The organism is Rhizobium sp. CB3060 (assembly GCF_025200735.1).
Taxonomy (GTDB): Bacteria; Pseudomonadota; Alphaproteobacteria; order Rhizobiales; family Rhizobiaceae; genus Rhizobium.
Genome location: NZ_CP104158.1, coordinates 4,018,164 through 4,068,313 on the forward strand (window position 1 = coordinate 4,018,164; position 50,150 = coordinate 4,068,313).

Annotated in this window: 54 protein-coding genes (1 of these 54 only partly in view); 23 read left to right on the forward strand and 31 right to left on the reverse strand. The window is 61.2% G+C overall.

What is annotated here, in order from left to right:
- From pyrF to dnaN, 4 genes are all read right to left on the reverse strand, one after another.
- A protein-coding gene (gene pyrF / locus N2601_RS19340; RefSeq protein WP_104821750.1) for an orotidine-5'-phosphate decarboxylase crosses the window boundary here: on the reverse strand, window positions 1-43 show its start. It extends 650 nt beyond the left edge of the window; 43 of the gene's 693 nt are visible here — the first part of the coding sequence; the start codon lies at window positions 41-43; the stop codon falls past the left edge of the window.
- Window position 44: 1 nt separating this feature from the next.
- Window positions 45-632 (reverse strand): histidine phosphatase family protein, encoded by a 588-nt coding sequence (locus N2601_RS19345; protein ID WP_104821751.1) that lies wholly within the window; start codon window positions 630-632, stop codon window positions 45-47.
- Window positions 633-718: 86 nt separating this feature from the next.
- The gene (gene pmtA, locus N2601_RS19350; RefSeq protein ID WP_104821752.1) at window positions 719-1,312 is read right to left on the reverse strand and encodes a phospholipid N-methyltransferase PmtA; all 594 of its coding nucleotides are present in this window, start codon (window positions 1,310-1,312) and stop codon (window positions 719-721) included.
- A gap of 164 nt (window positions 1,313-1,476) precedes the next feature.
- A complete protein-coding gene (gene dnaN / locus N2601_RS19355) occupies window positions 1,477-2,595 on the reverse strand; it encodes a DNA polymerase III subunit beta (RefSeq protein WP_104821753.1) in 1,119 nt (372 codons plus the stop codon).
- A gap of 246 nt (window positions 2,596-2,841) precedes the next feature.
- Here dnaN and rsmI point away from each other — a divergent pair, with 246 nt between their 5' ends.
- The 5 genes from rsmI to gshB all read left to right on the forward strand — a co-directional run bounded on the left by rsmI (window position 2,842) and on the right by gshB (window position 6,867).
- Complete coding sequence (rsmI, locus tag N2601_RS19360) at window positions 2,842-3,750, forward strand: 16S rRNA (cytidine(1402)-2'-O)-methyltransferase (RefSeq protein WP_104821754.1); 909 nt, start codon at window positions 2,842-2,844, stop codon at window positions 3,748-3,750.
- Complete coding sequence (locus N2601_RS19365) at window positions 3,743-4,111, forward strand: YraN family protein (protein WP_104821755.1); 369 nt, start codon at window positions 3,743-3,745, stop codon at window positions 4,109-4,111. Before rsmI ends, N2601_RS19365 begins: the two co-directional genes overlap by 8 nt.
- Window positions 4,112-4,214: 103 nt before the next feature.
- Complete coding sequence (locus tag N2601_RS19370) at window positions 4,215-5,210, forward strand: endonuclease/exonuclease/phosphatase family protein (protein ID WP_104824961.1); 996 nt, start codon at window positions 4,215-4,217, stop codon at window positions 5,208-5,210.
- Between the two features lie 96 nt (window positions 5,211-5,306).
- A complete protein-coding gene (locus N2601_RS19375; protein ID WP_199773512.1) occupies window positions 5,307-5,810 on the forward strand; it encodes a cupin domain-containing protein in 504 nt (167 codons plus the stop codon).
- A 109-nt stretch (window positions 5,811-5,919) separates the two neighbouring features.
- On the forward strand, window positions 5,920-6,867 hold the full coding sequence (gshB, locus tag N2601_RS19380; protein WP_104821756.1) for a glutathione synthase: 948 nt from the start codon (window positions 5,920-5,922) through the stop codon (window positions 6,865-6,867).
- Between the two features lie 56 nt (window positions 6,868-6,923).
- Here gshB and N2601_RS19385 read toward each other — a convergent pair whose 3' ends face one another.
- Complete coding sequence (locus N2601_RS19385; protein WP_104821757.1) at window positions 6,924-7,325, reverse strand: hypothetical protein; 402 nt, start codon at window positions 7,323-7,325, stop codon at window positions 6,924-6,926.
- A gap of 133 nt (window positions 7,326-7,458) precedes the next feature.
- On the opposite strand from N2601_RS19385, the gene N2601_RS19390 reads away from it, so the two are divergent.
- Window positions 7,459-8,991, forward strand: coding sequence for a YifB family Mg chelatase-like AAA ATPase (locus tag N2601_RS19390; RefSeq protein ID WP_260303304.1), 1,533 nt, complete (start codon window positions 7,459-7,461; stop codon window positions 8,989-8,991).
- Window positions 8,992-9,061: 70 nt separating this feature from the next.
- Here the strand turns inward: N2601_RS19390 and cysK are convergent, their stop codons facing one another.
- Both cysK and N2601_RS19400 read right to left on the reverse strand, forming a co-directional pair.
- Entirely contained in the window at window positions 9,062-10,030 is a 969-nt protein-coding gene (gene cysK / locus N2601_RS19395; RefSeq protein ID WP_104821759.1) for a cysteine synthase A, read from the reverse strand.
- Window positions 10,031-10,165: 135 nt separating this feature from the next.
- Window positions 10,166-10,783 carry a LysE family translocator gene (locus N2601_RS19400; RefSeq protein ID WP_104824963.1) on the reverse strand — a complete coding sequence of 206 codons (618 nt, stop codon included), beginning with the start codon at window positions 10,781-10,783 and terminating at the stop codon, window positions 10,166-10,168.
- 128 nt (window positions 10,784-10,911) lie between these two features.
- On the opposite strand from N2601_RS19400, the gene N2601_RS19405 reads away from it, so the two are divergent.
- Window positions 10,912-11,469, forward strand: a complete 558-nt coding sequence (locus N2601_RS19405) for a cysteine hydrolase family protein (RefSeq protein WP_104821760.1) — start codon at window positions 10,912-10,914, stop codon at window positions 11,467-11,469.
- 20 nt (window positions 11,470-11,489) lie between these two features.
- Window positions 11,490-12,122, forward strand: a complete 633-nt coding sequence (locus N2601_RS19410) for a LysE family translocator (RefSeq protein ID WP_104821761.1) — start codon at window positions 11,490-11,492, stop codon at window positions 12,120-12,122.
- Here the strand turns inward: N2601_RS19410 and N2601_RS19415 are convergent, their stop codons facing one another.
- Together N2601_RS19415 and N2601_RS19420 are read right to left on the reverse strand one after the other, a co-directional pair.
- Window positions 12,123-12,425, reverse strand: coding sequence for an NIPSNAP family protein (locus tag N2601_RS19415; RefSeq protein WP_104821762.1), 303 nt, complete (start codon window positions 12,423-12,425; stop codon window positions 12,123-12,125). It lies immediately after the preceding gene.
- Window positions 12,422-13,336 (reverse strand): DMT family transporter, encoded by a 915-nt coding sequence (locus tag N2601_RS19420; protein WP_104821763.1) that lies wholly within the window; start codon window positions 13,334-13,336, stop codon window positions 12,422-12,424. Before N2601_RS19420 ends, N2601_RS19415 begins: the two co-directional genes overlap by 4 nt.
- A gap of 109 nt (window positions 13,337-13,445) precedes the next feature.
- On the opposite strand from N2601_RS19420, the gene N2601_RS19425 reads away from it, so the two are divergent.
- Complete coding sequence (locus N2601_RS19425; protein ID WP_104821764.1) at window positions 13,446-13,910, forward strand: Lrp/AsnC family transcriptional regulator; 465 nt, start codon at window positions 13,446-13,448, stop codon at window positions 13,908-13,910.
- Window positions 13,911-13,920: 10 nt separating this feature from the next.
- Here the strand turns inward: N2601_RS19425 and dut are convergent, their stop codons facing one another.
- Window positions 13,921-14,391: a dUTP diphosphatase gene (gene dut / locus N2601_RS19430; RefSeq protein ID WP_104821765.1), complete on the reverse strand. Its 471-nt coding sequence runs from the start codon at window positions 14,389-14,391 to the stop codon at window positions 13,921-13,923.
- A gap of 92 nt (window positions 14,392-14,483) precedes the next feature.
- On the opposite strand from dut, the gene N2601_RS19435 reads away from it, so the two are divergent.
- Window positions 14,484-16,067: a peptide chain release factor 3 gene (locus tag N2601_RS19435; protein WP_104821766.1), complete on the forward strand. Its 1,584-nt coding sequence runs from the start codon at window positions 14,484-14,486 to the stop codon at window positions 16,065-16,067.
- A 32-nt stretch (window positions 16,068-16,099) separates the two neighbouring features.
- Here N2601_RS19435 and N2601_RS19440 read toward each other — a convergent pair whose 3' ends face one another.
- Entirely contained in the window at window positions 16,100-18,577 is a 2,478-nt protein-coding gene (locus N2601_RS19440; RefSeq protein ID WP_260303305.1) for a hypothetical protein, read from the reverse strand.
- Between the two features lie 352 nt (window positions 18,578-18,929).
- Between N2601_RS19440 and tsaA the strand changes: the two genes are divergently transcribed.
- Window positions 18,930-19,454, forward strand: a complete 525-nt coding sequence (gene tsaA, locus N2601_RS19445) for a tRNA (N6-threonylcarbamoyladenosine(37)-N6)-methyltransferase TrmO (RefSeq protein WP_104821768.1) — start codon at window positions 18,930-18,932, stop codon at window positions 19,452-19,454.
- A 58-nt stretch (window positions 19,455-19,512) separates the two neighbouring features.
- On the opposite strand, the gene N2601_RS19450 is transcribed toward tsaA, so the two are convergent.
- The 3 genes from N2601_RS19450 to N2601_RS19460 form a co-directional block, all read right to left on the reverse strand.
- Complete coding sequence (locus N2601_RS19450; RefSeq protein ID WP_104821769.1) at window positions 19,513-19,722, reverse strand: TOBE domain-containing protein; 210 nt, start codon at window positions 19,720-19,722, stop codon at window positions 19,513-19,515.
- A 63-nt stretch (window positions 19,723-19,785) separates the two neighbouring features.
- Window positions 19,786-21,300 carry a choline-sulfatase gene (gene betC / locus N2601_RS19455; protein WP_104821770.1) on the reverse strand — a complete coding sequence of 505 codons (1,515 nt, stop codon included), beginning with the start codon at window positions 21,298-21,300 and terminating at the stop codon, window positions 19,786-19,788.
- A 20-nt stretch (window positions 21,301-21,320) separates the two neighbouring features.
- Entirely contained in the window at window positions 21,321-22,268 is a 948-nt protein-coding gene (locus N2601_RS19460) for a choline ABC transporter substrate-binding protein (RefSeq protein WP_445944973.1), read from the reverse strand.
- 97 nt (window positions 22,269-22,365) lie between these two features.
- Here N2601_RS19460 and N2601_RS19465 point away from each other — a divergent pair, with 97 nt between their 5' ends.
- Window positions 22,366-23,268 (forward strand): choline sulfate utilization transcriptional regulator, encoded by a 903-nt coding sequence (locus tag N2601_RS19465; protein WP_104821772.1) that lies wholly within the window; start codon window positions 22,366-22,368, stop codon window positions 23,266-23,268.
- A 10-nt stretch (window positions 23,269-23,278) separates the two neighbouring features.
- On the opposite strand, the gene otsA is transcribed toward N2601_RS19465, so the two are convergent.
- Window positions 23,279-24,655 (reverse strand): alpha,alpha-trehalose-phosphate synthase (UDP-forming), encoded by a 1,377-nt coding sequence (gene otsA, locus N2601_RS19470; protein WP_104821773.1) that lies wholly within the window; start codon window positions 24,653-24,655, stop codon window positions 23,279-23,281.
- A gap of 54 nt (window positions 24,656-24,709) precedes the next feature.
- Complete coding sequence (otsB, locus tag N2601_RS19475) at window positions 24,710-25,504, reverse strand: trehalose-phosphatase (RefSeq protein ID WP_104821774.1); 795 nt, start codon at window positions 25,502-25,504, stop codon at window positions 24,710-24,712.
- Between the two features lie 12 nt (window positions 25,505-25,516).
- Here otsB and N2601_RS19480 point away from each other — a divergent pair, with 12 nt between their 5' ends.
- A complete protein-coding gene (locus tag N2601_RS19480; RefSeq protein WP_158704414.1) occupies window positions 25,517-26,110 on the forward strand; it encodes a hypothetical protein in 594 nt (197 codons plus the stop codon).
- Window positions 26,111-26,412: 302 nt separating this feature from the next.
- Window positions 26,413-27,231, forward strand: coding sequence for a class II glutamine amidotransferase (locus N2601_RS19485; RefSeq protein WP_104821776.1), 819 nt, complete (start codon window positions 26,413-26,415; stop codon window positions 27,229-27,231).
- Here the strand turns inward: N2601_RS19485 and coaBC are convergent.
- The 3 genes from coaBC to N2601_RS19500 form a co-directional block, all read right to left on the reverse strand.
- Window positions 27,218-28,429, reverse strand: a complete 1,212-nt coding sequence (gene coaBC, locus N2601_RS19490) for a bifunctional phosphopantothenoylcysteine decarboxylase/phosphopantothenate--cysteine ligase CoaBC (protein WP_104821777.1) — start codon at window positions 28,427-28,429, stop codon at window positions 27,218-27,220. The two genes, N2601_RS19485 and coaBC, sit on opposite strands and share 14 nt — an antisense overlap.
- 75 nt (window positions 28,430-28,504) lie before the next feature.
- A complete protein-coding gene (locus N2601_RS19495) occupies window positions 28,505-29,401 on the reverse strand; it encodes a LysR family transcriptional regulator (protein WP_104824964.1) in 897 nt (298 codons plus the stop codon).
- 152 nt (window positions 29,402-29,553) lie between these two features.
- Window positions 29,554-30,318, reverse strand: coding sequence for an SDR family oxidoreductase (locus N2601_RS19500; RefSeq protein WP_104821778.1), 765 nt, complete (start codon window positions 30,316-30,318; stop codon window positions 29,554-29,556).
- 119 nt (window positions 30,319-30,437) lie between these two features.
- Between N2601_RS19500 and N2601_RS19505 the strand changes: the two genes are divergently transcribed.
- Entirely contained in the window at window positions 30,438-31,343 is a 906-nt protein-coding gene (locus tag N2601_RS19505; protein WP_104821779.1) for a LysR family transcriptional regulator, read from the forward strand.
- Here N2601_RS19505 and N2601_RS19510 read toward each other — a convergent pair whose 3' ends face one another.
- Window positions 31,344-32,219, reverse strand: a complete 876-nt coding sequence (locus tag N2601_RS19510; RefSeq protein WP_104821780.1) for a LysR family transcriptional regulator — start codon at window positions 32,217-32,219, stop codon at window positions 31,344-31,346. It abuts the gene before it with no gap.
- Between the two features lie 96 nt (window positions 32,220-32,315).
- Here N2601_RS19510 and N2601_RS19515 point away from each other — a divergent pair, with 96 nt between their 5' ends.
- The 5 genes from N2601_RS19515 (at window position 32,316) to N2601_RS19535 (ending at window position 35,344) form a co-directional block, all read left to right on the forward strand.
- On the forward strand, window positions 32,316-33,599 hold the full coding sequence (locus tag N2601_RS19515; protein WP_104821781.1) for an MFS transporter: 1,284 nt from the start codon (window positions 32,316-32,318) through the stop codon (window positions 33,597-33,599).
- Window positions 33,600-33,621: 22 nt separating this feature from the next.
- A complete protein-coding gene (locus N2601_RS19520) occupies window positions 33,622-34,008 on the forward strand; it encodes a VOC family protein (protein ID WP_104821782.1) in 387 nt (128 codons plus the stop codon).
- Between the two features lie 118 nt (window positions 34,009-34,126).
- On the forward strand, window positions 34,127-34,468 hold the full coding sequence (locus N2601_RS19525; RefSeq protein WP_104821783.1) for an ArsR/SmtB family transcription factor: 342 nt from the start codon (window positions 34,127-34,129) through the stop codon (window positions 34,466-34,468).
- Complete coding sequence (locus N2601_RS19530; protein WP_104821784.1) at window positions 34,452-34,934, forward strand: SRPBCC family protein; 483 nt, start codon at window positions 34,452-34,454, stop codon at window positions 34,932-34,934. Before N2601_RS19525 ends, N2601_RS19530 begins: the two co-directional genes overlap by 17 nt.
- 5 nt (window positions 34,935-34,939) lie before the next feature.
- Window positions 34,940-35,344 (forward strand): GFA family protein, encoded by a 405-nt coding sequence (locus N2601_RS19535; protein ID WP_104821785.1) that lies wholly within the window; start codon window positions 34,940-34,942, stop codon window positions 35,342-35,344.
- Here N2601_RS19535 and N2601_RS19540 read toward each other — a convergent pair.
- From N2601_RS19540 to ubiE, 11 genes are all read right to left on the reverse strand, one after another.
- Window positions 35,341-35,745 carry a type II toxin-antitoxin system VapC family toxin gene (locus tag N2601_RS19540; protein WP_104821786.1) on the reverse strand — a complete coding sequence of 135 codons (405 nt, stop codon included), beginning with the start codon at window positions 35,743-35,745 and terminating at the stop codon, window positions 35,341-35,343. The genes N2601_RS19535 and N2601_RS19540 overlap by 4 nt on opposite strands.
- A complete protein-coding gene (locus N2601_RS19545) occupies window positions 35,742-35,984 on the reverse strand; it encodes an antitoxin (protein WP_104821787.1) in 243 nt (80 codons plus the stop codon). The genes N2601_RS19540 and N2601_RS19545 overlap by 4 nt, the downstream gene beginning before the upstream one ends.
- Before the next feature lie 65 nt (window positions 35,985-36,049).
- Entirely contained in the window at window positions 36,050-36,724 is a 675-nt protein-coding gene (locus tag N2601_RS19550) for a spermidine synthase (RefSeq protein WP_104821788.1), read from the reverse strand.
- 125 nt (window positions 36,725-36,849) lie between these two features.
- Window positions 36,850-38,511, reverse strand: a complete 1,662-nt coding sequence (locus tag N2601_RS19555; RefSeq protein WP_104821789.1) for a urocanate hydratase — start codon at window positions 38,509-38,511, stop codon at window positions 36,850-36,852.
- Between the two features lie 42 nt (window positions 38,512-38,553).
- The gene (locus N2601_RS19560) at window positions 38,554-38,883 is read right to left on the reverse strand and encodes a TfoX/Sxy family protein (RefSeq protein ID WP_104821790.1); all 330 of its coding nucleotides are present in this window, start codon (window positions 38,881-38,883) and stop codon (window positions 38,554-38,556) included.
- Between the two features lie 18 nt (window positions 38,884-38,901).
- Window positions 38,902-40,002 carry a DUF917 domain-containing protein gene (locus N2601_RS19565; RefSeq protein ID WP_104821791.1) on the reverse strand — a complete coding sequence of 367 codons (1,101 nt, stop codon included), beginning with the start codon at window positions 40,000-40,002 and terminating at the stop codon, window positions 38,902-38,904.
- Window positions 40,003-40,005: 3 nt separating this feature from the next.
- On the reverse strand, window positions 40,006-41,280 hold the full coding sequence (locus N2601_RS19570; RefSeq protein WP_104821792.1) for a Zn-dependent hydrolase: 1,275 nt from the start codon (window positions 41,278-41,280) through the stop codon (window positions 40,006-40,008).
- Window positions 41,280-42,662, reverse strand: a complete 1,383-nt coding sequence (locus N2601_RS19575) for a dihydroorotase (protein ID WP_104821793.1) — start codon at window positions 42,660-42,662, stop codon at window positions 41,280-41,282. The genes N2601_RS19570 and N2601_RS19575 overlap by 1 nt, the downstream gene beginning before the upstream one ends.
- A 27-nt stretch (window positions 42,663-42,689) precedes the next feature.
- A complete protein-coding gene (locus tag N2601_RS19580) occupies window positions 42,690-44,273 on the reverse strand; it encodes an aromatic amino acid lyase (RefSeq protein WP_104821794.1) in 1,584 nt (527 codons plus the stop codon).
- A 188-nt stretch (window positions 44,274-44,461) separates the two neighbouring features.
- Complete coding sequence (ubiB, locus tag N2601_RS19585) at window positions 44,462-46,036, reverse strand: 2-polyprenylphenol 6-hydroxylase (protein WP_104821795.1); 1,575 nt, start codon at window positions 46,034-46,036, stop codon at window positions 44,462-44,464.
- 62 nt (window positions 46,037-46,098) lie between these two features.
- Window positions 46,099-46,875 (reverse strand): bifunctional demethylmenaquinone methyltransferase/2-methoxy-6-polyprenyl-1,4-benzoquinol methylase UbiE, encoded by a 777-nt coding sequence (ubiE, locus tag N2601_RS19590; RefSeq protein ID WP_104821796.1) that lies wholly within the window; start codon window positions 46,873-46,875, stop codon window positions 46,099-46,101.
- 246 nt (window positions 46,876-47,121) lie between these two features.
- On the opposite strand from ubiE, the gene mutM reads away from it, so the two are divergent.
- From mutM to rpsT, 3 genes are all read left to right on the forward strand, one after another.
- Window positions 47,122-48,012, forward strand: a complete 891-nt coding sequence (mutM, locus tag N2601_RS19595; RefSeq protein ID WP_104821797.1) for a bifunctional DNA-formamidopyrimidine glycosylase/DNA-(apurinic or apyrimidinic site) lyase — start codon at window positions 47,122-47,124, stop codon at window positions 48,010-48,012.
- Between the two features lie 16 nt (window positions 48,013-48,028).
- On the forward strand, window positions 48,029-48,802 hold the full coding sequence (locus N2601_RS19600; protein WP_104821798.1) for an enoyl-CoA hydratase: 774 nt from the start codon (window positions 48,029-48,031) through the stop codon (window positions 48,800-48,802).
- A 192-nt stretch (window positions 48,803-48,994) separates the two neighbouring features.
- The gene (gene rpsT / locus N2601_RS19605; RefSeq protein WP_028750996.1) at window positions 48,995-49,270 is read left to right on the forward strand and encodes a 30S ribosomal protein S20; all 276 of its coding nucleotides are present in this window, start codon (window positions 48,995-48,997) and stop codon (window positions 49,268-49,270) included.
- Window positions 49,271-50,150: the final 880 nt, after the last annotated feature.

Here is a 50,150-nt window from a genome sequence, read left to right on the forward strand (position 1 = left end):
TTGGAACATCCAGTCCAACGATCAAGCGGTCGCGTGCGGTCATCTCAACTCCACCCCTGCCAATCTTCCATAGGCGTCCAGTCGCATGAGACGGCGCGCTTCGCAAGGTCGAAACAGAAAAGATTGCCGCCGCCGGGCGGCTGATCGCCCTGGCGCGCGATAGGCTTGCCCTCGAGATGGCATTTTAGCAGCGTACCGACGCCACCATGGCCGACAAAGGCGATCGGCGTGCGCGGGTCGTGCCGAGAAAGAACGGCCTCCACCTGGGAGACGATCCGCACCTGCGCATCGATCGCGCGTTCCCAGCCTTTGAAGCTTTCATGCGGATGGGCGAAGAACCAGTCGGCCGCCTTCTCGAATTCGGGCGGGGCCAGGAAGCCCGTGGCGCTGCGGTCGTTCTCATGCATGGCTTCGATAATCTCGATCGTCGCGCCGCTGGCCGTCGCCAGGATTTCGGCTGTCTCGATCGCCTTGCGCTCGCCGCTGGAAACGATCAGGCCGAGCTCACGCGCCCATGCGCGGGTGGCCGTCAGTCTGGCGCGTTCCGCGCCGATATCGGAAAGACCCCAGTCCGGAACCGGCACAGAGGGATCGATGCGCACCTGCGGGTGCGTAATATAGAGAGCGAACATCGGAGCAGGATTCCATACTGAAGGGTCTCGGAACAAGAATATGTCCAGCCGAAACGCGGTGGCAAGATGACTCTTCCTGGATAGCCTCAGCCCCGGCTATAAACCCAGAGCTGGGCCGGCGGAATATTGCGGACGATGAAATCATAGTGGCGGATATGATAGCGATCCGGCCGGGCAATGATCGGCGAGACCGGTCCGTAGGAGATCTGCACCACAGGTCTGCCGGGTGGGATGCGGTCCAGCAGGCTTTCGAGCAGAGCGACGCGCGCCTTCGTGGGAAAGTTCAGCAGCGGAATGCCCGAGACGATGGAATCGAAGGTCTGGCCGCGCAACACCCCAAGCGTCTTGTCGAGATCGAAGGCGTCGCCATTGATGAAATGGACGCCGGGATAAAGACGGACGAGATGATTATAGAAGTCGGTGGAATATTCGACGGCGACGAGATTTTCCGGTTCGACGCCGCGCGCCAGGATCGCCTTGGTGATCGCACCCGTGCCGGGGCCGAGCTCTAGCACCGGCAGGCCGGAATGGATATTGACGACGCTCGCCATCTTGCGGGCGGTAATCGAGGAGGTCGGAACGATGGAACCGACCGTTTTCGGACCCTGCATCATGCCTTTGAAGAAACGGATTTCTTCGTCGAACTTCTTGCCCAGCCGTTCCTTGAGACGCAGCGCCATGCTCTCCCCCCACCAGATTTAACAGTTACGGCTTACATATCGTTTATCTCTCATCTTGCAATGCCATGGCGCAATACAAAGAGAAAATGTCGCAAGCTGCACAGGCTCAAAGAAAAGCGCCCCTCTGTCGTTCCGAAGAACGCATGAAGGGCGCTTCGGTTTCGCTAGACGCGCATCGGCATCAGGACATAGAGAGCATCGTCGCCGGCCGTGTCGCGGATCAGCGTCGGCGAGCCAGCATCGGCAAGCAGGAAGATCGCCGCATCGCCGGACAATTGCGCGGTGATGTCGAGCAGATATTTGGCGTTGAAGCCGATTTCCATCGCGTCCATGTCGTAGCCGACGGCGACTTCTTCGGTCGCGCTTCCGGAGTCGGGGTTATTGACCGTCAACAGGAGCTGGCCGTCCGACAGTGCCAGCTTCACGGCGCGGCCGCGCTCCGACGAAATGGTCGAGACGCGGTCGACCGCCTGGGCAAAGCTTTGGCAATCGACCCGCATTTCCTTGTCGTTGCTGGTGGGGATAACGCGCTGATAATCGGGGAAGGTGCCGTCGATCAGCTTCGAGGTCATGACGATCGAGCCGATCGTCAGGCGGATCTTCGCATCGGACACTTCGACGGTGACGACAACATCGGGGCTGTCGACCAGCTTTTGCAATTCGCCGACCGTTTTGCGCGGGATGATGATGCCCGGCATGCCTTCCGAACCCGCAGGGGCGTCGACATCGGCGCGGGCGAGACGGTGACCATCGGTCGCCACCGCTCTCAGCTTCAGGTCGCCCTTGCTTTCGATCGTGTGGAAGAAGATGCCGTTCAGATAATAACGCGTCTCTTCGGTCGAAATCGCAAACTGCGTCCGGTCGATCAGCATCTTCAGGTCCGACGCCTTCAGTTTGAAGGAATGGCTGAAGCTCCCGGCGGTCAGGTCCGGAAAGTCCGATTCCGGCAGGCACTGTAGCGAGAATTTCGAGCGGCCCGAGGCAACCGTCATCGAGCTGCCGTCAGGATTGGTGGCGAGAAGCACTTCCGAACCGTCCGGCAGCTTGCGCACGATGTCGTAGAGCAGATGCGCCGGTACGGTGGTGGCGCCGGCCTTTTCGACATTGGCGGGCGTCGCCTCGGTGATTTCGAGATCGAGGTCGGTCGCCTTCATGTCGAGGCTTGTGCCCTCGGCCTTGAGCAGCACGTTGGACAGGATCGGGATCGTGTTGCGACGCTCGACCACGCGATGCACGTGGTTCAGCGATTTCAGGAGGTTCGACCGCTCAATTGTAATACGCATGATGCTACCGCTTTCGACCGTTACTCCCGGGCAGCCACAGGCGCCCGAAGGATGCTTTTTCGGACAAGGCCCGAGATTGGACGGGCAAAATGACAGAACTCAGCATGCGAATGCAAGAGGCATCCGGGTATGCTGCACCTCATTTCGGTATTTGGCCGACAATGCTCACAGGATTTGCGCCGCTCTTGCCGTCAGGCCATACCTCGCCCATAAAGACGATGAATCCGAGGCGAATTCAGGGTCGGCATGAGCGACGAACACACAAGCGGCGGAGCGCGCAGCTTCCGCCTGCACAATACCACGGTTCCTGCCCGTCCGCTGGAGCCCGCGCTTTATCTTGTCGCCACGCCGATCGGCAATCTCGGCGACATCACGCTGCGGGCGCTGGAAACGCTGGCCGGTGCCGATGTTCTCGCTTGCGAGGATACGCGCGTCACCCGCGTGCTGCTCGACCGTTACGGAATACAGAACCGCCCCTTCGCCTATCATGAGCACAATGCCGACGAGGCAGGACCGCGGCTGCTGCAGGCGCTGGAAGCCGGCCGCTCGGTGGCGCTGGTGTCCGATGCCGGCACGCCCTTGGTCTCCGATCCCGGCTATCGGCTGGCGCTGCAGGCGATCGAGGCGGGCTACCGTGTCGTGCCGATCCCCGGGGCCTCCGCGCCGCTCGCCGCGCTGGTCGGCTCCGGCCTGCCCAACGACGCCTTTTTCTTCGCTGGCTTCCTGCCCGCCAAGGACAAGGGCCGCCGCGACCGGTTGGCCGAACTCGCCGCCGTTCCCGCTACCCTCATCTTCTTTGAATCGCCCCATCGCATCGCCGCGACGCTCGCCGCCGCCGCCGATGTACTTGGCGGCGAGCGCAAGGCGGCCGTCTGCCGCGAACTCACCAAGACCTTCGAGGAATTCCGTCGCGGCACGCTCACCGAGCTTGCCGTGTTCTATGAGGCCGTCGAGCATGTGAAAGGCGAGATAGTCCTGCTCGTCGGCCCGCCGGCGGAAAGTGTTGCGGCGGAGGCGGATGTCGAGGCCATTCTTGGGGATCTCGCCCGCAGCATGCCGACCGCCAAGGCCGCGGCAGAAGCCGCCCGCATCACCGGCCTGCCGCGCAAGGAGCTTTACCAGCGACTGCTCGATATGAAGGAGCGCCATGGCTGAGACCGGCGAGAGGCTGAAGCGGCGGGAGGCGTGGCGGCGCGGCCATGTCTCGGAATATGCCGCAGCACTTTTCCTGTTCTTCAAGGGCTACCGCATCCTCGCCATTCGCCATCGTACCAAGCTCGGCGAAATCGACATCATCGCCCGCAAAGGCGATCTCGCCGTCTTCGTCGAGGTCAAAGCCCGGCGCGGCGAACAAGAGGCGATCGATGCCGTCTCTTTTTCCGCGCAAAGGCGCATCCGTGCTGCGAGCGACCTCTGGCTTGCCCGCCAGCCAGACTATGCGCTGTTGTCGCAGCGCTACGATATCGTTGCCATCCTGCCTGGCCGCTGGCCACGCCATTTTCCGGATGCTTTTTAACGTCTGCCATCATGGCAACGTCACAAAGCGCAACTATTGCCGGGCTATCGCGCTTCAGCCCACTTCCAGGCATCGCGCCTCACCCATTTCGACAGGTCTTATGATGATCCGCAGTACCGTTTCCGCCTTCGCCGTTCCCTCGCAGGAGGAACGCAAGGGCTTCATTTCGTTGGAAAAGACCCCTGACATTCACGCGGCAACATTGGCGTCGCTTGCCTGTATGAACACGGTGCGCGTTGGTGGCGTGACTGGCGAGGATCGGCCGCTTGCTTTCCCCTTCACGGTGGCTGCATGGAATTTGGAGCGCTGCCTTTTCCCCCTCGAATCCGCCGCCAAGCTGAAGGCGACCAAAGCGCCGCTGATCCTGCTCTCCGAGATGGACGAGGGCATGGCGCGCACCGAACAGAATGACCCGACCGCGATCGTCGCCGGCGAACTCGGCATGAATTATGCTTATGGCGTGGAATTCCTGGAACTCAGCCTCGGCTCGGAAATCGAGCGTTCCTTCTGCCGCGACGATTTCAACGAGAAGGGCTTTCACGGCAACGCCCTGATGTCCTCCGTTGCCCTGAAGGATGCTTTCCTCTTCCGCCTGCCGGGCGAGGCCGTCTGGTTCAACGACGGAAATGAGCAGCCGCGCATCGGCGATCGCTGTGCTGTCGGCGCCATCGTCGGGACCGAGGCCGGTCCCCTCGTTGCCGTGTCGGTCCATCTCGAAAGTGTCGCGACCGCTGCCTATCGCGAGCGGCAGATGGCGGCGTTGATCGACGCTGTCGAGGCCTTCGCGCCCGGTCTTCCGATCCTGATCGGCGGCGATCTCAATACCGGCAATCACACCGGCGGTGATTTCTCGACCGATACCCTGTTCGCCACGGCCGAAGGCCGCGGCTTTGAATGCCATGGTGGCCCGCTGGATCAGACGAGCACGCGCCCGAGCCTGATCACGCGTTTTCCCGATCGCACCATGAAGCTCGATTGGTTCATCACCCGCGGTTTGAAGATCGGCGAAAGCCACCTTGTTTCCTCCCTCAATGAGGAGGGCAAGCCGCTATCCGATCATGACATGGTCGTCTGTACAATCGAAGGTTTTTCTGCCTGATCTCTGCAATCATTAAAATGCGCCAGATTTCATGAACCGCGCCGTTACCTCTTCCGTGCAATGGAAACTGAGACGCGCTTGGAATTGGGGGATTGCATGGTTTTGAGATTAATGTTGGCGAGCATGGCGGCCTTTGCCGCGCGTGCGGTCCCGGTTGTTGTTGCCTTGCCGCAGTCGAAGAGCTTCGTGGCTGGCGCCAGCGATGAGATGGAAATGAAGCCCTCGCCGATCGAACCGTCCTGGATCCTGGCCGGCGATCCGGTTGCGCGCATTGCCGAGCATTCGCGTGGGCGGGATGATGCCGCGATGACGGCGCTGTGGGATTGCACGGCAGGCGAGTTTCGCTGGTATTTCGGCTGGGACGAAACGGTGATGATCCTTGAGGGCGAGGTGCATATCACGACGGAAGACGGCGTCGAACGCACGCTCAGCGCGGGCGATGTCGCCTATTTCGCCGGCGGAACCTGGGCCACATGGCGCATTGATCACTATCTGCGCAAGGTCGCCTTCTGCCGCAAGCCATTCCCGAAGCCTTTGACCATGGCTTATCGCCTGCGCAACTTCATCCGGCAGGGCGGCGCACAGGGCCTTGCCGCCTGAGCGCGGCCAGCCCAGACGAAAGACGTCTCTGACGGAAGCCCTTGAATAGCCGTTGCGTTTGGATGCGGGCCGACCTACATCTGTCCGCAAATTCGAGCGAGGGCTGACTATGGCTGGTATCAAGAATGTTGCGGTCCAGATGGACCATGTGAAGAGCATCAACATTGCGGGTGACTCGACCTTCGCCATGAGCCTGGAAGCCCAGACCCGCGGCTACAAGCTCTTCCATTACACGCCCGAGCGCCTCAGCATGCGTGACGGCAATGTCTACGCGACGGTTGAGCCGATGATCCTTCGCGACGTCAAGGGCGATCACTTCGAGCTCGGCGAGCCGGAGCGCGTCGATCTCTCGACCATGGACGTGGTGCTGCTGCGCCAGGACCCGCCCTTCGACATGGCCTATATCACCTCGACGCATCTGCTGGAGCGCATCCACCCCAAGACGCTCGTCGTCAATGATCCGGCCTGGGTGCGCAATTCGCCGGAAAAGATCTTCGTCACCGAATTCGCCGACCTGATGCCGAAGACGCTGATCACGCGCGATCCTGCCGAAATTCGCCGCTTCCGCGAGGAGATGGGCGATATCATCCTGAAGCCGCTTTACGGCAATGGCGGCGCCGGCGTCTTTCATTCGACGCGGGACGACCGCAATCTATCCTCTCTGCTCGAAATGTTCGGCCAGCTCTTCCGTGAGCCCTTCATCGCTCAGCAATATCTGCCCGACGTGCGCAAGGGCGACAAGCGCATCGTCCTCGTCGACGGCGAGGCGGTCGGCGCGATCAACCGTGTGCCGGCCGAGCATGACAGCCGCTCCAACATGCATGTCGGCGGCCGCGCCGAGGCGACCGAACTGACGCCGCGCGAAAAGGAAATCTGCGAGCGCATCGGCCCGGCATTGAGAGCGCGCGGCTTCCTGCTCGTCGGCATCGACGTCATCGGCGACTATATGACCGAGATCAACGTCACCTCGCCGACCGGCCTGCGCGAAGTCAAGCGCTTCGGCGGCGCCGACATCGCCAGCCTGTTGTGGGATGCGATCGAAGCGAAGCGGGCTTGAGGGGCGCCAGCCCTCTAGGAATCGTGACGCCACCCCTCCGCTCGCCGCAAGGCGGGCTATATCGCGATGCCCATCCGGCGGCAGGTTAGGATCACTGCCGACGGTCCGGTGGAGCTATCGTCTGCGATGACCGTCGGCACGAAGCCGAAAAGTGGTTTCACGTCGACCATCATGCCGACGTAAGGCCGCTTGTCCATGACACCGTGCAGGCCGCCAAAGGAGCTGATGGTGCCGCAGACGCTGACGTAGCCCTTGCTATCCTTGGAAGCCGCCATCGGCCCGAAGATCAGCACGCCCTCATAGGGAAGCTGCTCGTGCAAACCCTTTTCCACCGCGGCAATTTCCTTGGCGCTTAATTGATAGGGAGCGCCTTTTTCCAGATTATCCCCGCCATCGATAGATTGGCAGCCGGCCAGAACAGCGCTCAGTAGAAGGGATAGCGATACTACAAGTCTCATATTTGCTCCGATTGTAGAAATCGTCCCTTCGTTCTTTTATTGTTCTTGTTTTATTCCATGTTTTCTGCCACTATGCAACCCATAGTCTGTTATGAAAAATTGATAACGGTAAACGAGTTAAAAGAGGGCGGGGATGGTAGCGCGCGTCAGCACGATTGCGTTTCAAGGCATTGAGGGCGTTCCTGTCGAAGTGCAGGTGATGATTTCCCCGGGCAAGGTGCTGATGCATATCGTCGGTCTGCCGGACAAGGCCGTGGCCGAAAGCCGCGAACGGGTGCAGGCAGCTCTTCATGCCTCTGGCCTGTCGCTGCCGCCGAAGAAGGTCACGGTCAATCTCGCACCCGCGGACCTGCCCAAGGAGGGCAGCCATTTCGATCTTCCGATCGCGCTTGGGCTGATGGCGGCGCTGGGCGCCATCCCGGCGGATGCGCTTGCGGCCTACACCGTCATCGGCGAGCTCAACCTCGATGGCACGATCGCGCCGGTCGCTGGCGCGCTGCCGGCCGCGATCGCCGCCAATGCCATCGGCAAGGGGCTGATATGCCCGTCCGAAAGCGGTCCTGAGGTCGCCTGGGCCGGCGCCGACATCGATATTCTCGCGCCGCGCAGCCTGATCGCGCTCGCCAATCATTTCCGCGGCACCCAGGTTCTGTCACGCCCCGAACCGGCGATCCGCGCCAATGCCGCCAACGTCCCCGATCTCGCCGATATCAAGGGCCAGGAAAGCGCCAAGCGGGCGCTGGAAGTGGCGGCGGCCGGGGGACATAATCTGCTTTTCGTCGGCCCGCCCGGCTCCGGCAAGTCGATGCTGGCCTCGCGCCTGCCATCCATTCTGCCGCCATTGTCGACGGCGGAGCTGCTGGAAGTGTCGATGATCCATTCCGTTGCCGGTCAGCTTTCGGGCGGAAAGCTCTCCGACCGCCGGCCCTATCGCACGCCGCATCACTCCGCCACCATGGCGGCGCTGGTCGGCGGCGGCTTGCGTGCCCGCCCGGGCGAGGTCTCGCTTGCCCATCACGGCGTCCTTTTTCTCGATGAATTGCCCGAGTTTTCGCCGCAGGCGCTGGACGCGCTGCGCCAGCCGCTGGAATCGGGCGAATGCGTCATCGCCAGGGCCAATCATCGCGTTTCCTATCCGGCGAGCATTCAATTGGTTGCAGCGATGAATCCCTGCCGTTGCGGCATGGCCGGCGAGCCGGGTCACACCTGCGCCCGCGGCCCGCGCTGCGTCGCGGATTATCAGGGCCGGATTTCCGGACCGCTGTTGGACCGCATCGATATCCGCCTCGACGTGCCCGCCGTCTCTGCGGCCGATCTCATCCGCCCGACGACGGCCGAAAAGAGCGCCGATGTCGCGCTTCGTGTCGCCCGTGCCCGCGAGCGGCAGCGCGAACGCTTCGAGGCTGCCGGGATGAAGGGAATTTCCACCAATGCCCGCTGCTCGACATCGATGATCGAAACGATCGCCGAGCCGGACGCCGCCGGCCTGCAATTGCTGCGCGACGCGGCCGAGAAGATGAAGTTTTCCGCCCGCGGCTATCATCGCGTACTGAAAGTGGCCCGCACGCTCGCCGATCTCGACGACAAGCAAACCGTCGGGCGCATCCACCTCGCAGAAGCCATTTCCTACCGCATTGCCGGCGAACGGCTGACCGCTGCGGCGTAAGCGCAAACGGCTGAAATGACAAAGGGCACCGCAGCGCCCTTTGAATCCCTGACGATCGAAGCTGACCGTGTCAGCCGCCCAGCCCTTCGAACAGCGCCGTCGAGAGATAGCGCTCGGCGAAGGAGGGGATGATGATGACGATATTCTTGCCTTCGTTTTCGGGACGCTGGCCGATCTTAATTGCAGCCGCCAGGGCCGCACCGGAGGAGATGCCGACTGGCACGCCTTCGAGCTTGGCGATGTGGCGTGCATGCTGGAAAGCTTCGTCATTGGTGACGGTGACGACTTCGTCATAGATATGCGTATCGAGAATCTTCGGGGCGAAGCCGGCGCCGATGCCCTGGATCTTGTGGGGACCCGGATTGCCGCCGGAGAGGATAGGCGAGTCAGCCGGCTCGACGGCGATGACCTTGATATTCGAATTGCGGGCTTTCAACACCTGGCCGACGCCGGTGATCGTGCCACCGGTACCGATGCCGGACACGAGGATATCGACTTGGCCGTCCGTATCGTTCCAGATTTCCTCTGCTGTCGTCTTGCGGTGGATTTCCGGGTTGGCCGGGTTTTCGAACTGCTGCGGGATGATCGCGTCGGGCAGCGTCGATGCCAGTTCCTCGGCCTTGGCGATCGCGCCCTTCATGCCCTTCGGACCCTCGGTCAGCACCAGCTCGGCACCGAGCAGCAGCAGCATCTTGCGGCGCTCGATCGACATCGTCTCCGGCATGGTGAGGATCAGCCGGTAGCCCTTAGCGGCGGCGGCGAAAGCGAGTGCTATGCCTGTATTGCCGGAGGTCGGCTCGATCAGCACGCTTTTGCCGGGGGTGATCTTGCCCTGTGCTTCAAGGCTCTCGATCATGGCAACGCCGATACGGTCCTTGACGGAAGCGATCGGGTTGAAGAACTCGAGCTTCGCCAGCAAATTGGCCTTGACGCCCTTCTCCTTGGCCAGCTTGTCGAGACGCACGATCGGCGTGTCACCGATGGTGTCGGTGATCGAGGCATAGACGCGGCCGCGGCCTGGTTTGCGGGTGTCGGACATGGGTAGCTCTCCCTCCATTGGAATTGTACAGGCACAATAGGATTAAACGTCGGCGGAAACCAGTCTGGGATCACTCTGCCGATCCTCTACCGTGGGAAAAGAATCTCCCGCGTCGTTGTGCCGAGAAAGGTTTTTTCAGGCCGCGCGGGCAGCGATGAAGGCAGCCGTGCCGGCGAGAATGCTGGCGGCGACCCGGTTCAAAATCTGCAGCGCTTTTGGCCTCTTAAGGAAGGTGCGGGCCCGGGAAGCGAGCAGCATATAGGGGATCAGCACCACCAACAGCACGATGAAGGTCGCCGCAAGCAGCGTGGCATATTCGCGAAGCCCGATGCTGCCGATGTCGATCAGGGTTGGCACGAGCGCCACGTAAAATAACATGACCTTCGGGTTGCCAAGGGTCACCAGAAGACCGGAGAGGAAGGACATGCCGGCGCTCATCGATTTTTTCGCTGCGACATCGGTGGAGAGCAGCCCAGCGGTCCAGAGCTTCCAGGCGATATAGCCGAGATAAAGCGCACCGGCAATCTTGATGACGATGAAGATCTCCGTAAAGGTCTGCGCCACGAAGGCTAGGCCGAGAATGACCGCTGTCAGGTAGATCATATCGCCGAGCACGAGCCCGAGACCCATGAAAAAGGTCTCCCGGAAGCCGGAGCCGAGAGCGCGGGCAACAATCGCGGTGATGCCCGGCCCGGGAATCGCGGCGGCGATGAAAAGCGCGCCGCTATAGGCGAGCAGGGCTGCAAGCGTCATGGTGCGATCCTCCAGGAATAGGCAATTGCTGTATCGCAGCACTCTTGCGTTTTCAAGCGATTGCGCAAACGGCGCGAACATACTACCAAGGGTAACGGCCCGTCGAAACCGTGTTGCATAAGGCTCCCATGTCGTCCGCATTGCTCCTGATCGACCTTCAGAATGCCATTTTGAGCGGCCTCGGCTCGCCAGAGCGCCAACCAGCGATCGACGCCGCTCTGGAGGCGGTCGTAGCCAGGCTTGCGGAATTGAAGCGAAAGGCCCGCGCCGCCGGAATTCCTTCCTTCATCGTCCAGCATGATGGCCAGGGAACGCATCGCCTGGCAAAGCGCGGCGAAGGCTGGCAGTTGCGCCGCGAAATCGCACCGGAAGCCGGCGATGTGGTCGTGCATAAAACGAGCTGCGATTCCTTCTTCGAGACCGATCTCGAGGCGCGCTTGCGCGCAAAGAGGATCACCCATCTCGTCATCGGCGGCTGCATGACGCAATTCTGCGTCGACACGACTGCACGACGCGCGGTTTCGCTCGGCTTCGATGTGACGCTGCTCTCGGACGGTCATACCACCGCCGATATGGGCAAGCTGACATTCGAGGCGATCATCGCTCATCATAATATGCTGCTGGACGGCTTCGATGCCGGCCCGCATGAGATCAAGCTTATCCCGACCGCCCAAATCGCCTTCTGAATTCCCCCCCGGAGACCTCCATGCCGCATCTCGCCAGTATCATCACCTTTGCCCTGATCGCTGCCGGAATGGTGCTGACGCCCGGGCCGAACATGATTTATCTGGTGTCGCGATCGATCTCGCAGGGGCCGGGGGCCGGGCTGATCTCGCTCGGCGGTGTGGCGCTCGGTTTCGTCTTCTACATGCTTTCGGCCGCGCTCGGCATCACGGCCTTCTTGTTCGCCGTGCCCTTTGCCTATGACGCGCTGCGTCTTGCCGGTGCCGCCTATCTCGCTTGGCTTGCTTGGAATGCGCTGAGGCCGGGCGGCCGTTCGGCCTTCCAGGTCCGCGATCTCCCGAAGGATGGACCGCGCAAACTCTTCGGCATGGGCCTGGTGACCAGCCTGCTGAACCCGAAGGTCGCGGTCCTTTATCTCTCGCTGTTGCCGCAGTTTATCGATCCCACGATCGGCAGCGTCTTCAACCAATCCGTCATTTTCGGCTTTACCCACATTGCCGTCAGCGTGACGCTCAACTCCATCATCGCGCTGACGGCCGGCTCCGTCGCGCTGTTCTTCTCAAGCCGTCCGTCCTTCATGCTGGTGCAGCGCTGGCTGATGGGCACGGTCTTGGCCGGGCTCGCCATGCGCATGGCCTTCGAGGCGCAGCGCTGATCAGAACACGGGCCGCATGAAGCTGCGTTCATAGCTGACAATGCAACGCGTCTCCTCCGCATAGGCAAAGGCGGCGCGGCATTCGGCATCCTCGGCCATCGCCTGCCGGTAGCCCTCGTAGGCAGCAAGGCTCGGGAAGCTGAAGAGCGCCAGTGCGATATTGTTGGCGCCCTCGTGCGGCAGGAAATAGCCGTGATGCGTGCCACCGAGCCGGTTGACCAGCGGGATCCAGAGTTTCGCGTAATGTTCGAATTCCGCAAGCTTGTAAGGATCGATCGTATAGCGAAGATAGCAGGTGATCATTCGGCGGCTTCCTTTGAAAGATCATCGCTTTTAGGACGCGGCAAGGTAATCGTCCAGCCGAGGTTCATGCCGGCCGCCGCGGCCAAAATGATCACAGCGCCGATGATCTGCGCCATGCCGAGCACATGCCCGAAGGCGAAGCGATCGACCACGATGGCGGCGATCGGATAAATGAAGGACAGCGCGCCGGTCAGATGCGTCGGCAGCTTCTGGATCGCGCCGTAGAGCAGCACATACATCAAGCCGGTGTGGACGATGCCCATCGTCATCAGAATGGACCATCCGCCTGCGTCCCGCGGCAGAGCCGAGAAATCGGCGAAGGGCGCAAGCATCAGAATGCCGGTCGAAACCTGGATCAGGGCGATCAAATGCGGCGGCGTGCCCTTCAGCCATTTGGCGGCCAGAGCGGCCAACGCATAGAAGAAAGCGGCGCCGAGCGAAAGCAGGATGCCGATGGCATAGCTGCCGATGCCCGCCGTCTCCGCGGGTTTGCCTTCGACGATGACAGCCATGCCGGCAAAGGCGAGACCCAGCCAGAAAAGCTTGGTGAGCGTGATCTTTTCGCCGAGAAACAGCGCGCCGAGGCCGAGCAGCATGAATGGTTGCGTATTGTAGACCGTTGTCGCGATCGAGATGGAGGCATGCGAATAGGCAGCGAAAAGCAGCAGCCAATTGAGGACGATAGCGATACCGCCGGCAACGGCGATCGCAAAGGTCCTGAGGCTGAGAATGCCGGGGCGCAACAGACCCATGGCTCCGCAGACAACAAGAAGCGTGAGTGCACCAAACAGGCAGCGCCAGAAGACGACGCCAGTAACAGGCTGCCCCGACATCAGCACGAACCAGCCGATCGTCCCTGAAATCAGCATTGCTGCTGTCATTTCCGCTGTTCCGCGTCTTATCTCGTTCATTGTCGGGCTTCCCGTTTTCCGGAGCCTGATAATATTGCGGGAAGGAAGCGGATGATATAATCTGAATAAACAGTAGTGGATAGAGCGCCTAATTATATGAGGTGGAAATATGGGTGCGCCTAATGCTGCCATAGAGCTCGACGCGATCGACCAGCGTATGCTGGAGGCCCTGGCCCGCAATGCCCGGATTTCGTTGAAGGAGCTGGCTGAAGTCGCTGGATTATCCTCGCCAAGCGCTGCCGAGCGGCTGCGCCGGCTGGAGGAGCGCGGTGTCATCGCGGCCTTCACCGTGGATATCGCGCCGGAGGTGATCGGCTATCCCCTGCAGGCGATCGTGCGCATCCGGCCGCTGCCCGGTCAATTGCATGTGGTCGAGCGTATCATCCAGGAGACACCGGAATTCATCGAATGCGACAAGGTCACCGGCGACGACTGCTTCATCGGCCGCCTTGTGGTGCGCTCGATGGGCGAACTGGACGGCATCCTGGACAAGATCGCCGAGCGCGCCGAGACGAACACGTCGATGATCAAGGCGACCCCGGTCAAACGGCGCCTGCCGCCGCTCTCCCGCTAAAATTCCGCCGTCACACGCCGGTAGAGCCGAAGCCGCCGGCGCCGCGCGTCGTTTCGCTGACGTGGGCGATTTCCGCGACACGCGCCTGCGTTACCGGCGCGATCACCATCTGCGCGATGCGCATGCCGCGGGTGATGTCGAACGGCTCGTCGCCAAGATTGATCAGCAGCACCTTCACTTCGCCGCGGTAGTCGCTGTCGATCGTGCCAGGCGTGTTGAGGCAGGTTATGCCGTGCTTGAAGGCGAGGCCGGAGCGGGGGCGGATCTGGGCTTCGAAACCATCGGGAATCTCGAAGATGAAACCGGTCGGCACCAGCGCCCGTTTGCCGGGCGCGAGCGTCAGCGTCGCGCCTTCCTCGACGGCCGCGCGCAGGTCCATGCCGGCCGCGCCTTTGGTCTCATAGGCGGGCAAATCGAGGCCTTGGCCATGGGCCAAGCGGATGAGGTTCAGCGTCGGGCGCGTATCGGTGTGAATGGTCATGCGGCATTAGTTTGTGCTGGAATCGCTGAGGTCAATTGCAATCCCGTCTTTGAATCGCTAGATACAGCCGCAATTCACAGGATTTCACAAGCATGGCCGAAAGTCTCGCCGAGGCGGTCTCCCGCCGCCGCACATTCGCTATTATCGCCCACCCGGACGCGGGCAAGACGACGCTCACCGAAAAGCTGCTGCTGTTCGGCGGCGCCATTCAGCTTGCCGGTGAGGTCAAGGCAAAGAAGGATCGCATGCAGACGCGGTCCGACTGGATGAAGATCGAGCGCGAGCGCGGCATCTCGGTCGTGACCTCGGTCATGACCTTCGAGTATGACGGCAACGTCTTCAACATTCTCGATACGCCCGGTCACGAAGACTTCGCCGACGACACCTATCGCACGCTGACCGCGGTCGACGCCGCCGTCATGGTCATCGATGCTGCCAAGGGCATCGAGCCGCGGACGCTGAAGCTGTTCGAAGTCTGCCGCATGCGCGATATCCCGATCATTACCTTCATCAACAAGATGGACCGCGAAAGCCGCGACCCCTTCGAAATTCTCGATGAAGTGGAAGAGAAGCTGGCGCTGGACACCGCCCCGGTCACCTGGCCAATCGGCCGGTCGAAGACCTTCTGCGGCTCCTATCATCTGGCTGATAATACCGTCCGCGGCTCCGACACAGAAGTAGAGGCTGCCCGGGTCAATGGCCCGCAGGCCGTCGCCGACCGTCTACCGGAAAATGAACGGCAAGCCTTCATCGACGAGACCGAGCTTGCTATCGAAGCCTGCCGTCCCTTCGACCGGGAATCCTTCCTGGAAGGTCACATGACGCCGGTGTTCTTCGGCTCGGCTCTTCGCAATTTCGGTGTGCGCGATCTCATCAACGCGCTCGGCGCTTTCGCGCCGCCGCCGCGCGATCAGGTCGCCGATATCAGGACCGTGCAGGCGACTGACGACAAGATGACGGCCTTTGTCTTCAAGATCCAGGCGAACATGGACCCGAACCATCGCGACCGTATCGCGTTTGCGCGCATCTGCTCCGGCAAGCTGGAGCGTGGCATGAAGGCCCGGCTGTCGCGCACCGGCAAGCAGCTTGGTTTGACCGCACCGCAATTCTTCTTCGCCTCGCAGCGTCAGCTCGCCGATACCGCCTATGCCGGCGACGTCGTCGGCATTCCCAATCATGGTACGCTGCGCATTGGCGATACGCTGACGGAAGGCGAATCCCTCGTCTTCCAAGGCGTACCGAATTTCTCGCCGGAAATCTTGCGCCGCGTTCGTCTTGAAGACGCGATGAAGGCAAAGAAGCTGAAAGAAGCGCTGCAGCAGATGGCCGAAGAGGGCGTCGTGCAGCTCTTCTCGCCGGAAGATGGCTCGCCCGCTATCGTCGGCGTCGTCGGCGCACTGCAGCTCGACGTCTTGAAAGAGCGGCTGATGGCCGAATACGGCCTGCCGGTCTCCTTCGAAATGTCGCGCTTCTCCGTCTGCCGCTGGATTTCCGCCGATCAGACCGGCGATCTCGACAAGTTTGTCACCGCCCGCCGCGGCGATATCGCCCGCGACCTCGACGGCGATCCGGTCTTCCTCGCCCAGGACGGCTTTTCGCTGCGCTACGAATCTGAACGTTATCCGGCTATCAAGATGGTCGCCATCAAGGAATATCACGCCGTCAAGGCGGCGTGATATCGGTTCTTTGCCAACACGACGGCAGTGCTCTATGCCTGCACTTTCCGTGTTATCTTTGACCAATCGGAATTCCGATCGTCCGGATATCGGTCGAGCGCTACCGATGGCATCTTATCTGGATCGTTGTAGAGTGCCATGATGGCCGCCTCGGTGATGGCGGCGGCTGCCTGGATATTGGCGTCGCCATTGCCTTGCTCCCAGGCGGCCTGCCAGATCTTCGCCAGATAGCGGGTGCCGCGCGCCATGCAGGTGATGGTGCGGTCACCGAAGTCATCCCACATCGCCGCCGCCTTCTCCTTGGCTGGTTTGCCTATGAGCTCAACCCATTTGTCGACGATATCCCGCGGCGCTATATCTCTTTGCGTCGCGCTGATGAGAGCTATGACCGCCTTGCTGGCCTCATAGCCATCGGTGATGGGCGGCATCGGCTCGGCGGCAAGATCCGTAATGCGCTGTGCGAGTTCCGCGCCGAGATTCTTCTGCTGATAACCATAGGCGATCATGTCGTCTTCGTAGCCCACATGCACGCCATCGGCTTCCAGTTTCATTTTGCTGGATCGCGGGCGCGGGACAACCTTGGCCGGATCGCCCTGCGAGAGATAGGAAGTGTGCAGCGGCTGGCAGGCATCGCCCATATAGTGGATGAGGACGCCGCCGGCACAAAGAAACATCGCCGCATCGCCATCCCTGGCCGCCTTCACCATGATGTCGAATAGCTGGTGAACTCTGAAGGGCAAAGCTCCCCAATGTTTGTTGCGCAGGTCGGCATTGGGATCGAGCAATTGCGCCCAGGCGTCATATTGGGGCTCTATCTCGGCAAAATAGTCGATCCAGGCTTTAGGATTGAGGTAGGTGTCCGGCGCGGATTGATTGAGAGCGAGAAACGTCTCGCCATTCTCATAGGGGAGATCCAGATCGGCAAAATGGTTCGGATTGTCGTTCTGTCCGCGACTGCCGGGTCCAACCTTGCGCTGCTTCTTGCCGTCGGGCCCTTCCACCATGATGAAATTGACATTGCTTTTCCAGACATTGTCGGGAACGTCGGCCAGCGGCACGAAATGAACCTCGTCATCGTCCTTTTCGAGAACGCGCGGATCGTTGCCGAGCGCAGCGTCCGGCGTGAGCGCCAAGAGATCGAGATTATTGTCGAGGAACCCTTGCAGCTTCTGTGATGTCACGAGATCTGCGGACAAGGGCAGGGAGCGGCCGATAATATAGTGTCCAACCCATCCCCAGATGAAATCTTGATCCAGATTGATGTCGCGTACGAAATCAAGATCCAGGTGATCGAGCGCCGTGCTGAGGGATGTGGCGAGCGCATAGGGCTGGGACAGGCTTTCACCGTCTTCGAAGAACTCTTCTTTCCCCCACAACAGCGCGAACGGATAATAGCTGATCTTTTTAACGGCCTTTGTATCCTCGCTGTCGGTCTTTTCAACATGCTCGATGAAGAGAGCTGTGCCGGAATCGCCATGATGAACGCCGAGACTGATATTCTCCGCCGGATTGCGCGCTTCCGCATCCTCCTCAGTCTTCAGGCGTTCCTTGTCGATGCCATAGGTCTCCGGGCCGATCAGGAAATCGCTGATATATTCCGATCCGCCCATCGCCTTGTAACGATAGAACAGGCCGTGGATTTCGCCTCTGATGGTGCCGGTGACCGCGGACTGGCCAATCACTTTCATGGTGATCAGCTTGAGGCTGAAGCTGTTGTCGTAAAGGTCCAGCACCGGGCCGATGGGCGCGATGCCCGGAAACTCGGTTTTCCATTGCAGGATGTTATCAAGTTCCACCAATCCCACGTCCATCAGCAGGCGCTGGTTCGTCGAGGCGAAATTCGGATAGATCGTTCGAAAGTCCTGCCGGCCCAGGCCCTTTTTCGCGCTGACACCGATCTTGGGGCGGCGATGGGTCTGCAAGGCGCTGATCTCGGTGCCCGGTTCGCCGACGACATGCCGATTGGTCATCACGAAATAGCGTTCGCTATCGCGCACGACGCAGCCCGCGGTCGCCAGACGGGTCATGCCCTGACCATCCTCGTTGATGATGGCCGAGCCTGGCGCGAGCAGATTGCGCGGCGTCCGGCCGTCGAGCTTGATCTTCAGGTCCTTGGATAGCTGCTGTTTGCGCGCTTCGATGACACAGACCGGCACGGTTCGCCCGTCCGGCAGATAGAGCGTCTTGGGGACGACATCGGAAGGATTCGTCTTCGCCAGGTCCTTCTCATATTCCCAATTGGACACGAAGACATAGATGCAAGGCCAGGAATAGGGGCGTACTTCCGAGTTGAAAAGCGTTCGTCGCTCGCTCTCCGGAGAACGCTTGCGCGTCGCGTCCTCATGCTTGGAGGGCCAGGGATCGCTCTTGCGAATTCTATAAAGACCCAGCGCGGTCGCCACCACGTTCTTCTTGTTCATCAAATGGTAGTGGAAGAGATCGCGCGCCTCCACCAGGTCCTTAAGGGAAAGAGAGGCGAAGTTGCTGCTGCTTTTGAAGAGGATATCCATGGGTCCGCCCACCAGGTTTCAGAGTTGTTTGGATGTGGCTTTCGAAAAGCATGCGCCGCGAGCGAAATGATTGCATCAGACGGCATTTCATCACGATTGGTGTGATGGCATTCTGCATTAGAGACACATGATCCTACAATTTTTGTGACAGTTTATCCATCGGCAATACAACTGCCGTAGAGGCCAAAAAGCCGGCTAATATTGCCGATTACAGGACGCGGCGCAGCGATCAGGGAAATTGCACTTTCGCGATATTCTATCGAATATAACGCCATGCCGTGCTACGGCTTTACGAGCTATTCTATCAGGTGGATTTAGCGGATGATCGCGCCGCAACGCTTCGGAGGGAAATATGGTCCGCGAAAACGAAATTCGGGAAAACGAAGTGGCGATTGAGCCGCCGGCAGCGACAGATGCCGGTCTTGTCTTCATCGGCCGCATTTCGACACCGTGGACCTCTCGGATGGAGACGCCGCGTCAGGGGCGGCATGACGGGCCGCTCTGCCGCATCGAGATTTTCGAGCCCTGGGTGCCGGCGCTGAAGGGGGTGGAGACTTTCGAGCGGCTGGAAATCCTCTATTGGCTGGACCGCTCGCGGCGCGATCTCGTGCTGCAGAGTCCGGCCAGCAACGGCAAGGTGCACGGTACTTTCTCGCTGCGCTCGCCGGTGCGGCCAAATCCGATCGGCACCTCCATTGTCAAGCTGGAGGCGGTCGAAGGTGGCATCCTGCTTGTGCGCGGTCTCGATTGCCTGGATGGGACGCCGCTGCTCGACTTGAAGCCGGATCGGAGCTTGTTCAAACCCATCGCGCCGCCGCAATCTGGCGATTTCCAGACCGGCGACGGCGAGACAGCGCATCATTGTCAGAAGGCGTGAAGCATGATCCCGAAAAGTGTGAAGCGGTTTTCGGACAAGATCATACTCACTTTGGATGTCAGTCGACAGCCACCATGACATCCGAAGCCTTGATGACCGCATAGGCATCGGCGCCGACCGTCAGTCCCAATTCGTCGACTGCCTCATTGGTGATCGACGAGGTGACGATCGAGCCGTTGCCGATATCGATGCGGATATGGGCCGTCGTGGCACCCTTGATGATGTCGACGATCTTGCCTTTGAGTCGGTTACGTGCGCTGATTTTCATGGATACCTCTCCGATATGTCGGCGCGACCATATCGCCTCCCGAAAATCACGGCCACAAAAACCTTACTCGCCCCGTGGAAAACGCTGGTTCTCCTCCAAGACGTTCAGATCCATATGGTTGCGCATATAGCGCTCGGATGCCTTCTGCAGCGGCTGGTAGTCCCAGGGATAATAGGCACCGTTGCGCAGGGCCGCATAGACCACCCATCGCCGCGCCTGGCTTTCGCGCACGGCGGCGTCGAAGGTGGAAAGATTCCAGCGCTGTTTCGCTTGCGCCGTCAGCCGCGCCAGGATTTCGGCGCGCGCCGGATCGTCGGCAAGATTGATCAGTTCTTTGGGATCGGCGTCGAGATCGAAAAGCAGGGGCGGGTCCTTGTCGCAGAGCGCCAACTTGTAGCGGCCGTCGCGCAAGCAGACGAGCGGCGCTTCCGATCCTTCCGCCGCATATTCCATTGGCACCGGGCCACGGCTTCCGGTGCCATGAACGAGGGGAGCAAGGTCTTCCCCATCCGTCCATTGCTTCAGCGAGGCGATATCGAGCCCGGCAAGGCCGGCAAGCGTCGGTGTCACGTCGAGCGTCGACACCGGCTGGTCGATGCGCCGGGCATTCCAGCCGGGCGCCGCGATCATCAGCGGCACACGCGCCGAGCCTTCGAAGAAGTTCATCTTGAACCACAGCCCGCGTTCGCCGAGCATATCACCATGGTCGGAAACGAAGAGCACGATGGTGTTGTCGGCCATGCGGCCGCGCTCCAGCGCGTCGAGGATTTCGCCGATCTTCTCATCGACATAGGAAATATTGGCAAAATAGCCGCGGCGCGCCCGGCGAATCTGTTCGGGTGTGATGTCGAAGGCGGTATGATCGCTCGCCTTCATCAGCCGTTGCGAATGCGGGTCCTGCCTGTCGAAGGGAATTTCCGCAACGTCCGGGTCAAGTGCCAGGCAGTCTTCATAAAGATCCCAGAAGCGGCAGCGGGCGACGTAGGGGTCATGCGGATGGGTGAAGCTGACGGTCAGGCACCACGGCCTTTCATCATGGCCGCGCGACAGGTCGAGCAGTTTGCGCGTCGCGTGATAGGCGACCTCGTCGTCATATTCCATCTGGTTGGTAATCTCGGCGACGCCGGCCCCGGTCACCGAACCGAGATTGTGATACCACCAGTCGATGCGCTCGCCCGGTTTCGTATAGTCGGGCGTCCAGCCGAAATCGGCGGGATAGATATCGGTCGTGAGCCGCTCCTCGAAGCCGTGCATCTGGTCCGGCCCGACGAAGTGCATCTTGCCGGAGAGCGCCGTCTGGTAGCCCGCTGCCCGCAGATGGTGTGCGAAGGTCGGGATATCGGAGGCAAACTCGGCGGCATTGTCATAGACGCGGGTGCGGCTCGGCAATTGCCCCGACATGAAGGACGCCCGCGCCGGCGCGCAGAGCGGGCTTGCCGTATAGCTGTTGGCGAAGCGCACGGAGCGTTTCGCCAGTGCCTTCAGCACGGGTGCATGGAGAAAATCGGCGGGGCCATCGGGAAACAATGTTCCGTTCAACTGATCGACCATGAGGATAAGGATGTTCGGGCGCGCCATGTTGGATGTCCTTTACTGGATCAGAGGCCGACTGCGGCCTTGACTGCATCGAGACCGGGCTTGCCGTCGATCGTCGTCACGCCGGCAAGCCAGGGTGTCATAGCCTCCGGATGCGCCTTCAGCCAAGCGGTTGCCGCCGTCTTCGCATCCTCGCCGCCGAGGATCGAACCCATCAGCGAATTTTCCATGCCGATGTCGAAGGTCAGATTGTGGAACAATTTCGCCGCGTTCGGGCAGGCGGCCGCCCAGCCCGTGCGTGCCAGCGTGTAGACCTGTGCGCCGCCGTAGTCCGGACCGAAATAGGCGTCGCCGCCTGCGAGATAGGCAATCTGGAAACGCTCATTCATCGGATGCGGCGCCCAGGCGAGGAAAACGATCGCCTGCTTGTCCTTCCCGGCGCGCTCGACCTGCGACAGCATCGCCTGCTCGCTCGATTCCACCAATTCCCAGCCCTTCAGGCCAAAATCGTTGGCATCAATCATCTTCTGGATATTGGCATTGGCCGGCGCGCCGGGTTCGATGCCGTAGATCTTATGGTCGAATTCGTCGGCATGCTTCTGCAGGTCGGCGAAGTTCTTGACGCCCTTGTCCGCGACATAGGTCGGAACGGCGAGGGTGAATTTCGCGCCCTGAAGATTGCGGTTCAGCACTTCGATGGCTTTGGCTTTGTTGAGGTCGTCGACGAAGGCCTTCTGCGCCGGCATCCAATTGCCGAGGAAGACGTCGGTTTCGCCGGTCTTCATCGATTGATAGCCGATCGGCACGGAAAGCGTCTTGATGTCCGGCTCATAGCCGAGCGCGCCGAGCAGCACGCCCGTGACGCCGTTGGTCGAGGTGATGTCGGTCCAGCCCGGATCGGACAGATGGATAGTGCGGCAGGAATCGACATCGGCCCTGGCGATGCCGGCGAAGGACAATGCAGAAAGGAGCGCGCCGACAGCAAGCCGGCCGATAGTAGAAATTCGCATGATGACAGTTCCCTTTATATTTGCTCATTTTATTGAACATCACTAGCATTCGGCCTGTGAAGCGGGCTTTTTTCGATGGATGGCAAAAGGAATTTCTATGGCTGAACGGCCCGTAGACCTCGGATGGCTGCGGATTTTTGTCGAGGTGGGGCGCTCGGGCAGCCTGTCGTCCGCGGCGGCAAGCCTCGGGCTGACCCAGCCGGCGGTCAGCTATCAGATCCGGCGGATCGAGGAGCAGATGGGCGTGACGCTCTTTCATCGCCAGCATCGCGGTGTCGAGCTGTCCCCGGAAGGTCGTCGTCTGTTCGAGATCGTGGAGAAGGCCGTCGGCGGCGTCGATTCACTGGTGCGCAGCTTTCGCGCCGAGGCGCAGCGGCCGACAGTGCGGCTTCGGACCGATTATGCCTTCTCGGCGCTATGGCTGATCCCCCGCATGCATCGGTTTCGTCTCCTTCATCCGGAGCTGGATATTCAGATCGTCGCGACGCAGCGACAGGAACGCGGCCATTCGGAAAGCGACGACGTCGCCGTCGTCTTCGGAGCACGGGAGGAGTTCGGGCCGGAAGCCGCATTGTTGTTGCCCGAGAAGGTAGCGCCGATCTGTACGCAGGGCTTCGTCGACAAATACGGTCCCTTCAGCGATCCAAGCCGCCTGGCGCAAGCAACGCTCGTGCATCTCGACACGGAAACGCCGTCGCCCTGGTTCGATTGGAAGAGCTATTTCGCCGCACTTGGCATCAGCCGCGACACCTATGCTGGCCATGGCGATCTGCGGTTCAACACCTATTCGCTAGTCGTTCAGGCGGCGATCGGTGAGCAGGGATTGGCGCTCGGCTGGATAGGACTGGTGGATTCGCTGCTGGCCGGGCGCATGCTGGTGACCGCCGGCCCGGCGCTGGAAGGACCGAATCGCGGCTATTGGCTTCTGCCGCCAAAGTCGCAGAGCATGCATGCGGAACAGTTGACGGAATGGCTCGTCAGGGAAGCGGCGGCTATGTAGCCGGTGCCCGTCACTCTGCCCGCAGATCCGCGAGGAAAGTATCGCACCAGCGCGAAACATCGTTTTCCAGCAGATGGTCCATCATGCCGCGCCAGCGTTCACGCCGTTCTTCCAGCGGCATATTGATGCCCCGCGCCAAGGCATTTGCCGTGCCGTCGACGTCATAGGGGTTGACCAGCAACGCGCCCTTTAATTCGCGCGCCGATCCGGCGAAACGCGAGAGCACCAGCACGCCGGGATCGTCCGGGTCCTGCGCCGCCACATATTCCTTGGCGACAAGGTTCATGCCGTCGCGCAGCGGCGTCACCAGGCCGACTTTCGCCAGCCGGTAGAGGCCGGCCAGCACCGGTCGGCTGATCGAGCGGTTGATATAACGGATCGGCACCCAGTCGACGGTGCCGATCGCGCCGTTGACCCGGCCGGCCTGCTCGGCGACGGCATGCTGCATCGCCTCGTATTCGGGCACTTCCGAGCGCGATTTCGGCGTGATCTGCAGATAGGTGACGCGGCGCTGATGGGCCGGATTGTTAACGATGAAACGCTCGAATGCGTCGATGCGCTGCGTGATCCCTTTGGAGTAATCGAGCCGGTCGACGCCGATGATCAGGTCGCGGCCTTCGATGCTTTGCTGCGCCTTGCGCACCATGCTGTGGGCTGCGGCCTTGCGGGCAAAGGCGGCGAAGGCCGCGGTCTCGATGCCGATCGAATAGGCACCGCCGCGGAAGTTGTGACCGTGGGCACTGAAATGGCCAGGGCTGTTTTCGACCCCCATGCCCTCGCGCTTCAGGCAGCCGGCGAAATTTTCGAGATCGTATTTCGTCTGGAAGCCGAGGAGGTCATAGGAGGAGAGGCCTCGCATGATCTCTTCGTGCACCGGCATGGTGAAGAGCACGTCGGCCGGCGGCCAGGGAATGTGCAGGAAGAAACCGATGCGGTTCTTGAACCCCATTTGCCTCAGCTCCGCCGCCAGCGGAATGAGGTGGTAGTCATGCACCCAGATGATATCGTCGGGTTCGACCAACGGCGCCAGCCGATGGGCGAAGAAACGGTTGACGCGGAAATAGCTGGCCATTTCCTTGCGGCCATATTCGGCCAGGTCCAGCCGGTAGTGGCAGATCGGCCAGAGCACCCGGTTGGCGAAGCCTTGGTAATATTCCTCGACATCGGTCTGGGTGAGATCGGTCAGTGCATAGGTGATGTTGCCGTCTTCGGTCAGCACCAGCGGTTCGGGCTCGATGTCGCCGCTCGATTTGCCCGACCAGCCCATCCACACGCCGCCGCGTTCGGCAAGGGCAGCTTGCAGCGCCACGGCAAGCCCGCCGGCCGCCGCCGCACCTTGGTTGTCAGGGACGGAAACGCGGTTGGAAACGATGATGAGACGACTCACGGAATGCTCCTTTCGAGAGGGCCGCGGCGGTAGGCCGAAATGACCAAAAAATGATTATTTGGCTAGCGCTGCGAGTATCTCTCTTAAACGCGCGGGTGAGGGAATGGATGCGCGTGCAAGCGTCTTGCCGCTGGGCGGGCCGACGCGCACAGATTGACCGCCGAGGCGGTTGGCGACGGCGAACATGGTCTCGTCGGTGACGTCGTCACCGATCGCGAGCGGCCGCCGCCCGTTGAAGGGAGGCTCGTTGAGAAAGGCTTCGACGGCATGCCCTTTGCTCGCATGCGCGGGGCAAATTTCGACGACGAGCTTGCCATGCTGCAGGATCCAGTCCGGGCCGGCTTCCTGCAGATAGCGCTGCATCGCTTCGGCGACGTCGGCTTGGCGCTCGGGTGCCAGCCGGTAGTGAACGGCGACAGCAGCCCCTTTATCTTCGACAAGAACGCCGGGCCAGGCCTCGACCTCCCGCGCGATCATGCGCTTCATCTCCTGGAAGGCAGGCGGGATCAGCGCGCGCCGTAAGCGTCCTGCCGCATCGCGCCGTTCGGCGCCATGCAGGCCGGCGACGGAGAAGTGGAAGGGAGTAAACAGAGGATCGACAAAAGCAACCCCGCGCCCGGTCACCAGCGCCAGCGCGCCGCCGAGCTGGCGGGAGAGCGCCTGAAGCACAAAGGGCAGGGACGGAGGTACGACTATCGCGTCCGGGGTCTCCGCGAGATCGAGCAGCGTTCCGTCTATGTCGAGGAACAGCGCCCATTCGTCAGGATACAATGAGAGTGCGGTGAGCGCCGGCTCATTCGACGGCGCGGGTTCGGCTTCACCCTGTTCGGGCTGTTCCTTGTAAGTCATGGAAGCTTAGCTATGGCGCGCTTTCCGTTCGGCAAGAGAAAAACGACCACACGAAAACGTTTATTCCGGGAAAGAGAGCCCGAAGCGCCGCGATATCGGCAACCGATAAATGCAAAAAAGGGCCGCGCGAAGCGACCCTTCCATGAGTTTTGGCCCGTAACTGGCCTGAAGCAAAACGCTTCCGGAAGGCTTGATCAGAGCGAGGACTGCCTCGCAGCGCTCACAACCATTTCCATGCCTGATACGCGGACCGAAATCTCACTAGACATTGGATCACCTTCCTTTCGTTACGTTGACGATATGCCTAACGTAACTCAAATTTTGCTGAATTCAAGAGTGCAGAAGGCAAGAGGCTTCACTCTTCGTGTCGCATTGAAACGCAAGGCTTCGTTCAACTTTTGCGTGATATTGATTGCCGCAGTTGGCAGCGAAAGCAGCGCCTGTCCCTGCCAGCGGGCAGGATCGCGGGGAAGATGGGCAACCTCGACCGTGGCGATCGGCCTCGCCGTCAACAAGGAGGTGAGCTATGTGGTTCCACTTAGCATCACGTTTCGCATAAGAAAAACCCGGACTAGCTGGCAGCTTGAAGTCCGGGTAGCTTTCTAACAGCGAAATAAAGAGGGGTGGGCTGCAACCTGCCCCTCACTCCAGCAATATAGGCCAAGCCGACATTTTCATCAAGCTAGGCAGCGAGAGGCCGAAAAAGCCGATTCGAAGCAGGCATGGTCACAAAAGAATAATGCTGCGACGCCGAAATGTGATCGGACGGCGTGTCAAGAATCTGTCACCTTCAACCATCAATCCTTGGTAGATTAAGAGTTTATTACCTATTCCGCACAAACAATCGTCCTTGATTTTGACATTCTCCCGCGGGACAGGAAGCAAGCGGGAATTGGAGCGAAAGACGCATGTGTCGCTGGGCAGCCTATCGTGGAGACCCCCTCTATCTGGAGGAGCTGGTGTCTTCGCCTGCCCACTCCCTCATCGAACAATCCCATTGCGCAACGCGCGCCAAGACGGCGACTAACGGCGACGGATTTGGCATTGCCTGGTATGGCGATCGGCCGGAGCCGGGCCGTTATCGCGACATCCTTCCGGCTTGGTCCGATTGCAATCTCAAGAGCTTGGCGCGGCAGATCCGTTCCCCGCTCTTTCTCGCCCACGTCCGCGCCGCAACCGGCGGCGGCACGCGGCGCGACAATTGCCATCCCTTCGTCTACGAGAACTGGTCTTTCCAGCACAACGGGCAGATTTCCAATTTTGACCGTTTGCGCCGGCCGATGGAAACGATGCTCGATGATCAGCTTTTCCACGCCCGCGGCGGCACGACGGATTCCGAGCTTCTGTTCCTGTTGGCGCTGCAATTCGGCCTTGCAACCAATCCGTTCGCCGCGATCGCGGAAACCATCGGTTTTGTCGAGGGCCTGTCGGTTCATCTGACCGGCTCGGCGCTGGTGCGCTTCACGGCCGCTTTTTCCGATGGCAAGTCGCTGCATGCGGTGCGCTACGCCACCGATCGCAAGGCGCCGACGCTTTACGCCTCGCCCGTGGGCATCGGCTATTGCCTCGTCTCCGAACCGCTGAACGACGATATCGATGCCTGGACGGAAATTCCGGATGGCAGCGCCGTATTGATCGACGATATGGGCGTTCACATCACGCCCTTCCAGCCGGAAACGCGCGCATCCTCCACCGGACCGCAGACGCCCGTCACTATCCCTGCTTGAACTGTTCGGCAATCAAAGCCGCCAGACGCGCCGCCACTTCGTCCTTGTCGAGATCGGGCCATTGCTCCACGCCGTCATGGCGGATGAGTTTCACGCTGTTGCGCGTGCCGCCCATGATACCGGTTGCCGGCGAGACATCGTTGGCGACGATCATGTCGGCGCCCTTGCGCTCCAGCTTCGCCCTTGCATTCGCCTCCATATCCTGCGTTTCGGCCGCAAAGCCGATGACGAGTTTCGGCCGCTGCGTGTGATGGCCGACGGTTTTCAGGATGTCGGGATTTTCCGTGAGCGCCAGTGTCGGAATGGATTCGCCCGGATGTTTCTTGATCTTCTGATCGGCGGCCGAGGCGACGCGCCAATCGGCAACAGCCGCGACCATTACGGCAATATCGGCCGGAAGGGCTGAAAGCACGGCATCGCGCATTTCCTCCGCCCGCTCGACATGAACAACATGCATGCCCATCGGATCGGGGATCGAGACAGGCCCGGAAACGAGCGTGACGTCGGCCCCGAGGGCGGCAAGCGCCGAGGCGATGGCATGGCCTTGCCGGCCGGAGGACCGGTTGGCGATATAGCGCACGGGGTCGATCGGCTCATGCGTCGGACCCGACGTGACGACGGCCTTTCTGCCGGCGAGCGGCCTTGCCCCGTCGTCCAGTCGCATTTCGGCGGCAGCAACGATCTCCAGTGGCTCGGCCATGCGGCCGGTGCCGGCCTCCTTGCCCTCAGCCATTTCCCCGGACATCGGCCCGACGAAACGGATGCCGTCGCCCCTCAAGATCTCGACATTGCGCTTCGTCGCCGGATGCGCCCACATCTTCGGATTCATGGCAGGCGCTGCGAGCACCGGCCGATCGGTCGCGAGCAGTACGGTCGACGCAAGGTCGTCCGCCAAGCCATTGGCCATCTTGGCCAAGAGATCGGCCGTTGCCGGCGCAATGAGCACCAGATCGCAGTCGCGCGCCAGCCTGATATGGCCGACATCCTGCTCGTCCTGTCGGGAAAACAGGTCGGTGAAGACATGGTCTGCCGCCAGTGCGCCGACGGCAAGCGGCGTGATGAATTCCTGTGCCCCCGATGTCATGATCGGGCGGACTGTGGCGCCGCGTTCGCGCAGCCGCCGGATCAGGTCGAGGCTCTTATAGGCCGCGATGCCCCCGGAAATGATGAGAAGGATGCGTTTTCCCGCGAGAACCATGGCCCGAACCCGTCGCCTGTTTTTATGCTCATGAACCTAAGCCTTTGGCGCACAATAGGCAATCGGCTCTGATGGTCAGCCGAGAATGTCGACACAGAAGTCGATGAAGACACGCACCTTTGCCGGCACGTGATGACGGGACGGGTAGAAGGCATAAAGCGGATAAAGCTCGTCCTTCCAGTCGGGGAAAAGGTCGACAAGCTCTCCGCGCTCCAGAAAATCCGCAATGCCAAGCGTGAAGACTTGGGCGATGCCGAGGCCCGCAAGACAGGTTCCCAACGTCGTCCCGGCGTCATTGACCAGGATGCGGCCGCGCGTCTCGACGGGGATGACCTTGCGCCCGCGCCGGAATTCCCATTCGAATGCGCGCCCGGTGCGCGGATCCTGATAATGGATACAGAGATGGTTCGCGACGTCGGCCGGCGTTTTCGGCCTGCCATAGCGCTCGATATAGGCGGGTGCAGCGACCGTCATCACGCGGGTTTCCAGAAGCAGCCGGGCGATCAGGGAGGTTTGCGGCGGCTCGCCGAAGCGCAGGGCGACATCAATGCCGTCGGCAACGAGATCGCCGATCTCGTTGCGGGTCAAAATCTCGATCTGCAGCTCGGGATAGCGATCGAGGAAGGCACCGAGGCGCGGCGCCAAGATGAGGCGAGAGAAATAGGGATCGACATTGATACGCAGGCGGCCACGCACGGATTGGGCGACGCCAGCCACTGTCGTCGCGGCCTCCTCGATGCCGCCGAGCAGCGGCACCACCTGCTCGTAGAAACGAGCCCCATCATCCGTCAGCCGCAGCGCTCGCGTCGTGCGGTCCAGCAGGCGCACGCCGATGCGCGCCTCCAGCCGCGAAACTGCCCGGCTGACCCCGGAGGGCGTGAGGCCAAGCACTTCCGCCGCCCGCACGAAGCTGCCGCCTTCCACTACGGCTGCCAGCACGCTGACGCCATTCAGCAATCGTCCGTCGAACATCGTTCCATCCATGATTTTCCGTCAGCAATCATGGAGGGGCGGTACATTTCAGTCAAAGTCTTTCGAATGCGGAAAGGCCGCGGAGAAGCTCCGCAGCCTCGCTTCAGTCACCCCGGGGTTCCGACCTCGGCGATTGTTCGTGCCGCCGTCGATTACGTGCGCGTGATCGAGGCGCCGCCATCGACCAGGGATGCCGTGCCGGTGACGAAGCTCGCATCGTCGGAGGCGAGGTAGAGGACCGAGCGGGCAAGCTCATCGGGGCCAGCGACACGCTTTAGCGCATGCAGATTGGTGACGAAGCCCTGCTTGTCGGGGGTATCGTTCATCTCGCGGTACATGTCGGTATCGACGGCGCCCGGCAGCACGGCATTGACGCGCACATTCCGCGGGCCGAATTCGGCAGCGAGTGCCTGGGTCAGACCGATCAGGCCGGACTTGCTGGCGGCATAGGCGGCGACGCCGGGGAAGGCAAAGCTGTAGCCCACAAAGGTCGACGTGAAGATCACCGAACCACCGCCATGCTTGACCATTTCACCGATCTGGTGCTTTGCCGCAAGGAACGAAGCGGTGAGGTTGATTGCCAATGCATCGGCAAAACCTGCCTCCGAGACTTCAGTGCTCGGGCCGGCTTCGCCCAGCGTGCCGGCGTTGTTGAAGGCGATGTCGAGTTTGCCGTAGCGCTCGACGGCGAGGGCGACCAGCGCCTTGTGATAATCTTCAGAACGCACATCGCCGGCGAGTGCGGCAGCTTCGCCGCCCGCGGCCTTGATTTCCGCGACAAGGCTTTCCAATTCCGGCTGGCGACGGGCGCCGACGATAACCTTGGCGCCTTCGGCAGCAAAGAGTTTCGCTGTAGCGCGCCCGATGCCCGAGCTTGCGCCGGTGACGATTGCGACTTTTCCATTCAAGCGGTTCATTGTTCCATCTCCTGTGTGAGGACGTGTCTGTTGTTCCGTCCGATGCAAAGAGAATGGTGTTTTTCGATCGTTCGGATTAGTCTTTAAATCATGGAATTCGAATTCGGGATTGCCGAACGATGCTCAAGATTGAAGGAATCGCTGCTTTTGTGGCCATAGCCGAAGCGGGATCGATCAGCGAAGCGGCGCGCCGGCTGCGTCTATCGAAATCCGTCGTGAGCGAGCGGTTGGCGGAGATGGAGAAGACGCTCGGCGCCACGCTGCTGCATCGCACGACCCGCAAGCTGACGTTGACGGAAGACGGTGCCGCCTTTCTGGAGCGCGCCTCGCGGATCGTGCATGAGGTGCGGGAGGCAGCGGCCGATCTCGCCGAACGGCGCGGCACGTTGGCGGGCCCCTTGCGCATCGCCGCCCCCGTTACCTTCGGCCGCATGCATCTTGGTCCGGCGCTTTATTCTTTCCTGGCCGATCACCCCGAAATCGAACTGACACTCGATCTCGACGACCGTCGTGTTGATGCCTCCTCGGACGGTTATGACGCCATCATCCGTCACGGGCCGATTGCCGATTCACGCCTCGTTGCCTGGAAACTCGCCCCCAGCCGCCGGCTTCTCGTGGCATCGCCGGACTATCTCGCCCGCAATGGCTCACCGACTTCGCTGGCGGACCTCGGCGATCACCGGGGGATTTTCTACACCAACCGCGGTGTGGCCGATTGGCGCTTCCAGGGGCCGGAGGGTCCAGTGGTCATCAGGGGCAAGCTGGCGCTCGGTATCAACAATGGCGACGTATCCCGCGATGCGGCCATCGCCGGTCTCGGCATCGCGCTGCTGCCGACCTTCATCGCCGGTCCGGCGATCAACGAGGGGCTGCTCGTCGAAATCGATGTCGGCTACAGGCCGGAGGGCGAATTCATCTTCATGGCACATCCGGAGGGGCGCAATCCCTCGGCAAAGCTGCGCGCCATCGCCGATCATCTGAAGAAGACATTCGGCAATCCGCCGTATTGGGATCCTATTGGATAGTCAGCCGATCAGGCTCATCAGATTGGCCGCAACCGGCGAGCGCTGCGCCTTGAGGATGGCAAGCCCAAGGCGCGCCACCAGTGGCGGCCCGTCGATCGGGCGATAGGCGACGCCGTCGAGCTTGATCTGCGCGATCGAGGCCGGAACGATGGAGACCCCGAGATTGGCGGCGACGAGATTGACGACGGAAGGGATCTGCGGCGCTTCCTGCGTCACCACCAGTTCGAAACCGGCATCGCGGCAGGCGGCGACGATATCGTCATAGAGGCTCAGTCCCACCATGCGCGGGAAGAGGATGAAGGGCTCGTTTGCCAGCGCGGCGACCTGCACGCGGTCCTTGCCTGCAAGAGGATGATGGGCAGGCAGCGCGATCACCATCGGCTCGTCGGCGAAGCGCTTGAGCCGGACGTCGTGCGGATCTTCCAGGCCGGGTCGAATGAAGGCGGCGTCGATTTCGCCGCGCATCAGCCGTTCCATCAGCGCATTGGTATTCATCTCGGTCAGCGACAGGCGCACCGCCGGCCAGCGGTTGCGGAATTCGCGAATAGTGGCGCTGACGATCGTGTTGAAGGCCGAGGATGCGGTGAAGCCGAGCGACAGGCGGCCGATCTCGCCGCGATTGGCGCGCTGGGCGGCGAGCTTTGCCTTTTCCGCTGCATCCACGGCGGCCTTCGCTTCGGCAAGGAAGGCCTCGCCTGCTGCCGTCAGTTCCGCCCCGTGTGGAACACGATGGAAGAGCGCTGCGCCCACCTCGTTTTCGAGATCGCGGATCTGCTGGCTGAGCGGCGGTTGTCCAATGCCGAGTTTGGCGGCCGCACGGGTGAAATTCCCTTCCTCCGCCAGCGCCAGAAAATAGCGGATATGACGTAGCTCCATCGCTATCTCCAAAACATATTGAGATCGTCTGTTCCATATATTGGACTAATGAGGCGCACCTGACTAGATTTGCGGTCAAGAAAGGTTGTGTGCCTCATGTCCCGCGCCGTGCAACAGCAAGAACTCACCGTCTCTGAAGCCCCCTCTCGCCCCGAATTGAAGCTCGTCGAAACCGAGCCGAAGCTCGAGATTCGCCAATTCCTGACGCGGGGTACGCCCGCGTTCAAGCGAGCGACCATTGGGCTGTTCCTCTCCGGTTTTGCGACCTTTTCGCTGCTTTATTGCGTGCAGCCGCTGATGCCGCTCTTTTCCGAGGATTTTGGCGTGACACCGGCTGCGAGTTCGCTGTCTCTGTCGCTCTCGACCGGCTTCCTCGCCTTCGCGATCTTCTGCGCTGCTGCCGTTTCCGAAAATCTCGGCCGCCGCAGCCTGATGTTCTTTTCGCTGCTGGGTGCCGCCCTGTGCACGATCGCCTGCGCCATTGCGCCGAACTGGCAGATGCTGTTGATCTTTCGCGCACTGGAAGGTTTCCTGCTCGGCGGCGTGCCTGCGGTCGCCATGACCTACCTGGCGGAAGAGATCGATCCGCGCGGCCTTGGCGGCGCCATGGGACTCTATATCGCCGGCAACGCCTTCGGCGGCATGGCCGGCCGTGTCGTGACGGGCACGATCGCCGAATTCTTCACCTGGCGTCCGGCGCTTGCCGCCGTCGGCGTGCTCGGGCTGATCGCCGCCACCGGTTTCCTGCTTTTGCTGCCGCCGTCGCGCAATTTCACGCCGCGCAAGGGGTTTGACATCGCTTTCCATGTCAGGGCCTGGGCGGAGCATTTCCGCAATCCGGCGTTGCCGCTGCTCTTTGCCATCGGTTTCCTGGTCATGGGCTCCTTCGTCACGGTCTATAATTATGCCGGATTCCGGTTGGTGGCCGATCCCTATGATCTCAGCCAGACCGAACTTGGTCTGATCTTCACCGCCTATCTCTTTGGTATCGTCGCCTCCTGGGTGGCGGGTCTCCTTGGCGACCGCATCGGTCATTTCGTCGTACTGCCCGCCGGCGTGTTGGTTGCCGCCCTTGGCGCGGCGACTACGCTCGCTACGCCGTTGCCTTTGGTCATTCTCGGCATCGTCTTGGTGACGATCGGGTTCTTCGTCACCCATTCTGTCGCGAGCGCACTGGTCGGGCGCTTGGCCCGCGGAGCCAAGGGCCATGCCTCGTCGCTCTATCTGCTGGCCTATTATCTCGGCTCCAGCATAGCCGGTTCCGTCGGCGGTTATTTCTGGCATGCTGACGGCTGGTCCGCTGTGGTTGCCTTCATCCTCGCCATGCTGGCCATCTGCCTTGTGGCCGCGTTCGGAGTGGCTAGGCTGGCGCACCGCTGAGCAATAGGATTGGAGGCTTGCGATGATCTGCATCGACCATCTCGATCATCTGGTGCTGACGGTCGCGAGCATCGAGGAAAGCTGTGCGTTCTACGCCCGTGTCCTCGGTATGGGCATCGAAACCTTCGGGGAGGGCCGCAAAGCACTGACCTTCGGTAATCAGAAGATCAACCTGCATCGCGCCGGGCATGAATTCGAGCCGAAGGCCGATCGGCCGACACCGGGCTCGGCCGATCTTTGCTTCATCAGCAAGACGCCGCTGGAGGACATCATCGCTCATCTGGGAGCCGAGGGTGTCGCGATCGAGGAAGGCCCCGTCCGCAGGACCGGCGCGACGGGCCCCATTCTCTCGGTCTATTTCCGCGATCCGGATAGCAACCTGATCGAAGTGTCCAATACGCTCTTTTGAGATCGTCGGCTGACGGATCTCCCTCCCCAGGCTGTCTCCAAACGCAGCCGCTTGACTTCCAGATTGTCGACCTATACTAAACCAATAAGTTAATTAACTTTCTGGTTTAATATTTCATATGGATACCTTGAGCATGACCCTGTCAGCCCTTGCCGATCCGACCCGCCGGGCGATCCTGGCGCGGCTGGCAACTGGCGAGGCGTCCGTCTCCGAGCTGGCTGAACCTTTCGATATGTCGCTGGTCGCCGTGTCCAAGCACCTGAAGGTGCTGGAGAAAGCCGGTCTGATCTCGAAGGGCAGGGAGGCGCAGTGGCGGCCCTGCCGGCTGGAGCCCAGGCCGCTCCGGCAGGTGGATGACTGGCTGGAGAGTTACAGGCAGTTCTGGAACGATAATCTCGATCGTCTGGAAGCCTACGCGGCGCTGTTGCAAAGGGGAGGCGTGGATGACCCCAGCCAATGACGGCGGCAGCGGACGCCCGCTGCGCGAGATCGTGCTGACCCGCGACATTGCCGCGCCACGAACCTTGCTGTTTCGCCTCTGGACGGAGCCGGAACATTTGATGCGCTGGTGGGGGCCGCAGAACATGACGGCGCCATCCGTTTCCGTCGATCTAAGGGAAGGAGGCGCCTGGCGGCACTGCATTCTGACGCCGGAGGGCAGGGAATATTGGAGCCATGGGCGCTATCTGGAGATTGTCCCGCCCGAGCGTCTCGTCTTCACCTTCGCCTGGGAAAATCAGGACGGCAAGCCCGGCCATCCGATGCAGGTTAGCGTGGAATTCCATGAGCTTGGCGAGAAGACGCGTCTCGTTTTCCGCAAGGCCGAGCTGCCTGACGACACCGAACTGAAGCTGCAGACCGGCGGCTGGGAACAGGCGCTCGACAAATATGTCGCCTATGCAGAAGCCACCTCAGGGGAAGGATGAGAGTGATGAAGAAGACCTACCATGGAAGCTGCCATTGCGGCGCCGTCAGCTACGAAGCGGATCTCGACTTGCAGGGCGGCACGTTCAAATGCAACTGCTCGATCTGCAAGAAGAAGCGCAATTGGCTGGCAGTTGCCACGCCCGCCGATTTCCGCCTGACCTCCGGCGAAGACAGTATCGGCGAATACCAGTTTGGCCCACGCATCCTGCATCACCTGTTCTGCAAGACTTGCGGCATCAGCTCTTTCAACTGGGGTGAAAACCCGGCACTCGGCGGTAAGTTCTATGCCATCAGCATAAGCTGCCTGGACGATACCACCGACGCGGAACTCGCCTCGCTTCCCGTCGGCTATTTCGACGGCCGCGACGATCGCTTCGATCGCGCGCCGGAGGAAACGCGCTATCTTTAGCTACTCGGCAAGGACTCCCAGTCTTCGAAACGTAGCTTGTGAACGCGCTCAAATTCCCTGACGTTGCGCGTTATCAGGATCAGATCGCGGGCGACTGCCTGACCCGCGATCAAAACGTCATAGGCACCGATTGGCGTGCCGAGCGAAGCCAAGTTGGCACGAATTTCGCCCGCCACGCGGGCATCTTCCCTATCGAAATCCAGTGTCTCGAATTGCAAAGCATCGACACGCACAAGATTGTCTGCAACACGCTGCCCCTTATAGGCACCATAAAACAATTCGTGCGCGACGATGGCCGAGATGGCGAAATCCTGCGGCTTGTGTCTGCGAAGCTCGCTCACGAAGCCGGTATGCCCTTTCATCAGAGCGATGACAGCATTGCTATCGAGCAAATACTTCACTTGAAGATATCCAGTTCGGGGCGCTGCTGCTCGGCAGGCTGTTCGGTCGCCGCCTCTTCAAAATCGTGGTCGACCGGCCCTGTAACGGATTCCAGCCAATCCCAATCTTCGGCGATCGGCTCCAGAATGATTGCCTTTCCCTGCCGCCGGATGCGCACTTCTTCGCCGTCGAGACGAAATTCCTTTGGCAGGCGTATGGCCTGCGAGCGGCCGGACCAGAAGATTTTTGCGGTGTCCATGCCATAGCTCCTTTGAGATATGACATTGATATATAGCAATTGGAGCGCGATTTCAATTCGAAGCGTTACGATCCCGTCTTCGTCGCCAGCCAGATGACATGACGTGCGCCTGTCTTGCCATTGGCGCGCGTATTGACCACCTCGGCAGCGAAACCGCTGTCGTTGAGCCGTCTCGTGAAATCCCGGTCTGGTCCCGATGACCAGACCGCCAGTACGCCGCCCGGGCGCAATGCGTCGCGCGCCGCCTTTAGGCCTCTATAATCATAGAGACCGTCATTGGCTTCGGACGTGATACCATCAGGACCATTGTCGACGTCGAGCAGGATGGCGTCATAAGTTGCCTTGCTGGCTCGGATGAGCGGACGCACATCGCCCTCGTGAATGGCGACGCGCGGGTCGTCGAGGCAGCCGTCGAAGACCGTTGCCATCGGCCCGCGGGCCCAGGTCACGACAGCCGGAACCAGTTCCGCAACCGTGACCTTGGCGTCCGCACCGAGTTCGCCGAGTGCTGCGCGCAAGGTAAAGCCCATGCCGAGCCCGCCGATCAGTATGTGCGGCGCCTTCCGGCTCTTGATCTTCTCGCAGGAAAGGGTTGCAAGCGCGCGCTCTGAGCCGCTCAAGCGGCTGTTCATCAGCTCGTTGGTGCCGAGCATGATGGAAAATTCCTGGCCGCGCTGCTTCAAGCGCAGCTCGCCGCCACCGGGGATTTTCGCAGTGTCGAGCAAGGTCCAGGGGATCACGGGCAACTCTCCAAAGCAATTCCAGGAAAAATGCGTAGCGGCTTTCCGCCCGGAATTGCGGTGAAATAGGTGGTTTCGAATTGCGCGGGACCATAGTCGTTCAAAGCTGGTAAGAACAGATGTGCTTATCCGAGACGGATATAGGGCACATCCTTTTTCGCAACTTCGTCCAGCGCTTCCTCATAGCCGGCATCGGCATAGCGCATGACGCCAAGTGCGGTGTCGTTGGTCAGCGCGTGGTCGAGCCGTTCGTCGGCGGCAGGCGTGCCGTCGGCAACCACGGTGACGCCGCAGCTCGTCATGTAGCCGGCATAGCCGCCGCCGCCGGAATGGACAACGACGAGATCGGCCATCGACGAGCAGAGCATCATGGCGTCGATCAGCGGCCAGTCGGCGATGGCGTCGGAGCCGTCCTTCATGCGCTCGGTCATGATGTTCGGATGCGCCATGGCGCCGGCATCGAGGTGGTCGCGCGAAAACGCGATCGGCCCCTTAAGTTCGCCGCTTGCCACAAGCTCGTTGACGCGGCGGGCAAGCGCTGTGCGCTCGCCATGCCCGAGCCACGCGATACGCGCCGGCAGCCCTTCGAAAGGCACATGCTGGCGGGCGAGGCGGATCCAGTTGGTGATGATCTTGTTGTCCGGGAACATCTCCAAGAGCAGATCGTCGATGTGGGCAATATCGCTTTCCTCGCCGGAAAGCGCCATCCAGCGGAACGGGCCGATGGCGCGGCAGAAGAGCGGCCGCAGATAGGCTTCGGTGAAGATCGGGATATCGAAGGCATTGGCGACGCCGCCTTCCTTCGCCTGAGTCCGGATCAGGTTGCCGTTGTCGAAGACTTCGGAGCCTTGTCTCTGGAAGTCCAGCATGGCCTTCACATGCTCGACGATCGAAGCGCGGCTCGCTGCCATGAGCTGGCCCTGGCCGTCGTCGCGCAGGTCCTTGACTTGGCTCAGGGTCATGCCCTTCGGCACATAGCCATAGACGAGATCGTGAGCCGAGGTCTGGTCGGTGACGATATCGGGGACGATGCCGCGCCGGGCAATCTCGGGATAAATCTCGGCCGCATTGCCAACAAGGCCGACGGAAAGCGCGCGCTTCTCCTTGACGGCGGCGTCGATCATCGCCAGCGCGGAATCGAGATCCGGCGCGATTTCCTGCAGATAGCCGATGTCCTGGCGCTTCCTAGCACGCTCTGCATCGATATCGACGCAGAGTATCGCGGCTCCCGCCATGCGGCCGGCAAGCGGCTGCGCTCCGCCCATGCCGCCGAGACCGGCGGTGAGCACGAAACGGCCGAAGAGATCACCGCCGAAACGGCGCTCGGCGATGCGCATGAAGATTTCGTAAGTGCCCTGGATGACGCCCTGGCTGCCGATATATTGCCAGGCGCCCGCTGTCAGACCGCCCCAGCAGATCAGACCCTTGCGCTGCAGCTCATAGAACACCTCGGCTTTCGCCCATTGCCCGACGAGATTGCAGTTCGCCATGATGACGAGCGGCGCCTTATCATGCGTGCGGATGAGGCCGATCGGCTTACCGGACTGAATGAGCAGGGTCTGGTTCTCATCCATTTCGATCAGCGCCTTCACGATGCCCTTGTGCGCCGCCCAATTGCGGGCTGCCTTGCCGAGTGCGGCGTAGACGACGAGATTATCCGGATCTTCGCCGACCGAGAGCACGTTTTCCAGCAAACGCAGCAGGGCCTCCTGCCGCCAGCCTTTGGCACGCAGCTCCGGGCCGCCCGGTATAGGGAATTTCGGGTGACGTGGATTGGCTTTTGGCATTGATTTCCCTTCCCTATTTTCGTTGTTGTTTCGGCGGCCCGGCTATTTCGGCGGCAGGCCTTCGACGAAATTCAGCGCGGCCAGAAGCAGCCTCTTGCGCAGCATGTCGTTGCCATAGGCCTCCGGCCCGGCGCGCACCCATCCCTGCATTTCGCGGCTACCTGACAGCATGGGTTTGACGTCAGGCTGCTCCAGCGCCCAGGCATCGCTGCCCTTGCCGAGGCGGATCAGCATCCCGTCTTCACGGGCGCCGCAAAGCAGGTGACCGTTGAGCAGAAAGGCCCAGCCGCCGAACATCCCTTTTTCGCTGAGCCCGGGCCGTTGTCCGAGCTCCTCTTTCAGCAATTCTTCGAGACCGGCGTCACGCGCCATCTGCGCCTCCCGCGCTTTTCAACCCCTCTTGCCGGCCAGAGCGTATTTCGCGATCTCGATCCCCATGGCCTTTTCGACAGGGGGATAGACGGTCGGATCGAGCACGCTGGCAGACAGCGGAATGATATCCATTGGCACATGCAGGATAAAAACCTTCATGCCCTCGTGTAACTGGCCGACGCTCAAGGGTTCGCCCTCCGGCGATAGCGTCGTGATGACGGAGGGGAAGGTCGCTAGGCGCTTACCATTGGCATCCTCGACGGCCATGTATTCGTTCATCACATGCATGATGACGGCCTTGTCGCTGCTACCGACCGTGACCGTGCCGATGTCGAAGGCTTCCTTCGTATAGACGACATCCTTCTTGGTGATCGTGCCTTCGGCCAGGATATGTCCGCCGGTGGTCTTGCAAATGGCATCGATGACGGCGCTGCCGCTCTTCTTTTCTGCCTCGATGATCGCTTCGCCGAGCGAGAGCGCCATGGAGATGCCGCCAAGGGCCGCATGCGTGCGGACATAGGAGGCCCGCAGCGGATTGCGGCAGGAGGCGATGAAGCCGCCGGACTGGTCGGACGCCGCGCGCAGGATCGGCGAGATCTTCGCCGTCGCGCCCTTCACCACCAGCTCGATATAGCGGTTCTCGGCGCGATTGCCGCCGACGGCTGTCTGGATCATCTGCTCGGGCGAACCCGCCATGCCGATCGAGCCCATGTCGCCGGTCGGATGGGCGCGGATGTCGCCGACCGCGTCCACGACCTTCGTTCCGAGAATGGCCGAGGGCAGCCAGCCGTTCAGCGTCGAGGATTTGCCGTTTTGGCCGATGATCAGGCCGGAAAGCTTCTCGCCAAGCTCGTCCTGCAGGAGCTGCACGGCCTTGACGTAATCGATACCCTGCATTTCCCAGGGGGTCGTGGAGGCCGGCGCGCCGATGGCGGCTGCTGTGGCGATCCAGTCGTCGTCATCAAGTTCGTCGATCGAGACCAGCTCGGGCTTGCCGACATTGACGGCCGCATAGCCGAGCATGCGGCCATGATCGGCCCAGCCGCCGCCGCCGGCTGCATAAACCGAACCGCCCTTGACGGCCGCTTCCACATCCTTGGCAACGAGTACGCGTCTCATCGGCTACTCCCGGTTCTGTTTGAGGTTCTTGTCCATGTCGCGCACCGCTTCGAAAAGAACGGCGGCGCCCATGGCGATATCGTCATTCTCGGCCCATTCCTCGGCGCAATGGCTGCGGCCTTCCTTGCAGGGCACGAAGATCATGGCGGCTGGGGCGACCTTGGCGATCCAGGCCGTGTCGTGGCCGGCGCCAGACGCCATGCGGCGATGCTTTGCGCCGACTGTGTCGCAGGCGCGCTCGAGCGTTTCGAGCAGAGCGGGAGCACCCGGCGTTGGAAAATTGTCGGAGACGCGGACGGGTGGCTTGATCGTCACTCCGTAAGCCGTAGCTATCTGTTGAACGGCACCATCGATCCAGGCCAGGAACTCTTCCATGTCGCTGCGAATTTCGGCGCGGCCGTCGATCAGCAGCACCACCTTGGAAGGCACCACATTGGCGGCATTCGGCTCGATGCGGAATTCGCCCACGGTCGCGGCGAAATGACCCGGCGTCTTCGCCTGTTCAGCAGCGCGCTGGCGGATGTCGAGCACGAGCTGCGAGGCGGCCACCAGCGCATCCGCGCGGCGGTCCATCGGCGTCGTGCCGGCATGGTCGGCGCGGCCTTCGACAGTGATCTCGATGCGGGTGATTCCGGCGATCGCGGTGACGATGCCGATATCCTTGTTCTCGGCCTCCAGCACGGGACCCTGCTCGATATGCAGCTCCAGGAAACCGGCGAGATCCGGGCGCTTCTGTGCGAGCAGCACGGAGGGGTCGCCACCGACTTCAGCAATCCCCTGGGAAAGCGTGCGGTTACCGCTGGTGCGTGTGAGCCACGCCTCGGGGATCTGCCCGGTCATGCCGCGGCTGCCGATGCAGGATACGCCGAAGATGCTGACTTCCTCAGCCAGAAAATCGACAATCTCCAGATCATGATCGAGCTCGATATCGCGATCTCTCAAGGAGCGCGCGACCTCGAGCGCGGCAATCGTACCCGCGATGCCGTCGAAACGGCCGCCATCGGGAACGGTATCGGAATGCGAGCCGACGAGGATCGTGCCGAGACCGGGCTTTGTGCCTGCGCGCCTGCCGATCAGGTTGCCGCCGGCATCGATGCGGGTTTCCAGTCCGGCGGCTTTCATCCGCGCCTCAATGTAAGCACGACCTTCCAGAAACAGCGGCGAGAAGGCGCGGCGCGTCCAAGGGTGATCGGGTTCGGTGATCCCTGCCAGCGCATCGATATCTTCGGCGATGCGGTCGGCGTTGACGGGCAGATTGTGGCGTTTCGGTTGGTTCATCAGGCAGTCTCTCCGGCGATAATCTGGCGAGGAAGCGGGCGGACAAATCTGCCGCTGCCGGGCTCGGCCAGCACTTTGTTTCCATCGGCAATTTGTGTGCCTCTGAGATAGGTGGCGGATACCGTCCAAGGCAGGCGGATGCCGTTATAGGGGCTCCAGTCGACGACATTGTTGCCGCTCGAAGCGGCGTCGTAGACGGTTTCGCGCGGTTCCAGCACGACGATGTCGGCATCCTTGCCAGGCGTCAGCGCGCCCTTGATATGATCGAGACGAAAATGCCTGGCGGGATTTTCCGCCATCAGCTTCGCCGCCCAAGTAAGTGGCACGCCACGCTCCAACGCGCCCTTGACGAAAAGCGGCACCATGACTTCAAGGCCTGGAACGCCCGACGCATTCGCCAGCATATCCGGATTGGTCTTGCGGTTCTCCGACCAGCTCACATGGTCCGTCGAGACGAGCCAGACATTGCCTTCCGCCACCTTGCGCCATAGCGTCTCCACTTCGGCGCGTGGGCGGATCGGCGGATTGATCTTCGCCTTGCCGCCAAGGCGCTTCACGTCGTTTTCCTCGTCCAGCGTCAGATAGTGAATGCAACATTCTACCGTCGCCTCGAAGCCGTCGCGGCGGTAAGCGCGGGCAATATCGTAGCCGCGGCCGAGCGAGCAATGCACCACATGCGCCGGGCAGCCGGTGTGGGCGCCTGTCTCGAAGATCGTATGCATGGCGAGCAATTCGGTGATCGGCGGCCGTGACAGGCCGTGCGCGCGGTAATCGGTGATGCCGCTTGCCTTGATCTGCTCCATATAGGTCCGAACCGCTTCATCGTCCTCGTTATGCACGCCGGCCGTCACTCCCGTCGGTGCAATCGCTGCAAAGCAGGCGTCGAGCAGGGCGGGCGGAATGCGCGGGAAGCGCTTGGGGTCCGTGCCGAATGTCGAGAATTTGACGGCGGCGACACCGGCCTCCACCATTTCGTGGATGCGTGCAGGCCCTTCTTCCGGGTCGACCGTGCCGTAAAGCGCGAAGTCGACGCGGGCCTGCGGAGAGGCATGGTCGACCTTCTTCTTCACCGCCGTCGCCGAACAGACGAGATTGCCTTCATCATAGGGCATGTCGACGATGGTGGTGACGCCGCCAGCCGCGGCCGAGCGCGTCGACCAGATGAAATCCTCTTGGTCTTTCTGAGAGAGCGAATGCACCTGCGCGTCGATCGCGCCGGGCAGGATCAGTGCTTTTCCGAGCAGATGCCGTTCATGCGCTGCGGGTGGGACGCCGATGCCGATCTCAGCGATCTTGCCGTCGCGCACGGCGACATAACCCTGTTCCACGATACGCTCGGGCAGAACCACCGTGCCTTGCAGAACGAGATCGAAGTCAGCCATATCCAGTCTCCCCGTTCACCGGTTTGTTCAGATCACGACGGTGTCGCGATAAAGCCGCTCTTCGACCCGCTCCAGCGAGCCAAGGGCAAAGAAGTCATCGTAGGCGAGGATCGGCGCCTGGGCGATCATTTCGGATACGAAGGCCTCTGAACCCAGTTCTTCTTCGATCGCTTCCACTTCAGCCGACAGCGGTCGGTCGACGACATAGAAGTCGGCATGTTTGCGTACGACGTCGTAAAGCATGCGGGCCACGCCTTCCGGCTTGTCGCCGAGAATGTCGATCGCCTGCGCCGAGAGCAGGGCTTCCAGTGCCGCAAGGCGCTTCAACGCCCGCATCTGCCGCTCAAAACGTTCGATGACCAGCGGCAGGAAAGCGGCTTCATCCTCCATGCCAGCGGCGACCACCAGCGACTGCGCCGATACCGGATTGGACATGGAGAGCACCCGCGAAAAGATCTCGCCGGCAAGCTTGATGATCGGGCCGAAGCCGGTGGCGATTTTGCCCTCCGGCACCAGATTGACCGGCAGGCCGCGCCGCTGGCCATTGCCGAGCAGGACGCAGCGGTTGAAGGCATTGCGCGCCGCATGCGCCATGCAGATGACTGCTGCCTCGAGCAGGATCGTTACATCAAGGGGCAAGGAACCACCCGACGTCATGACGCGACCGTCGACGATGACGGGATTGTCGTCGGAGCGGCCGGTCGCGGCCAGGATTTTGTGACCGGCGGACAGGAGATTTTCGATCACCGCGCCGAAGACCTGACCGATCATGCGCAGGCTCAAGGGGTCCTGCACATGCGTTGCGACGGGCCAAGGCCATTCTTCGGAGGCGTTGCAGAGCCAGGAGCCGATCAGCGCTTCGCGCGCCGTGCCGACATGGCGCACCGAATGCCAGGGATCACGCGAGGCACCAAGCGCGCCGGCCGCCATCATGCCGGTTGCGAGCAGCACGCGGATCGAGGAGGCGGCATTGCGGGTCGTCTCGGCCGCCGCCGCGAAACTGACGGCGTTGACGCTGAGCGAGGCCAGGCTGTCGCGCGGCAGCATTCTCACCGGCCTGATGCCGGCCGCGGCAAAGGCGTCGGCTGCCTGCATGCGCCGGCCGTGATAGACGGCTTCGCCGACCCCGGTCAGCACCGCGCCGATCTGGCCCATGAGGCCGATATCGGCGCAGCCGATCGAGCCGGTGCGCCGCACGACGGGAATGACATCCGCGTTCAGAAGCTGGAGATAGGCGTCGATCAGTTCCGGCGAGCAGCCAACCCGGCCGGTCAGCGCAGTATTGACCCGGATCGCCATGGCATTGCGCACGACGGACATGGAAAAAGGCGCGCCGGTGCCGAAATGATGGGCGCGCACCAGGCCGAGATTGAAGGTGTCGAGGTCTTCCGGAGACCACTCCACATCCTTCATCGCTCCGACGCCGGTGGTCGAGCCATAAACGGGCATGCCGGACTCGATCGTGCTTTCGAGGACTTCGCGCGCCGCGCGCACGCGCACCAGGCCGCTTTCCGATGCCGTGGGCATCACGACGCCTGCGCCGATCCGCACCAGATCGCTGAAGCCCAAGGGCTGTCCGGTGAGTTCGATGCTGGCTTTCTGACGCTCCATCTCTGCTGTTCTCCTTTCCCGCAAGGCTATGCGAGCATCATCGATAATGGGATATCCCAAATCGCGAACACCTGTAGCGCCGTGCATACAAAGCCTGCGCAAGACCTGCCGCAGCACCTTCAATGACCCATCACGGCCGAAAGGGGGAGGCATCCATTTCTATGAAACGGCGTGGCCTTAGAAATAGGTCAGCTCAAATGCCATGCAATGTAAAGCAGCGTGAGCGCGATGATCCAGAGCGCCAAGCGCCCATAACGGCTGTGCTTCGCCTCGGCCTTGCCGATCGCCTCCGCCGTCTGAGGGTCGAAGCGCAGACCGTTTTCGCTCATGGCGAGGAGTTCATGGTGGAATTTCTCGGTCTTGGCGGCGATTTCGGGGGCCGCTTCGGCGAGTTTCACAGCCGCTTTCAAACCGTCCTTCAGGTCGGTTACGATACGTTTGGGACCGAGATTGGTGCGGATCCAGTCGCCGACGACAGGTTCCGAAGCCTTCCACATGTTGAAGCGCGGATTGAGCATGCGCGACACGCCCTCGACCACGACCATGGTCTTCTGCAGCATGACTAGTTCCGGCCGCGTCTCCATATCGAAAAGTTCGGTCACTTCGAAGAGCAGCGTCAGCAGCTTACCCATGGAGATCGTTTCGGCCGGCTGGCCGTGGATCGGCTCGCCGATGGCGCGGATTGCCTGCGCAAAACTTTCGGTATTGTGATGCCCCGGCACGTAACCGGCCTCGAAATGCACCTCGGCGACGCGGATATAATCGCGCGTGATGAAGCCATAGAGGATTTCGGCAAGGAAACGGCGTTCCTTTTTGCCGAGCCGTCCGACGATGCCCATGTCGACGGCGACGATTTGCCCTTGGGCGTCGACGAAGAGATTGCCGGGATGCATGTCGGCATGAAAGAAGCCGTCGCGCAGCGTATGCCGCAGGAAGGATTGGATCAGCGTGTCGGCGAGCAGATTGAGATTATGGCCGGCGGCCTTCAGCCCCTCGACATCGGACATCTTGACGCCGTCGATCCATTCCATGGTGATGACGTCGCGGCCGGTGCGCTCCCAATCGACCTTGGGGACGCGGAAGCCCGGGTCCTTCTCGGTGTTTTCGGCGATCTCGGAAAGTGCTGCCGCCTCGAGCCGCAGATCCATCTCGACCTTAGTTGTCTGCTCCAGCGTTCGCGTTACTTCGACGGGCCTCAAGCGGCGACTCGACGGCATAAAGCGTTCCTGCAGACCGGCGACAAGATACATCGCCTTGATATCGTTGACGAAACGCTGGCGTACGCCGGGCCGGACAACCTTGACGGCAACGCGCTTGCGGCCTTCCGCCGTCTGCACTTCCGCTGGATGTACCTGGGCAATCGACGCGGCGGCAATCGGTTCGTCAAAGCTTACATAGAGGTCATCGATCGGACGGCCGAGTGAACCCTCGATCGCGGCCCTTGCCGCCGCATTCGGGAAGAAAGCCATGCGGTCCTGCAACTGCGACAGGTCGTTGGCCATGTCGACGCCGACGACATCGGGGCGCGTCGCCAGGAACTGGCCGATTTTCACATAGGAAGGTCCGAGACGCTCGACGGCCTTGGCGAGGCGATCGCTGCGCGCCTGGGTCTTGGCGCGTTTGCGGGCAAAAATGCTGACGAAGGATTTCGCGAGGCTGACGGAGGGCGGCAATCCCTCGGACGGAAGCGCGATGACCACGCCTTCGCGCACCATCACCCAGCCGACCCTGATGAGGCCGAAATATGCGTTAAAAGCACTCATCGGGTCTCAAGGTCTCGCTTGATGCCGGCCGAAACCCGCGTCACATTTTTCGGAACCATGCGTCAGAGCTTCCAGCCGGAGTGCAGGGCGGCGATGCCGCCGGTATAATTGGTAAAGCTCACGCGCGAAAAGCCGGCCTCGCGGATCATCGTCGCGAAATCCTGCTGGTTCGGAAATTTACGGATCGATTCCACAAGATACTGATAGGGTTCGGCATCGCCGGTGATCGCCTTGCCGAACTGCGGAATGGCGTTGAAGGACCAGGCATCGTAGACACGGTCGAGCAGCGGCAGGTCGACTTCGGAAAATTCCAGCACCAGCAGCCGCCCGCCCCGCTTCAGCACGCGATAGGCTTCCTTCAGCGCCACATCGATACGCGGCACGTTGCGGATGCCGAAGGCGATCGTATAGGCGTCGAAGGAATTGGTCTCGAAGGGCAGTTCCTCGGCATTGGCCTCGACAAAGGTGAGATTATCGGTGAGCTTCTTCTTCGCAGCGCGTTCCGCGCCGACACCCAGCATCGAGCCGTTGATGTCGAGCACGGTCGCGTGCGCCAGCCGGTTCGAGGCCTCGACGATGCGGAAGGCGATGTCGCCCGTACCGCCGGCGACGTCGAGGACCTTATAGCCAGCGTCCTTGCGCGGATTGAGCACGGCGATCATCGCATCCTTCCAGGCCCGGTGCAGGCCCATGGACATGACGTCGTTCATGATGTCGTAGCGCTTGGCGACCTTGTGGAACACCTCGTTGACGAGGCCCTGCTTCTCACCATCGGCCACTTCGCGGAAGCCATAGGATGTTTCCATGCCGCCATCGGCGGAGGTGCGGCTTTCTGCCATCAGCTCAACTCCGTTACACCACAGCGCCGCGCGTCGCATGTGACGCGCAAGGGTCGCTGTAGCACTTTAAATCTGCTGCATAATTTTATCCTTAAATCGATTCCGACCTAAGGAATTATGCAGTAATCAGCGACGGACCATAGCGAAATCGCGTTTGCCACGCTATCTCATCAACCAGGCCACCAGCCGCAATGCCTTGGGCTATAGCTCAGATCATAAGCGGTTGAAACATAAAGATGGATAGCGATGCCGGAATTACCAGAGGTCGAAACCGTCAGGCGCGGGCTTGCTCCCTCCATGGAAGGCGCGCTGCTCGCTGAACTGGAGTTGCGCCGCAACGATCTGCGCTTTCCCTTTCCGGCCGAGTTTTCACGCCTTGTCTCCGGCCGCGGCATCACGTCGCTGTCGCGGCGCGCGAAATATCTGCTGATTGATCTCGACGACGGCATGACGATCGTATCGCATCTCGGCATGTCCGGTTCCTTTCGGGTCGAAAGCGATGCCGCCGCCGAGGCGCCCGGCACATTTCACCATCCGCGCTCCAAGGACGAGAAGCATGATCACGTCGTCTTCCATCTGAAGGGCGCCAACGGCAGCGCGCGCGTCATCTACAATGATCCCCGCCGCTTCGGCTTCATGGACATCGTCCGGCGTGCAGATCTCGCCAGCCATCCCTCCTTCCGCGATCTTGGCCCGGAGCCGACCGGCAATGAATTGAGCGCCGATTATCTGGCCGAACGCTTCTCGGGCAAGGCGCAGCCGCTGAAGAGCGCGCTGCTCGACCAGAAGAATATCGCCGGACTCGGCAATATATATGTGTGCGAGGCATTGTGGCGTTCGCATCTGTCGCCGCTGCGGGCCGCTGGGACATTGGTGAGCGAAGCCGGCATGCCGAAAGAGGAATTGCTTCGGCTGGTCGTCGCGATCCGCGAGGTCATCGCCGATGCCATAGCCGCCGGCGGCTCGTCATTGCGTGATCATATCCAGACGGATGGTTCGCTCGGTTATTTCCAGCATTCTTTTTCCGTCTACGACCGCGAGGCTGAGCCTTGCAGCACGCCCGGTTGCGGCGGTACGGTCGCCCGCATCGTCCAGGCGGGGCGCTCTTCTTTCTATTGCGCCTCCTGCCAGAGCTAATGTGAAGGAGAGACACATGGCCTATGAAACCTTGATCATCGAAACGCACGGGCCTGTCGGTCTCATCAGGCTCAATCGGCCGCAGGCGCTGAATGCGCTGAATTCGACGGTGCTCGCCGAACTGAAGCAGGCCTACGGCGCTTTTCACGCCGATGAGACGATCGGCGCAATCGTGCTGACGGGCTCGGAAAAGGCTTTTGCCGCCGGCGCCGATATCAAGGAAATGCAGCCGCTCGAATTCGCCGATGTCTATAAGGGCGATTTCATCAGCGGTTGGGACGAGATCGCCAAGGCGCGCAAGCCCGTCATCGCTGCCGTCGGCGGCTTTGCGCTCGGCGGCGGCTGCGAGCTCGCCATGATGTGCGACTTCATCATTGCCGCCGATACGGCAAAGTTCGGCCAGCCGGAGATCACGCTCGGCATCATCCCCGGCATGGGCGGTTCGCAGCGCCTGACGCGCGCCGTCGGCAAGGCGAAGGCGATGGATATGATCCTGACCGGCCGGATGATGGATGCGGCCGAAGCGGAGCGTTCGGGTCTGGTGTCCCGCGTCGTGCCGGCCGACAAGCTCCTCGATGAGGCGCTTGCCGCCGCCGCCAAGATCGCCTCGCTGTCGCGCCCCTCGGTGCTGATGGCCAAGGAGGCGGTCAACCGGGCGCTGGAGACGACGCTGGAAGAGGGCCTGCGCTTCGAGCGCCGGCTTTTCCATAGCCTGTTTGCCACCGAGGATCAGAAGGAAGGCATGGCGGCCTTCATCGAGAAGCGCAAACCTGTCTTCAAGAACAGGTGAGAACGAGATTCCGGAATTGCGCGGGTTCCGTGAGAATCCGCGTTGACGCCGCCGCTCATTCCGGTTATATGCCCGCCACAGTTTGGAAAGCCGATCTGGTTTTCCGCAATTGCTCCCGCATTGCTGGATGAAGTGGCCGCAGGGCCCGCGCTGCACTGACGGAGTTATGTTCGAATTCTAAGAGAGGCATACATGGCCAATACCAGCTCGGCGAAAAAAGCGACCCGCAAGATCGCCCGCCGCACCGAAGTCAACAAGGCTCGTCGCTCGCGCGTTCGCACTTTCGTCCGCCAGGTCGAAGAAGCCATCGCATCGGGTGATGCGGATCGTGCGAAGGAAGCCTTCCTCGTAGCGCAGCCGGAACTGGCTCGCGCTGCCACCAAGGGCGTCCTGCATGCCAACACCGCTTCCCGCAAGGTCTCGCGTCTTGCCAAGCGCGTGAAGGCACTTTCGGCTCCGACCGCGTAATTTTTCCTTAACGATTTAATCGTTAGACTTGAGCCCGGCCCTTGTGCCGGGCTTTTTGGATTCAGCCAAAATTGGCTCGTATCGTTAAAATGTAGCCGGCTGACCATGTCACTGAGGTGACAGAAAAAACCTTTTAAAAACAAGCGGTTATAGCAGGATGTCTTGACGTTGGGTGATCTGCATGACGGCCTGCGGGCTCCCGAGTGAGTCAAGGATTTTTTTATTTTTTTTGTTTTGAAAGCTGTGGGAATCGCGCTGAACGCGAATCTCCTTGATTCAAAAGCGATTCTTTTTTGACGGGGTTGTGACACTCAAAAACGGCCTCCAGAGTCAAGGACCGCCTCTTAATTTTGTGTAAAATTCATCGTTGATCTCCGCCTACGATCCTGCCTAAATGGCTTTCAACAAGGGGCGCGGAACATCATCTGAAACGGCTTCGGCGAACACTGCCAGTCATGGCAGCGGGGGTGGTTTTTGTTCCTTGTGACGGAGCGGTTCAGTTCCGTTTTTTCAAACAGTTGACGAGTTAAGGCCGTAAGCGGTAACGCCTGCGGAACGAGGACACTTGTCTGCTCTTTGCAGCCTAAGTCCCAAGCGTGGCTGTGGGGAGGGGAGAAAAATTGACAGCCGTTTGGCGCAGTCGGTCGGAGTACGAGGACCGAGCGACTGCTCCAGATGCAGATACCAAGACGAAGGCCGCTCGGGGAGCAGTTTTCGCCAGGGTGTTTTGCGTAAGGTCCGTTTGGCTGGACCCGGCTGATGAACCGGTATGCGGCGAAGCTCCGACAACGAGCGCGACCGCTATGCCATGGCGTAGACCTAAGGGCGGCGGTATCATCCAATTTCCGCCCTATAAAAAGAGACTGTGGAAGGCGGCATT

What these genes read in the sequence shown, in the direction of transcription:
- cysK (WP_104821759.1), bottom strand. Translation starts at nt 10,030, where the DNA reads ATGTCCGACACCCGCAAACCAGGCCGCGGCCGCGTCTATGCCTCGATC.
- N2601_RS19465 (WP_104821772.1), top strand. Translation starts at nt 22,366, where the DNA reads ATGGCTGAACGGCCCGTAGACCTCGGATGGCTGCGGATTTTTGTCGAG.
- ubiE (WP_104821796.1), bottom strand. Translation starts at nt 46,875, where the DNA reads ATGGCAGAAAGCCGCACCTCCGCCGATGGCGGCATGGAAACATCCTAT.
- dnaN (WP_104821753.1), bottom strand. Translation starts at nt 2,595, where the DNA reads ATGCGTATTACAATTGAGCGGTCGAACCTCCTGAAATCGCTGAACCAC.
- N2601_RS19410 (WP_104821761.1), top strand. Translation starts at nt 11,490, where the DNA reads ATGCCGCATCTCGCCAGTATCATCACCTTTGCCCTGATCGCTGCCGGA.
- N2601_RS19365 (WP_104821755.1), top strand. Translation starts at nt 3,743, where the DNA reads ATGGCTGAGACCGGCGAGAGGCTGAAGCGGCGGGAGGCGTGGCGGCGC.
- N2601_RS19450 (WP_104821769.1), bottom strand. Translation starts at nt 19,722, where the DNA reads ATGAAAATCAGCGCACGTAACCGACTCAAAGGCAAGATCGTCGACATC.
- N2601_RS19515 (WP_104821781.1), top strand. Translation starts at nt 32,316, where the DNA reads ATGTCCCGCGCCGTGCAACAGCAAGAACTCACCGTCTCTGAAGCCCCC.
- rsmI (WP_104821754.1), top strand. Translation starts at nt 2,842, where the DNA reads ATGAGCGACGAACACACAAGCGGCGGAGCGCGCAGCTTCCGCCTGCAC.
- N2601_RS19555 (WP_104821789.1), bottom strand. Translation starts at nt 38,511, where the DNA reads ATGCCAAAAGCCAATCCACGTCACCCGAAATTCCCTATACCGGGCGGC.
- N2601_RS19535 (WP_104821785.1), top strand. Translation starts at nt 34,940, where the DNA reads ATGAAGAAGACCTACCATGGAAGCTGCCATTGCGGCGCCGTCAGCTAC.
- dut (WP_104821765.1), bottom strand. Translation starts at nt 14,391, where the DNA reads ATGACCATTCACACCGATACGCGCCCGACGCTGAACCTCATCCGCTTG.
- otsB (WP_104821774.1), bottom strand. Translation starts at nt 25,504, where the DNA reads ATGACTTACAAGGAACAGCCCGAACAGGGTGAAGCCGAACCCGCGCCG.
- N2601_RS19405 (WP_104821760.1), top strand. Translation starts at nt 10,912, where the DNA reads ATGTCGTCCGCATTGCTCCTGATCGACCTTCAGAATGCCATTTTGAGC.
- N2601_RS19440 (WP_260303305.1), bottom strand. Translation starts at nt 18,577, where the DNA reads ATGGATATCCTCTTCAAAAGCAGCAGCAACTTCGCCTCTCTTTCCCTT.
- N2601_RS19370 (WP_104824961.1), top strand. Translation starts at nt 4,215, where the DNA reads ATGATCCGCAGTACCGTTTCCGCCTTCGCCGTTCCCTCGCAGGAGGAA.
- N2601_RS19575 (WP_104821793.1), bottom strand. Translation starts at nt 42,662, where the DNA reads ATGGCTGACTTCGATCTCGTTCTGCAAGGCACGGTGGTTCTGCCCGAG.
- N2601_RS19425 (WP_104821764.1), top strand. Translation starts at nt 13,446, where the DNA reads ATGGGTGCGCCTAATGCTGCCATAGAGCTCGACGCGATCGACCAGCGT.
- N2601_RS19415 (WP_104821762.1), bottom strand. Translation starts at nt 12,425, where the DNA reads ATGATCACCTGCTATCTTCGCTATACGATCGATCCTTACAAGCTTGCG.
- N2601_RS19545 (WP_104821787.1), bottom strand. Translation starts at nt 35,984, where the DNA reads ATGGACACCGCAAAAATCTTCTGGTCCGGCCGCTCGCAGGCCATACGC.
- N2601_RS19400 (WP_104824963.1), bottom strand. Translation starts at nt 10,783, where the DNA reads ATGACGCTTGCAGCCCTGCTCGCCTATAGCGGCGCGCTTTTCATCGCC.
- N2601_RS19390 (WP_260303304.1), top strand. Translation starts at nt 7,459, where the DNA reads ATGGTAGCGCGCGTCAGCACGATTGCGTTTCAAGGCATTGAGGGCGTT.
- N2601_RS19375 (WP_199773512.1), top strand. Translation starts at nt 5,307, where the DNA reads ATGGTTTTGAGATTAATGTTGGCGAGCATGGCGGCCTTTGCCGCGCGT.
- N2601_RS19345 (WP_104821751.1), bottom strand. Translation starts at nt 632, where the DNA reads ATGTTCGCTCTCTATATTACGCACCCGCAGGTGCGCATCGATCCCTCT.
- N2601_RS19505 (WP_104821779.1), top strand. Translation starts at nt 30,438, where the DNA reads ATGCTCAAGATTGAAGGAATCGCTGCTTTTGTGGCCATAGCCGAAGCG.
- rpsT (WP_028750996.1), top strand. Translation starts at nt 48,995, where the DNA reads ATGGCCAATACCAGCTCGGCGAAAAAAGCGACCCGCAAGATCGCCCGC.
- ubiB (WP_104821795.1), bottom strand. Translation starts at nt 46,036, where the DNA reads ATGAGTGCTTTTAACGCATATTTCGGCCTCATCAGGGTCGGCTGGGTG.
- N2601_RS19485 (WP_104821776.1), top strand. Translation starts at nt 26,413, where the DNA reads ATGTGTCGCTGGGCAGCCTATCGTGGAGACCCCCTCTATCTGGAGGAG.
- N2601_RS19435 (WP_104821766.1), top strand. Translation starts at nt 14,484, where the DNA reads ATGGCCGAAAGTCTCGCCGAGGCGGTCTCCCGCCGCCGCACATTCGCT.
- N2601_RS19495 (WP_104824964.1), bottom strand. Translation starts at nt 29,401, where the DNA reads ATGTTCGACGGACGATTGCTGAATGGCGTCAGCGTGCTGGCAGCCGTA.
- N2601_RS19500 (WP_104821778.1), bottom strand. Translation starts at nt 30,318, where the DNA reads ATGAACCGCTTGAATGGAAAAGTCGCAATCGTCACCGGCGCAAGCTCG.
- betC (WP_104821770.1), bottom strand. Translation starts at nt 21,300, where the DNA reads ATGGCGCGCCCGAACATCCTTATCCTCATGGTCGATCAGTTGAACGGA.
- pmtA (WP_104821752.1), bottom strand. Translation starts at nt 1,312, where the DNA reads ATGGCGCTGCGTCTCAAGGAACGGCTGGGCAAGAAGTTCGACGAAGAA.
- N2601_RS19570 (WP_104821792.1), bottom strand. Translation starts at nt 41,280, where the DNA reads ATGAACCAACCGAAACGCCACAATCTGCCCGTCAACGCCGACCGCATC.
- N2601_RS19420 (WP_104821763.1), bottom strand. Translation starts at nt 13,336, where the DNA reads ATGAACGAGATAAGACGCGGAACAGCGGAAATGACAGCAGCAATGCTG.
- N2601_RS19385 (WP_104821757.1), bottom strand. Translation starts at nt 7,325, where the DNA reads ATGAGACTTGTAGTATCGCTATCCCTTCTACTGAGCGCTGTTCTGGCC.
- N2601_RS19530 (WP_104821784.1), top strand. Translation starts at nt 34,452, where the DNA reads ATGACCCCAGCCAATGACGGCGGCAGCGGACGCCCGCTGCGCGAGATC.
- N2601_RS19480 (WP_158704414.1), top strand. Translation starts at nt 25,517, where the DNA reads ATGGCGCGCTTTCCGTTCGGCAAGAGAAAAACGACCACACGAAAACGT.
- N2601_RS19520 (WP_104821782.1), top strand. Translation starts at nt 33,622, where the DNA reads ATGATCTGCATCGACCATCTCGATCATCTGGTGCTGACGGTCGCGAGC.
- N2601_RS19600 (WP_104821798.1), top strand. Translation starts at nt 48,029, where the DNA reads ATGGCCTATGAAACCTTGATCATCGAAACGCACGGGCCTGTCGGTCTC.
- gshB (WP_104821756.1), top strand. Translation starts at nt 5,920, where the DNA reads ATGGCTGGTATCAAGAATGTTGCGGTCCAGATGGACCATGTGAAGAGC.
- tsaA (WP_104821768.1), top strand. Translation starts at nt 18,930, where the DNA reads ATGGTCCGCGAAAACGAAATTCGGGAAAACGAAGTGGCGATTGAGCCG.
- N2601_RS19510 (WP_104821780.1), bottom strand. Translation starts at nt 32,219, where the DNA reads ATGGAGCTACGTCATATCCGCTATTTTCTGGCGCTGGCGGAGGAAGGG.
- N2601_RS19580 (WP_104821794.1), bottom strand. Translation starts at nt 44,273, where the DNA reads ATGGAGCGTCAGAAAGCCAGCATCGAACTCACCGGACAGCCCTTGGGC.
- N2601_RS19565 (WP_104821791.1), bottom strand. Translation starts at nt 40,002, where the DNA reads ATGAGACGCGTACTCGTTGCCAAGGATGTGGAAGCGGCCGTCAAGGGC.
- N2601_RS19460 (WP_445944973.1), bottom strand. Translation starts at nt 22,268, where the DNA reads ATGCGAATTTCTACTATCGGCCGGCTTGCTGTCGGCGCGCTCCTTTCT.
- N2601_RS19560 (WP_104821790.1), bottom strand. Translation starts at nt 38,883, where the DNA reads ATGGCGCGTGACGCCGGTCTCGAAGAATTGCTGAAAGAGGAGCTCGGA.
- coaBC (WP_104821777.1), bottom strand. Translation starts at nt 28,429, where the DNA reads ATGGTTCTCGCGGGAAAACGCATCCTTCTCATCATTTCCGGGGGCATC.
- mutM (WP_104821797.1), top strand. Translation starts at nt 47,122, where the DNA reads ATGCCGGAATTACCAGAGGTCGAAACCGTCAGGCGCGGGCTTGCTCCC.
- N2601_RS19525 (WP_104821783.1), top strand. Translation starts at nt 34,127, where the DNA reads ATGGATACCTTGAGCATGACCCTGTCAGCCCTTGCCGATCCGACCCGC.